Annotated in this window: 31 protein-coding genes and 1 pseudogene (1 of these 32 running past the window's edge); 21 read left to right on the top strand and 11 right to left on the bottom strand. The window is 71.2% G+C overall.

The window, feature by feature from the left end; genetic code table 11:
* Positions 1–704 precede the first annotated feature (704 nt).
* Both IE118_RS29245 and IE118_RS29250 read right to left on the bottom strand, forming a co-directional pair.
* Positions 705–2,873 carry an MMPL family transporter gene (locus tag IE118_RS29245; protein ID WP_189561101.1) on the bottom strand — a complete coding sequence of 723 codons (2,169 nt, stop codon included), beginning with the start codon at positions 2,871–2,873 and terminating at the stop codon, positions 705–707.
* A 25-nt stretch (positions 2,874–2,898) separates the two neighbouring features.
* On the bottom strand, positions 2,899–3,447 hold the full coding sequence (locus IE118_RS29250; RefSeq protein ID WP_189561102.1) for a TetR/AcrR family transcriptional regulator: 549 nt from the start codon (positions 3,445–3,447) through the stop codon (positions 2,899–2,901).
* Between the two features lie 255 nt (positions 3,448–3,702).
* Here IE118_RS29250 and IE118_RS29255 point away from each other — a divergent pair, with 255 nt between their 5' ends.
* The 4 genes from IE118_RS29255 (at position 3,703) to IE118_RS29270 (ending at position 8,379) form a co-directional block, all read left to right on the top strand.
* Positions 3,703–4,863: a pentapeptide repeat-containing protein gene (locus tag IE118_RS29255; protein ID WP_229846981.1), complete on the top strand. Its 1,161-nt coding sequence runs from the start codon at positions 3,703–3,705 to the stop codon at positions 4,861–4,863.
* A 455-nt stretch (positions 4,864–5,318) separates the two neighbouring features.
* A complete protein-coding gene (locus tag IE118_RS29260) occupies positions 5,319–6,212 on the top strand; it encodes a sigma-70 family RNA polymerase sigma factor (RefSeq protein WP_189561103.1) in 894 nt (297 codons plus the stop codon).
* 230 nt (positions 6,213–6,442) lie between these two features.
* Positions 6,443–6,949: a carboxymuconolactone decarboxylase family protein gene (locus tag IE118_RS29265; protein WP_373303245.1), complete on the top strand. Its 507-nt coding sequence runs from the start codon at positions 6,443–6,445 to the stop codon at positions 6,947–6,949.
* A gap of 173 nt (positions 6,950–7,122) precedes the next feature.
* Positions 7,123–8,379, top strand: coding sequence for an SGNH/GDSL hydrolase family protein (locus IE118_RS29270; RefSeq protein WP_229846982.1), 1,257 nt, complete (start codon positions 7,123–7,125; stop codon positions 8,377–8,379).
* A gap of 271 nt (positions 8,380–8,650) precedes the next feature.
* Here the strand turns inward: IE118_RS29270 and IE118_RS29275 are convergent, their stop codons facing one another.
* From IE118_RS29275 to IE118_RS29285, 3 genes are all read right to left on the bottom strand, one after another.
* Positions 8,651–10,528: a GMC family oxidoreductase N-terminal domain-containing protein gene (locus IE118_RS29275; RefSeq protein ID WP_189561106.1), complete on the bottom strand. Its 1,878-nt coding sequence runs from the start codon at positions 10,526–10,528 to the stop codon at positions 8,651–8,653.
* Positions 10,525–11,829: a tocopherol cyclase family protein gene (locus tag IE118_RS29280; RefSeq protein ID WP_229846983.1), complete on the bottom strand. Its 1,305-nt coding sequence runs from the start codon at positions 11,827–11,829 to the stop codon at positions 10,525–10,527. Before IE118_RS29280 ends, IE118_RS29275 begins: the two co-directional genes overlap by 4 nt.
* A gap of 350 nt (positions 11,830–12,179) precedes the next feature.
* Positions 12,180–12,890, bottom strand: a complete 711-nt coding sequence (locus IE118_RS29285; protein ID WP_189561108.1) for a FadR/GntR family transcriptional regulator — start codon at positions 12,888–12,890, stop codon at positions 12,180–12,182.
* A 346-nt stretch (positions 12,891–13,236) separates the two neighbouring features.
* Between IE118_RS29285 and IE118_RS29290 the strand changes: the two genes are divergently transcribed.
* Positions 13,237–14,451, top strand: a complete 1,215-nt coding sequence (locus IE118_RS29290) for an alpha/beta hydrolase family protein (protein WP_189561109.1) — start codon at positions 13,237–13,239, stop codon at positions 14,449–14,451.
* Between the two features lie 138 nt (positions 14,452–14,589).
* Here the strand turns inward: IE118_RS29290 and IE118_RS29295 are convergent, their stop codons facing one another.
* Positions 14,590–15,411, bottom strand: a complete 822-nt coding sequence (locus IE118_RS29295) for an SDR family NAD(P)-dependent oxidoreductase (protein WP_189561110.1) — start codon at positions 15,409–15,411, stop codon at positions 14,590–14,592.
* Between the two features lie 114 nt (positions 15,412–15,525).
* Here IE118_RS29295 and IE118_RS29300 point away from each other — a divergent pair, with 114 nt between their 5' ends.
* Both IE118_RS29300 and IE118_RS29305 read left to right on the top strand, forming a co-directional pair.
* Positions 15,526–16,161, top strand: coding sequence for a TetR/AcrR family transcriptional regulator (locus IE118_RS29300; protein ID WP_189561111.1), 636 nt, complete (start codon positions 15,526–15,528; stop codon positions 16,159–16,161).
* 920 nt (positions 16,162–17,081) lie between these two features.
* Positions 17,082–18,737: a multicopper oxidase family protein gene (locus IE118_RS29305; RefSeq protein ID WP_189561112.1), complete on the top strand. Its 1,656-nt coding sequence runs from the start codon at positions 17,082–17,084 to the stop codon at positions 18,735–18,737.
* A gap of 215 nt (positions 18,738–18,952) precedes the next feature.
* Here IE118_RS29305 and IE118_RS29310 read toward each other — a convergent pair whose 3' ends face one another.
* The 3 genes and pseudogenes from IE118_RS29310 to IE118_RS34655 all read right to left on the bottom strand — a co-directional run.
* Positions 18,953–19,414, bottom strand: coding sequence for a GNAT family N-acetyltransferase (locus IE118_RS29310; protein ID WP_189561113.1), 462 nt, complete (start codon positions 19,412–19,414; stop codon positions 18,953–18,955).
* Positions 19,415–19,593: 179 nt separating this feature from the next.
* A complete protein-coding gene (locus IE118_RS29315; RefSeq protein WP_189561114.1) occupies positions 19,594–20,046 on the bottom strand; it encodes a cytidine/deoxycytidylate deaminase family protein in 453 nt (150 codons plus the stop codon).
* Positions 20,047–20,067: 21 nt separating this feature from the next.
* Positions 20,068–20,184, bottom strand: a pseudogene (locus tag IE118_RS34655) (transposase); the annotation flags it as partial.
* Between the two features lie 294 nt (positions 20,185–20,478).
* Here IE118_RS34655 and IE118_RS29325 point away from each other — a divergent pair.
* A complete protein-coding gene (locus tag IE118_RS29325) occupies positions 20,479–21,402 on the top strand; it encodes a MerR family transcriptional regulator (protein ID WP_189561115.1) in 924 nt (307 codons plus the stop codon).
* 112 nt (positions 21,403–21,514) lie between these two features.
* Here IE118_RS29325 and IE118_RS29330 read toward each other — a convergent pair whose 3' ends face one another.
* On the bottom strand, positions 21,515–21,958 hold the full coding sequence (locus tag IE118_RS29330; RefSeq protein WP_229846985.1) for a hypothetical protein: 444 nt from the start codon (positions 21,956–21,958) through the stop codon (positions 21,515–21,517).
* Positions 21,959–22,370: 412 nt separating this feature from the next.
* On the opposite strand from IE118_RS29330, the gene IE118_RS29335 reads away from it, so the two are divergent.
* From IE118_RS29335 to IE118_RS29365, 7 genes are all read left to right on the top strand, one after another.
* Entirely contained in the window at positions 22,371–23,123 is a 753-nt protein-coding gene (locus IE118_RS29335; RefSeq protein WP_229846986.1) for a thioesterase II family protein, read from the top strand.
* A gap of 202 nt (positions 23,124–23,325) precedes the next feature.
* Positions 23,326–23,865: a nucleoside 2-deoxyribosyltransferase gene (locus IE118_RS29340; RefSeq protein WP_189561117.1), complete on the top strand. Its 540-nt coding sequence runs from the start codon at positions 23,326–23,328 to the stop codon at positions 23,863–23,865.
* Between the two features lie 82 nt (positions 23,866–23,947).
* A complete protein-coding gene (locus tag IE118_RS29345; RefSeq protein ID WP_189561118.1) occupies positions 23,948–24,841 on the top strand; it encodes a beta/alpha barrel domain-containing protein in 894 nt (297 codons plus the stop codon).
* Entirely contained in the window at positions 24,838–25,668 is an 831-nt protein-coding gene (locus tag IE118_RS29350) for a creatininase family protein (RefSeq protein ID WP_189561119.1), read from the top strand. The genes IE118_RS29345 and IE118_RS29350 overlap by 4 nt, the downstream gene beginning before the upstream one ends.
* A 75-nt stretch (positions 25,669–25,743) precedes the next feature.
* Positions 25,744–28,245, top strand: a complete 2,502-nt coding sequence (locus tag IE118_RS29355) for a penicillin acylase family protein (protein WP_189561120.1) — start codon at positions 25,744–25,746, stop codon at positions 28,243–28,245.
* Between the two features lie 220 nt (positions 28,246–28,465).
* Complete coding sequence (zbmA, locus tag IE118_RS29360) at positions 28,466–28,864, top strand: zorbamycin binding protein ZbmA (RefSeq protein ID WP_189561121.1); 399 nt, start codon at positions 28,466–28,468, stop codon at positions 28,862–28,864.
* A gap of 2 nt (positions 28,865–28,866) precedes the next feature.
* Positions 28,867–29,676, top strand: a complete 810-nt coding sequence (locus tag IE118_RS29365) for a thioesterase II family protein (RefSeq protein WP_229846987.1) — start codon at positions 28,867–28,869, stop codon at positions 29,674–29,676.
* On the opposite strand, the gene IE118_RS29370 is transcribed toward IE118_RS29365, so the two are convergent.
* Positions 29,627–30,877, bottom strand: coding sequence for a cytochrome P450 (locus IE118_RS29370; RefSeq protein WP_189561122.1), 1,251 nt, complete (start codon positions 30,875–30,877; stop codon positions 29,627–29,629). The genes IE118_RS29365 and IE118_RS29370 overlap by 50 nt on opposite strands.
* Before the next feature lie 227 nt (positions 30,878–31,104).
* On the opposite strand from IE118_RS29370, the gene IE118_RS29375 reads away from it, so the two are divergent.
* The 6 genes in view from IE118_RS29375 to IE118_RS29400 are tightly spaced (at most 32 nt apart) and all read left to right on the top strand, a layout consistent with a single transcriptional unit that may run on beyond the window.
* Positions 31,105–37,497 (top strand): non-ribosomal peptide synthetase, encoded by a 6,393-nt coding sequence (locus tag IE118_RS29375; protein ID WP_229846988.1) that lies wholly within the window; start codon positions 31,105–31,107, stop codon positions 37,495–37,497.
* Positions 37,494–40,811, top strand: a complete 3,318-nt coding sequence (locus tag IE118_RS29380; protein WP_189561124.1) for a non-ribosomal peptide synthetase — start codon at positions 37,494–37,496, stop codon at positions 40,809–40,811. The genes IE118_RS29375 and IE118_RS29380 overlap by 4 nt, the downstream gene beginning before the upstream one ends.
* Entirely contained in the window at positions 40,808–46,246 is a 5,439-nt protein-coding gene (locus IE118_RS29385; RefSeq protein ID WP_189561125.1) for a type I polyketide synthase, read from the top strand. The genes IE118_RS29380 and IE118_RS29385 overlap by 4 nt, the downstream gene beginning before the upstream one ends.
* Positions 46,243–48,174: a condensation domain-containing protein gene (locus IE118_RS29390; RefSeq protein WP_189561126.1), complete on the top strand. Its 1,932-nt coding sequence runs from the start codon at positions 46,243–46,245 to the stop codon at positions 48,172–48,174. The genes IE118_RS29385 and IE118_RS29390 overlap by 4 nt, the downstream gene beginning before the upstream one ends.
* Before the next feature lie 32 nt (positions 48,175–48,206).
* Entirely contained in the window at positions 48,207–56,315 is an 8,109-nt protein-coding gene (locus IE118_RS29395; RefSeq protein WP_229846995.1) for a non-ribosomal peptide synthetase, read from the top strand.
* Positions 56,312–57,671 carry the 5' portion of a condensation domain-containing protein gene (locus IE118_RS29400; RefSeq protein WP_189561128.1) on the top strand. 434 nt of this gene lie beyond the right edge of the window, so the window shows 1,360 of its 1,794 coding nt (coding positions 1–1,360); the start codon lies at positions 56,312–56,314; its stop codon lies off the right edge, out of view. The genes IE118_RS29395 and IE118_RS29400 overlap by 4 nt, the downstream gene beginning before the upstream one ends.

Genomic DNA, 57,671 nt, shown 5'->3' on the forward strand with positions numbered 1-57,671 from the left:
CTGGCAGGCCTCGCACCTCGACCAGGCCTACATGTGGTGCAGCGACGTGAACTTCAACTGAACCTGAAGGGGTCGAGCACGGCATCGACCTGTGCCGAGCGCCGGTAACCCGCCGCCCGGCCGACCGAGCTCCTTCGGGGCAGGGGACCCGTTGGGTCACTCTGCCCCGAAGGAGCCGCCTGCGTTGTGGTCAGGACGCACCCGATGGCGCGGCAGTCGGACGGTAGCCGGCCCCCACCGTCGTACGACCCGAAGTGCGCATCACCCAAGGGGGAGCACGACGTCCGGGACTCGCGGTGCGTCCTTCGTACCTGGCAGACGGTCTTACCTACGACGCGCCCTACTGACCAGAAACGCCACCCCGACGATCACGATCAGCGCGATGACGACGATCCAGAAAGGCGGAGTGCCCTCCCCGGCGCCTGAGGACAGGAACTGGCGGTAAGACATGTCGTCCTCCTGCCCCTGCCCGCTGATCACCGCTCATGAACTGCTCCCGCTGCGGCAATCCTTGGGGGGAACGGCCCCATTTCCGCGCCCACTTGAGGGCCTCCTACCACGGGCCGGTCGATCACCGAGTTCTGATCGCTTCGGACCTGTGGGCCTGATGCTCCTGCTCGCCCTGACCGGCCAGACCGATGGACGGGGGAAAGGAGGAGGACGGGACCGTCGTGCGGGTCCCGTCCTCCGGGTGCGGTGCGGGGTCAGGCCGAGACGAGGGTCTCGTCGCGTGTCTCCTCGGCCAGTTGGCGGTTCAGCTTCTCGCCCTCGATGTCGAGGTCGGGCAGGACCTTGTCGAGCGGCTTGGGCAGCCACCACGCGGCGCGGCCGAGCAGGGACATCACTGCCGGGACCAGCGCCATGCGGACGACGAAGGCGTCGATGACCACGCCGACGGCGAGGGCGAACCCGATGGATTTGATGATCGGGTCGTCCATCAGGACGAAGCCCGCGAACACGGACGTCATGATGAGCGCGGCTGCCGTGACGACGCGGGCGTTGTGGCCCATGCCGCTGACCATGGCCGCCTGCGGGTCGGCTCCGTGGACGAAGTCCTCGCGCATCCGGGAGACGAGGAAGACCTCGTAGTCCATGGCGAGGCCGAACAGGATGCCGATGAGCAGGATCGGCAGGAAGCTCACCAGCGGGCCGGGAGTGTCGACGCCCACCAGGCCGGCGAGGTGCCCCTCCTGGAAGATGGCGACGGTGATGCCGAAGGTGGCGCCCACGGTGAGCAGGAAGCCCAGGGCCGCCTTCAGCGGTACCAGGATCGACCGGAAGACCAGCATGAGCAGCAGGATGGACAGGCCCACCACCAGGAGCAGATAGACCGGCAGGGCGTCGGCGAGCTTCTCCGAGACGTCGATGCCCAGGGCGGTCGCGCCGGTGAGGGCGATGTCGGCGCCCTCGATGTCCGCGACCCGGTCACGGATGTCGTGGACGGCGTCCTCGGTGGCGACGGCGGTCGGGCCGGCTTCGGGGATGACGGCCAGCAGGGCGGTGGTGCCCTGTTCGTTCAGCTGCGGCGGGGCCACGGTGAGGATGCCGTCGGTGTCCTTGATGAGGGCGGTGGCCTTCTCGGCGGCCGCCGCGGTGGACTGCGCGTCCTCACCGTTGACGACGGCGATGAGACGGCCGTTGAAGCCCTCACCGAAGCCTTCGGAGGTCAGGTCGTACGCCTGACGTGCGGGGGATCCCTCGGCGGCGGTGCCCGCGTCCGGCAGGGCTATGCGCATGTCCTGGGCCGGCATGGCGAGCGCGCCCAGCCCGAGGATGCCGACGACCAGGAGCGGGATGCGCAGCTTGGTGACCAGCCGGCCCCAGGTGAAGCCGAAGCCTTCGCTGGTGGCTCCGTCCTCGCTGGCGTGCTCGTCCGTGTGGCGCTGCTTGCGCGGCAGGATCTTCTTGCCGGCGAAGGAGAGGAAGGCCGGCAGCAGGGTGAGGGCGACCAGTACGGCGACGGCGACGGTGCCCGCCGCGGCCAGGCCCATCACGCTCAGGAAGGGGATGCCGACGACGGAGAGGCCGGCCAGGGCGATGACGACGGTGGCGCCGGCGAAGACGACGGCGGAGCCAGCGGTGCCGGTCGCGCGGCCGGCGGCCTCCTCGGGCTTGAGGCCCTCGGCGAGGTACTGGCGGTAGCGGGAGGTGATGAAGAGCGAGTAGTCGATGCCGACGGCCAGGCCCAGCATCAGCGCCAGGATGGGGGCGGTGGAGGTCAGTTCGATGACACTGGTCAGGGAGAAGAGACCGGCCATGCCGACCGCGACACCGATCAGCGCGTTCAGCAGGGTCATGCCGGCGGCGACCAGCGAACCGAAGGTGATGACCAGGACGACCGCGGCGACCAGGACGCCCAGGGCCTCGGTGGAGCCGACCTCCACGTCACCGCCCATGACCTCGCCGCCGTGTTCGACCCGCAGGTCCTCGACGTCGGCTCCGACGGCCTCGTAGGCCGACTTCTGCTTGTAGGTGACCTCGTCGGCGGCCTTGTCGAACTGCACCTGGATCAGGGCGTAGCGGCCGTCCTGGGAGACGGAGCCGGTCTGGAACGGGTCCATTGCGGCGGTGACGCCGTCGATCCGGGAGGCCTCCTTCACCACGGGTGCCACCGCGGCGGGGTCCAGTTTCGCGCCCTCGGGTGCGGCGACGACGATGGTGCCGGTGGCTCCGCCTGCCTGGGGGAACTGCCGGTCGAGGTCGTCCAGGGCCCGCTGGGACTCGGTGCCCGGCATGGAGAACTTGTCGCTGGTCGGGCCCATCAGGGTGGCGGCTCCGACGCCCAGCAGGGTGAGCAGGAGCAGCCAGACCGCGGCTATTCGGCCTCTGTTGCGGAAGGAGAACCGCCCGAGCCGGTACAGCAAGGTCGCCATGGAGGAGCGTCTTTCCGTTAGGGGGTCAACTGGGGGTGTGGTCGAGTGTGCGCAGCGCACTGCGGATCATTTCGGCGCGCAGCACCTCGTCCGGTGCCACCTCGTCGTCGGTGGCACCGGTGATGAAGACGGCACCCAGCACCATCCACGCCGCCACTCGGGCCGGTGGGTGCTGCGAGCGGCCGGCCAGTGCGTCCAGCAGCCCGTCCGCCAACTCCATGACGTTGAGGTCCTGGTGACAGGACATCTCGGTGATGTCCTCGAAGAGGAGCCGGATCTCGCGGCGGAACCGCAGTGTCAGGTCGACGTACCCGACGACGGTCTCCTCCACCAGCCGGTCGCCCTTCAGCTCGGCCACGCGGTCGAGCAGCGCGGCGAGGGCGTCCTGGGCCGGGATCAGCAACTCGGTGAGGAGCTTCTCCTTACCGGCGAAGTGATAGAGGAGCGACGCTTTCGAGCAGCCCGCGTCGGAGGCGATGTCCTGCAACGAGGTGCCGCGGAAGCCGTGCACGGCGAACAGTCGCAGTGCCGACTCCAGGATCTGGCCGCGCATGGCGGAGGCGGAACGTGCCATGCCTCCACCATAACTGTCCGATCGGTCAGTTCTGACCGATCGGACAGTGCGTGGTCGTGGCGTGCGTCACTGGTTGGTCGGTGATCAGTCGGCGGTCAGCCGGGGTAGCCAGTGCTGGACAGGGCAGGATGAACACAGGCCATGAAGACAGGTGTAGCCCCCAACTCTCGTGATATGTTGGGCGGTTCTCGTGTTGGGGGCCTGTGGTACAGCAATCTTGATCGTCTCCTGAGCGGCGTCTAGGCTGTCGGAGCCATGGAGACGGGGGAACCGGACCGGCGGCGACGGGCACGGCAGGGCGGCCTGGTCAGGCGCCGTGCCGCCGCGGTTCTGCTGACCGGGGCCGGGTTGGTCATTCTGGGCGCGGTGTTCGTCGCGCTGCCGGGGGTGGTGGTCGACCACGATCTTGCCGGGGCGAGTGTCGCTGCGCAGGATCGGCTGAAGGCGGTGAACGATGTCCGTACGACGCTTCTGCAGGTGGTCGGCGGTCTGGTCCTGCTCTTCGGCGCGTACGCCACCTGGCGGCAACTGCGGGTGAGTCAGGACGGTTTGCGCGCTACCCAGGAGGGTTACGTCACCGATCGGTTCAGCCGGGCCGTCGACCAGCTCGGCAGTGACAAGCTGGAAGTGCGCATCGGCGGGTTGCACGCGCTGTGGCGGATCGCGGAGCAGTCCGCCCGCGACCGGGAGGCCATCATCTCCATCCAGGCCGCGTATCTGCGTGCACACCTACCATGGCCACCCGCCGGGCCGGGGGGACCGGCGGCAGACGTGCCCATCAACGACATCGCCCCCTTGGAGACTCGCGCTGCCGACGCCCAGGTGGCGCTGACAGCGCTCGGTGTGCTGTGCCGGCACAGGGAGCAGTCCTGGGTCAATCTCAGCATCACCGACTTGCGCCGGGCCGACTGTGACGGACTGTGGTTCCCCGAGGTGAACTTCGACCGCGCTTGCATGGAGGCGGCGGGCCTGTACCACGCCAATCTGACCCAGGCGTCCATGGTTTCAGTCAACCTGCGGCACGCCGACCTCACCACTGCGGTTCTCCGCCGGGCTCGCTGCATTCTGGGTGACCTGCGGGCTGCGAAGCTGGTCGAAACCGACTTGCGTGACGCCGACTTCACCGAGACCGACCTACGCGAGGCGAACCTGCGTAAGGCTGACGCCCACGGAGCGGTCTTCCACCGCGCCGACCTCCGCATGGCCGACTTGCGCGGCACCGACTTGAGCACCGCCCACCTTCTCGAAGCCCGCCTGACCGGGGTTCTGGCCAGTGAGCGAACCCGCTGGCCCGCCGGCTTCGACCACGCGGCCGCTGGAGTCGTCGACACCGATGACCCCGGACCCGAGCCATCGCCTCTTCTCCAGCCGCCCGGGATGACGTGGCAAGCACCGCCGCTGAGGTCCACTCCCTGACCAGGACGCGCCGGTCAAGACTGCGGCGACCGCGATTCGCGTGATCGGTGTCCTTCCTCGGCGGCGTTTTGTGGCATAGAGCCCCAGCCGCCAGGAAGGTCCGGTAGCTGAGATCGCTCCCAGGGCTGTTGCGCAGAGCCGAGGCGAAGGTCGGCCACCACCGGCGGCATCGTCATCACCTGCGACCGGCTCGGCTACCTCACCGATCGGCTCGAACGTCAGTCCGCCGGGCGAGATGGCACGGAGCTGCGGGCACCGGACAGCGGCCGGCACCAGGAGCTGAGTCGAGGGAGGGCGGCCTCCTGCCGACGGTCTGCTTCCCAACCGTCGTGCTTCTGCGCTGTCGGACGCCAGCGAGAAGCGAATGTGCGCTTCTCAGGGTCCGCGGACGACGAGGACCGTCACCTTTTCCGTGCGTGGGACGTCAGAGTGGTGATGCTGTCGGAGAAGGGTCTGTGATCGTGAATCCTCCTGAGTTTCTTGCCGAGCGGTTCGAGGAGCACCGGCCGCACCTTCGGGCGGTGGCGTATCGCATGCTCGGTTCCCTGGCCGAGGCGGACGACGCGATTCAGGAGACCTGGCTGCGCCTGGCGGGCTCCGACGATCGGCGGATCGACAACCTCGGAGGTTGGCTGACGACAGTGATCGGCCGTGTCTGCCTGGACATGCTCCGTGCCCGCAAGCGGCGTGGTGAGGAGCCGCTGGAGGACCGGCTGCCTGATCCGGTGATTGGTCGGGAGGATGGAGCCAACCCCGAGCAGCAGGCTCTGCTGGCGGACTCGGTGGGGCTGGCCTTACTGGTGGTGCTGGAGTCCCTCAACCCTGCGGAGCGCCTGGCGTTCGTGCTGCACGACATGTTCGGGCTGTCATTCGAAGAGATTGCGCCCATTGTCGACCGCACGCCGGCAACAGCCAAGAAGCTCGCCAGTCGAGCGCGGCAGCGGGTCCGCGGCACGACGCCGCCCCCGGATTCGGACCGGGCCGACCAGCGCCGAGTGGTGGACGCCTTTCTGACCGCCGCTCGTGAAGGCGACTTCGAAGCGCTGCTCGCGCTCCTCGATCCGGGAGTGGTGCTGCGCGCGGACGGCGGTGCTCTCACCGGTGGTCTGCGGACGATCCGCGGTGCCGCCGCGGTGGCCGGCCGGCTCGACACCTTCCAACGGATGGCCACGGCCGCCACCACACGCCGGGCACTCGTCAACGGCTCCGCCGGCCTGGTCAACACCCTCAACGGGCAGCCGCTGTCCGTCATGAGCTTCGCCGTCACCGGAGGCAGGATCGCTTCCATCGACATTCTGTCCGACCCCGCACGCCTGGCCCACCTCGACCTCGCGTCCGTCGAGGACTGACCTTTTCCGCTGCTGCCCCCGCCCCGATGACTGCGCGTCCTCGAGGCGGGGGCCTGTGTCATTCACGCACGTGCGACACCGCCCTCACAGCCGACCGAAGCCGTGCTGACGAGGAAGTCCATGCCGATCGGTCACCTTCGCCCCGTCGGCGTCGTCAGTGAAGTGAACGAGCCGATCAAGCGGGCCGGGAAGCAGCCCGCACTGACCAAGGGAGACCTCCTGTGAACACGTTGACGAACAGCCTCGACACCCTCACCTCCCGGTTCTCCGACCCGCAGCAGCTGGTGCCTGAACTCGGCGACGTCAGCACCGCTCTCTTCAAGATCACCGGGAACGGAGCGGTTCCCCGGAGCACTGTCACCCTGGTGCACCTGCGGGCCGGGCAGCTCGTCGAGAACACCTACCTGACGGTGATGCACACCGCCAACGCGCGTCGCGCGGGAGTCCCGGAAGAGAAGATCGCCGCCGTTGCCTCCTGGAAGGACGCCCCCTACTTCACGCCGGCCGAGCGGGCGGCACTGGAGTTGGTGGAAGCCGTCCTCACGCCCGGCGGACACGGCGAGCGAGTCCCCAACGGCCTGTATGCGCGGGTGGCCGAGCACTACGACGACAGGGCGCTGGCCACCCTTGCCATGGCGATCGGGCAGGTCAACTTCTTCATCCCCCTCGCACTGATCGGCAAGCCCCTGCCCGGCGTGTCCATGGCCGAGCAGTGGCGCACCGCCACGACCGACTAGGCACCGGCACACGCTTCAGCGGGCCCGGTAGGCCACCACACCGAGCGCCGGGCCCGCCTTACCCACTGTCCGGCTCCCACAGCACATGAAAGGAACAGTGCCCGACGATGATCCCGCCTGAGTCCCACCCTCCGCTGCTCATGCCCGCGAGGCCCGTCCCCACTGCCGAGGCCATGGTTCCAGCGGTCGGTCCCGTCGTCTGGCACGGCGCGTGGACAACCCCGATGATGCGGCCCTCCACCGCGCCGTGGTTCGAGACCTGGGCTGAACAGGGCTTCACCGACCAGTCGCTCCGCCAGGTCGTCCGCATTCACACCGGCGGCGCCCAGGTCAGAATTCGCCTCTCCAACGCCTATGGCAGTGCACCCCTACGTCTCACCGGCGCCGGCATCGGCCGCACCGCCGGCGCCGCGGCCGTACACCCGGACACCATGCGCACCCTGCTCTTCGCCGGTTGCCCGTCCACGACCATCCCCGCCGGCGGGCGCGCCATCAGTGACCCGGTCACCCTGCCCACCGACCCACTCGACGAGCTCACGATCACCCTGTACTTCAAGGAGGCCACCGGCCCGGCCACCTACCACCAACTGTCCATGACCACCACCTACCGAGCAGCAGGCGACCACCACCGCGACCCGTCCGCCACCGCCTACACCGACACGGTCCAGCCCGCCTACGGATCCTGGTATTACCTCGAGGGAGTCGAGACCTCCGGACAGCACCCGCTGCCCGAAGCAGTAGTGACTTTCGGCGACTCGATCACCGACGGATTCGGCGCAACCATCGACGGCCACGACCGCTACCCCGACCACCTTGCCCAACGCCTGGTCACCGCCGGCTGCCCCCACCCCGTCCTCAACGCCGGCATCGGTTCCAACAAGCTCCTCACCGACTCGGTCCTCGGCGGCGACGCCGGCCTCGCGCGGTTCACCCGGGACGTCCTCGACCAGCCCCGAGTCGGCACGGTCATCGTGCTCATCGGCATCAACGACATCCAGAAGACCAACGACCCCACAGACGGCGCAGAGCAGAACTCCCCGCCGGTCACCGCTCGGCAGCTGATCGACGGGCACCGAGCACTGATCCGCGCCGCCCACACCCGCGGGGTCAGAGCCGTAGGCGCCACGCTCACCCCCTACCGGGGCGCGGCGGGTTGGACGCCCGAGGGCGAAGCGATCCGCGGTCAGGTCAACCAGTGGGTCAGTACCAGCGGCGCCTACGACGCCGTCGTCGACTTCGCCCGCGCCCTGGACCCCAACGGCACCGGCCGCATCCGTGAAGAGTTGCACATCGGCGACCACCTGCACCCCAACCCCACCGGATACCGCACCATGGCCGACGCCATTGACCTCGCCCTGCTCGGAGGGCGGGCGAACGAGCGGGGCATGGGGCGTAGGGCGGGCAGTGGAGCGTCCGGGCTCATGCGGTGACGTACACGGTGGCTCTTCCACTGCTGGTGTGCCGGTCATTCGGTTCGCCGACCGGTTGCTGCGCCGAGTCGCACGAGTTAAGTGAGCCAGGCCTCGGCAACGACATAGGCCCGGTGCAGGGAGCGAGACCCCCGGGCCTGCGTGCGGCCCCGGGGCCAAGCTTTCCCCGCTCGGCGAGCCACGAGCAGGGGGCCCGGCGAGCAATGCCGAAGCGGCTGCTCCGGCCGGGCACGGCGTCCCACCGCTGCCCCAGCCCCGACGACCCGTTCACTCAGGCCGGCGCCCGGGGCCAGGAGCGGGTGGCGTGCTCTGTCACGGCGTGTGCCAGGGCCATGATGGTGATCTGCGGGTTCACACCGGGGGACGAGGGGAGCAGGCAGGCGTCGGCGACGAGCACTCCTTCCGTTCCGCGCAGTCGTCCGTCGGGGCGGGTGGGGGAGTGCTGGTCGTCCGCTCCGAGGGCGGCGGTGCCTGTGGGGTGGAATGCCGAGAGGTGGAGGCGGCGGTGGCTGGTGCGTCGGACGACGTCGTCGAGGGCGTCCGGCGAGGTGACGGACGGGTGTGCCGGTATGCCGGTGAGGACTTCGCGGGCGCCCGCGGCGAAGAGGATGCGGCCCATGTGGACGATGGACTGCAGGAGTCGGTGACCGTCTTCGGCGTGGAGGGTGTAGGAGGCGACGGGGCGGTGCGTTCCGCGTACGCGTCCGGAGGGGCGGTCGGAGACCATCGCGCCGAGGAGGCCGAGGTTTCCGGCGTCGTTCAGTTCGCGCTTGAGCCGGCTGCCGAGGTACGGGAGGACGAAGGAGGTCATGCCGGGTGGCGCTGCGGTCGCCTCGATGAGTATCCCGTCGTGATGCCATTCGTCGACGCCGACGCTCTGCAGGACGTTGGGGCCGGCGCCCGGACCGGTGACGGGTTCGGCGAAGCGTCCGGCGACGCTGACGGCCGGGTGGATGGCGAGGTTGCGGCCCAGTCGGGGGTGACCTGCCAGTCCTGAGCGTCTGAGCAGAGCGGGGGTGTGCAGGGCGCCTGCCGCTGCGACGACGAGGCCGGTGCGGACGGTGAAGGTCGTGCCGTCCGGGCGCACCGCCTTGACCGCGATGACGCGGCGGGCGCCGGCACGGTGTGCGGTGACGATCTCGGTGGCGCGAGCGCGGGTGATGATACGGGCTCCGGCTACGCACGCCGCGGGGAGCACGGACAGGTGGACCGCCTGCTTCGCGCCGCTCGGGCAGCCGGCGATGCATTCGCAGCATCCGCCGCAGTCCGTGGCGTTGCGGCGCAGCGCAGCGGCGGACCAGCCCAGGCGTTCGGAGCCGAGGAGGGCCAGTGCGCCGTTGCGGCCGAGGACGGACGGGTCGGGTACGCCTACGCCGAGGAGGTCTTCCACGTGGTCGATATGCCGGGCGAAGGTGGCGGGGTCCGCCAGTTCGACGCCATGCGTGCGATGCCACTGCTTCAGCACGTGGCGGGGTGTGCGGAAGCAGGTGCCCGAGTTGACCAGGGTGGTGCCGCCGACGGCTCGGCCGAGGGGCAGCAGCACGGGCGGCAGCCCCAGGGCGAGGGTGGCGCCGCCGTCGCGGTAGGCGTCGGCGAATCGGTCCAGGGGCGCACGCGAGGCGAGTTCCTGAGTCGGGAAGTGTCGTCCTTCCTCCAGCACGACGACCGAACGTCCGGAAGAGGCGAGGGTCAGCGCTGCCACGGCTCCTCCCGCGCCGGAACCGATCACCACGGCGTCCGCGCGGTGTGCGCCGGGCCAGTCGGATGACGGGCAGATGTCCAGCGGAGGGTCGTTGCGCACCAAGGGCTGGATGCGTCGGGCACTGTGGCGGCTTGCCCCTGCGGCCAGCAGCAACGGGATCTTCACGTTGTCCATCAGCACCTCGAAGCCGGGCAGCCGGGTCAGCCGTCGCAGGAGCCGTGTTCTGGTGTCGGGTGGCAGACGATGGGCACGCCGCCCGGTGCTGAGGAGGGAGGCGCCGTCGAGTGCCGCGTCCGCCGCGAGCAGGCCGGCGCGGATGTACGGGGGCAGGGACGCGAGGATGTCGAGCAGGCGGGTGGGCACCTCACGCTCCCAGTCCGCGTGGTCGGCCTCCGTACCGATGTCCAGCAGCAGCGCCGACAGTGCCCGGCCACGGTCCGCCGTCATCGCAGCCCCACCTCCGCGTGCGCGGTGCCGCGCACGTCCCAGGTCCGCTCGGGCTGCCAGCGCATGCCGCGCCGCTGCTCGAGGCGGACGTGGGCGTCGGCTCGCTCGCTGTTGTGACAGACGGCCCGGCTGCCGTCCGGGTCCGTATAGGCGACCGCGGTTCGGCTTCCCTCGGGCAGATGCACGCGGACGGTGATACGGCGCCCTCCCGCGTGTCCCTGCACGGTCCAGGTCGGCAACTGGGGCCGTCCCCGGAACCGTCCGACACCCATCACGCCCAGTGAGCTGCGCCAGTCGCCTCGCGGCCAGTCCCGTCCCGCTCTGCGCAGCCGCAGGAACACCAGCGGCGGAAGATGCCGGAGCAGGGGCAGGCCGGAGACGGCCGTCACCACTTCCAGAACGGTGTCGTCGTCCAGGTCGGCGTGCAGCCATGCCCAGTGGTGGGCGTTGCCGCGGCCCGCGATGCGGGCGTTCGCACCCCGGGCGTCGGCCAGGGGGAGCAGCTTCCCGTCGAGACGCACAGACCCGGTGTAACGTGCCTGCGCCTGGGGGACGGCGTGCACGGCGGGCAGCAACCGGCGTTTCCACGCCAGCCGGGGGAACGTGTGGAGGGGCGCGCAGTCCGCACTCACCTTGAGGTCCCAGGTCAGTTGCTCCGTCTCTCCGCGCAGTTCGTGCGCGGTGGCGATGGCGGACGGAGAGTGGAAGCCCGGGCGTTGCGGGGGGATGCTGCCGCCAAGCGACGAGGACGCGCTCCCCGGCAGGGAGTGGGGGCCGAAGCGGTCGATGACGGGGGACCTGTCAGGCTGGTACACGGCAGCCCAGCCGTGCGTGTAGGGCGCGCCGCTCACCGGGCGCACCAGCTCGTGGTGGAACCAGAATCCGATGCCGGTGTTCGAGTCGGTGAAGGTGCTGTACCAGACGTTGAGGCGGCCCCGGCGAGCCGCAGTGAGGGTCTCGGCGGACTCGGCGGACTCGGCGGACCGAGGGAAGCGCCAACTCGCCGCGAACGACGGCAAGGTGCGCAGGCGGAACCGCAAGAGACCCTGACCGCCGGCGGAGCGGCTCTCCCGGTCGTCCTCCTCCTGCGCCGGTCGCAAGCGGAGCGGCAGGACCGTCATGGACCGCCGCGGACTGCGCCAGGTGGGCGACTTGTGGCCTTCCAGGACGTACTCGTGACCGTCCAGAGCCGTGAAGCGCACGTGGTAGTCGATCCGGCCCTGTGACAGCGGGGCGATCAGCATCCTGCCGGAGGCGTGGAGATCGTCGGCCCAGCCACCGATGCGAACGCGGCCCGTCAAGGCAGCAGTTGTGGAGCCGCAGGGGCGGAACGCGCCGGGAGTGACGACCCGGAGGTCGAGTCTGACGGGTCGGCTTCCGCCCTCAGCCGTGTCGAGCCGCAGTGTTCCCGTCATGGTCTCGGCGAAGCGTGCTCCCCGACGTGCCTTCATGTACGGCGCCCTCCCTCTCCGGAAAGTCCGGGTCACCTGCCGCGTGACACAGCCGCAGGAAAAGACCGCGGAGGTCACGATGAGCCGCGAGTCAGTGGCTCAGTGGCTCATCCACTGACGGCAGGGAATCAGCCCACTCCCGATAGGTCAAGCTCTCCGACCCCTACACCGCCCTCATGACCGGTCGATCGCGCCAAGCCTCACTTCAGCCGCCCGCGCTTTGTGAGGTCCGCGGTCATCTCCTCTGCCGTCAGCTGAAGGTAACTCTCCGCTGCCCGCCCGGCCTCCTGCACCTTGCCTTCGACCACCGGTTCCACGACGAGCCGGATTCGGTCCGCAGCGATCGCGGGATCTGCGAAAGGAGAACTCATGACGTGACGGACGGGCAGGTAGGCATTCAGCAGAGTGTTGGTGAGCAGCACGTAGACGCGGTTGCCTGTGGCGCGGGCCAGTTCACGATGGACCTCGGCCTCGGCAAGCTGTGCGCCTGCCGAGTCCGGCGCCTTGGCCACGGCGTCGACCGCGGCGCGAAGCACCACGGCCTGTGAGGCCTTGCACCGGGAGGCGGCCTTGCGCGCGATGATCCCGCCGATGGTCAGCCGCGCCTCGAACACGTCCGACAGCCAACGCCCGTCCTGCCTCACCAGCATGGGGAGGAGGTCGGCGCCCCCGGACCTGAGAAAGTCCAGCACGCGCGTGCCCACGCCGTGCCGGGTGCGGAGCAGGCCTGCCTGCTCCAGCCGGGACAGAGCGTGCTTCAAGGTGGTACGGGTGACGCCGTAGGACGCGGCGAGTTCACGCTCCGGCGGGAGCAGCGAGCCTGCCTCGTGCGTGCCGTCCAAGATGTTGGTGCGCAGGCGCTCTTCCAGGACGTCGACAATGGACTGGCGGACGATTGCTTTCGCTGACATGGCCGCACTCCTTCGGTTCGGCCCCGCTCCCGCCGGTGAAATTCGGGGACCGTATGTCGTCATCTTCGCAGGCAGTGGACCAGCGCGGACTTCCCACCGTCAAGCGGCGACCGGCTGAGCCGGGCTCGCCCGGTTTTCAGATGACGCAGGCGGAGGACTGTTGCGCCGTCCTCGCGTCGGCGCTGCGGATCCTGGCTGGTTTCTGTGCAGGCAGCGCGGGTCTGCACGTCCTGCAGTCAATGCGGGAATGAGACTTGAGGCTGAGACGCCCCTCCCGCAGGGGTAGCCCCAACTACCGCTGTCGGTGGATGAGTTCGCAGTACACGGCAACCTATCGTCCGGTGTCATGAACATCATTCGCGGTGCCACCGCTGTCACGCTGTTCGGCCTCTCGCTGACGCTCGCGCTCCAGAGCCCGGGCGTCGCCGTGGCCGCCCCCGCGCCCACGCCCACGCCTGCATTCTCAGCCTGGAACACGGCGGAAGCGGACATTTCGTTGCCGCGGCCCGCGGGCCGGTACGCAGTGGGGGGACAGACGCTGCATATGTCCGATCATCGGCGTCGCGACCCGTGGGTGCCTTCGGCCCACAGGGAGCTGATGGTGTCGATGCACTATCCAGCCCGAGCCGGAGGGAGCGCTCCAGCGGCCTACATGACGGAGGAGGAGGCTCGGCTGCTGCTGGAGGCGCGCGGCCTGACCGGCATTGTGCCCGCCACGACCGTCAGCGGTGTGCGTACCCACGCGCGCGTTGACGCCCGCCCGGCGTACGGCCGCTTCCCCCTGGTGCTGCTGTCACCGGGCTTCTCGATGCCACGCAGCACGCTCACCGCCCTGGCGAACGACCTGGCGAGCCGCGGATACGTCGTTGCCGCGGTGGACCACGCCCATGAGTCCGTCGGCACGTCCTTCCCCGGCGGACGAGTGCTCACTTGCCTTGCGTGCCAGCGGGTCGCTACAGACGAGGAGCGGGCGCAGGTGGCCATGGACCGAGCACGTGACCTCTCTTTCGTGATCGACCGCTTGACAACGCTTCGAGCACCGTCGGTCACGCTCCAGGGAGGGAGGAGCCTCCCGTACGCACGCATGGTCGACGCCCGGCGGATCGGGGTGGCAGGGCATTCCATCGGTGGTGCGGCCGCCGCTGCGGTCATGATGCGGGATGAGCGTGTGAAGGCCGGCATGAATCTGGATGGCAACTTCTTCGTTCCGTCGGCCGGGGCGGGTCTGCATGGGCGTCCGTTCATGATGATGGGCGCCTTGGCCACCCACAGCCCCGGTGATCCGGGGAGCGACTGGCGGCATGTCTGGACCCGCCTGGACGGCTGGAAGCGTTGGCTGACGGTTGCCGGGGCTGAACACTTCACTTTCACGGACCTGCCGGTCCTGGCCGACCGACTGGGCCTGTCCGATCCCGCAGCGCCGCTCTCGGGTGACCGCTCATGGCGGCTCACGCGCGACTACACGGCCGCCTTCTTCGACACGCACCTGCGCGGCCTGGCACGCCCTTTGCTCGACGGTTCCGCGGCCGACTGGCCAGAGGTCGTATTTCCCCGGGTGTGACAGCAGTGGTTCGGGCGTTGCCCTGGAAGATGTCCGGGGCACCGATTCCGGCCTTGTCGTGAGTCGCCGCCTGGCCCGTACCCCCGGCTTCGGTCTGGGCAACCGGACGAAGCCGGCGAGGTCGAGGCCTGGGCCCGGTCAGCCTGGAGCGATACGGCTGAGGTGCTCCCACGACCGGTACAGATCCGCTTGGGCTCGGTCCATCTCCAACACATGATCGAAGGACTGGCTGCCGACTATCAATCGTCGCGGCGGGTTCGGCAGTGCGACCAACTCCATGACGACCGGGGCGGCAGCATCCGGCTCCGGGGCGATGGCGTCGCCCCACATCGCCTCCATCTCGGTGCGCAGAGGCTGGTACTGCGCCAAGGGCTCGGTGTTCGTGGTGCCGGAAGTGAACAAACCGGTGTTGTACCCACCCATCTGAACGATGGTGACCTTGATGCCGAACCCTTCGACCTCCATCGCAAGTGCCTCGCTCACCGAGTCCAGTGCGGCCTTGCCCGCACCGTAGTAGCCGACGGTGGCCATGCCGCCGCCGCTGCCCATCGAGGTGACCTGGAGGAGCCGTCCGCCACCCTGGGCACGCAGGTGGGGAAGGACCGCCTGAGCCACCCACACAGCACCGAAGAAGTTCACATCCATATGGGCCCGAATCTGCTCCTCCGTAGCCTCCTCCACCATGCCGTAGAGCATCCCGCCGGCGTTGTTGACGACGATGTCCAGCCTCCCGAACGTGGCCGCCGCCTGTTCTACCGCGTCGAACACGGCCCGACGGTCGGCGACATCCAACGGAAGCGGGACCAGATGATCGGGGAACTTTTCGGTCAGTTCCTTCAAAGGCTCGACATTGCGGGCAACAGCCACCACGCGATCGCCGGCTGACAAGGCCGCCTCGGCGAAAGCTCTGCCGAGGCCGCGGGAAGCGCCCGTGATGAACCAGATCCTTGGATCGGCCACAAGTCCTCACTCTCGGTAAACGAAACGAGTCGTCTCGGTTCGATGAGCGTAGGGCACCACTTCGCGCGTAGCAATACGGTTCGTTTCGTTTCGCTTGATGGGTAGGCTGGACGCATGTCCAACGAGAGGGGGCCTGACCACTCCCGGCGCAAGGAACGGTCCCGGCAGGCCATCCTTGCGGCTGCCCGCGCCCTGGTCACCGAAGAGGCATACGAGAAAGTCACTGTCGAAGCCATCGCCGCCCGGGCCGGCGTCGGCAAGCAGACGATCTACCGGCGGTGGCCGTCGAAGAGTGCGGTCGTCTTCGCCGCCCTTCTGGCTCTGAGCGAGGACGCGGACGGGCAGTCGGTCACGCTGCCGGACACGGGCGATCTGGAAGCCGATCTCAAGCTCGTCATGCGCGCCACGGTCGAGGAGTTCACCGACCCCTCCTTCGACAGGCTGATCCGCGCTCTCAACACCGAAATCGCCAACGACGCTGCGCTGGCAGCCGAGTACCGCGAGAAGCTGGCCCGGCCACTGGACGAGGCGAAGAAATCGCGCCTGCGCAGTGCGCAAAAGGCGGGCCAACTCGCCCCTGACGCCGACCTCGACCTGGCCCTCGAGATGCTGTACGCCCCGCTCTTCCAGAGGTGGCTGCACCGAAGTAGTCCGCTGACGACCGCCTACGCAGACGCGCTTGTCGACGCGACACTCAGAGCTTTCGGCCCCTCGACAGAAGCGGAACCGAGGAAGAGCACCGGAGCGTGATTGTCGCCCATGGCCTGCTCCCTGATGAGCCGTGGTTGACAACAGCGCCGCTGACGGGGCGACGCCCGAGCGTCAGGAGAGAGTGGAAGCGGCGATGACGGCGTCGCCCGGTGGTCGGCTCAATTCTCTTGCTGTGCTGACGTCGGCCGGCGATTCTGGGTCGATGCCAGGACAGGGCAAGAGAAGACGGCGGCAAGAGGCAGGGAGGCAGCGGCTGGCTGCTCGCACCGCGCCGGACGTCGGACAGTGGGAAGTAGTTCTTGAGACCAAGGACCAGGCACAGTTGCGGGGGCACGTGCGGCGGCTTCGGGCGGAGGGAATCGACGAATCGCTCATCCGGATTGACACGCTGTGCCGACGTCCAGTGGAGCAGAGCACCTATCGGCTGAGCCGGTTCGCGGACAACATCGCTCGTACGTCGGACCGCGAGGTCTCTGATCATTGATCCCGTGGCAGACGGTCTACGAGCGGTTGGCCCGCTGGGGAGCGGACAGGACCTGGGCGACGCTGCTGGATCCGCACTCCGGCCGGGCTGCCGCCCTGTTCCTCGGGGCGGACTGATCGCATGACCGTGTCGAAGGTGCCCATATAGGCGGAATGTATACCTGGCGGGGGTAGGGTGCTCACATGGTGACTGACCCGAGGGCCGGATGCGGGCGCGGCCTGCCCGGACAGCAGGTGCCGTCCGGTGCCCTGCCGCTCGGGATATCCGCACGGCCGTACTGAGCTGCGTACCGGGGATCAGCGAGGGACGCTCGCCGATCCCCTCAACAGTCGGTCCCGCCGCCCACCGGATGTGCTCACCACCCCGTCGGCGCCTCGTGAGGAAAAGCCCCTCCGGCCGTCCGGTCCTGTCCGGGCGGTGGTGGCAGACCCACGCCTTCACCTGCCATCTCCCGACCAGCGAGGTACACCCAGTCATGCGCACGGACCGCACCAGTCAGACCTCTCCCACACGTCGCGCCGTACTCGGAGCCGGTATCGCGGCCGCGGGTTCCGGGCTGCTGGCCGCCTGCTCCCCTGCCGGCTCGCGCGACGGTGGCCATCCGGGCGCGCCCGGGCCGGCCGGATCCGCTGCGAACGGCAGAGAGGCCGGCGGGGCACATCCGGCCCCTGCCGAACCGCTCCGTAAGCACACCTTGAGGGCCACCGCGTCGCCGGTCGAGTTGGGCGCCGGACGTACCTTCAGGTCCTGGACGTACGAGGGGTTGCTGCCGGGCCGGGAGGTGCGGGTCACCGCGGGTGACACTGTGGCCATGACGCTGGCCAACCACCTGCCGGAGGCGACGACCGTGCACTGGCACGGTATTGCGCTGCGCAACGACATGGACGGTGTCCCCGGTGTGACGCAGCGGCCGGTCGAACCCGGTGAGACGTTCGACTACCGCTTCACCGCGACGCATCCCGGCACCTACTGGTTCCACCCCCACATGGGGGTGCAGGTCGACCGTGGCCTGTACGCGCCACTCATCGTCGACGACCCGAAGGAGCCACTCGGGTACGACCACGAGTGGATCGTCGTACTGGACGACTGGATCGACGGAGTGGACGGCTCCACCCCCGACGACGTCCTCTACCAGCTCCGTAAGGGCAAGCCCCCGGTAGGACACGGCAACAGGCCGGAGGGACCCGTCGGAGCCGGTGGCGGGGCGTTGGCGGACGACGCGCCCGGGGGAGCGGACGACGGGAAGGGCTCCGGGCGGGCACCCTCGCCGTCGCCGTACCGACGGAAAGGACCGAAGCGACTGACGTCGGGAGCCACCAGCAAACTGCTGGGCGGTCACGCCGGACACATCGCCTACCCCTACTACCTGATCAACGGGCGCACGGCGGACGACCCCACGCAGTTCACGGCCAAGCCCGGCGACCGGATCAGGCTGCGCATCATCAACGCGGGCGGGGAATCACCCTTCCGGGTGGCGCTCGGCGGACACCGGATGACCGTCACCCACAGCGACGGCTTTCCCGTGCAGCCGTTCAAGACGGACGCGCTGGTCATCGGTATGGCCGAGCGGTACGACGTGCTGATCACCGCGCAGTCCGGGGTCTTCCCGCTCGTCGCGCTCGCCGAGGGGAAGGAGGGCCGGGCCATGGCCGTCCTGCGTACGGGCGCCGGAGCGGTCCCCAAGCCGTCCGCGCACCCCGCGGAACTGGACCGTGAGGTACTGGTGTCCGCCCGCCGGCTCAGGCCGGATGAGTCGGTGGCGATGTCCCGCCGCGGGTACGACCGGCTGCTCAGGGTCAAGCTGACCGGTGGCATGAAGGAGTACGACTGGGGAATCGACCACGCACCCTACAACCCGGACACGCTCCACAAGGTCGAACAGGGCGAGCGGGTGCGGCTGGTGGTCATCAACGCCACCCACATGTGGCACCCCGTGCATCTGCACGGCCACACGTTCTCCCTCGCCGGCGTGGACTCGAACGGTGCCCGCAAGGACACGTCGATCGTGCTGCCGCACAACAAGCTGGTGGCGGACTTCGACGCGGACAACCCCGGACTGTGGATGCTCCACTGCCACAACATCTACCACTCCGAGTCCGGGATGATGACGACCCTTGCCTACCACGGGTAGGAAGCCCCTGCTTCGAGCGGCGAACTGAGCGCCCTGCTGGTGCCACATCAGCGGATCCCGTTCCGTGGTGATGTGACGCACCGTCCCGATGCTGGACCGGACGGCGCGGTGCTCGCCAGGCTGACTGGGGGAGGGGCAGAGCGAGTATGCGCGGAACGAACACGGCGCCGACGAACCCCCTGGCAAGGTCGGCGCCAGGGCGAATGCCGCCCGGATCAGATGACCGACCGGCGATAGACCTGCCGTGAACCACCCTCCGGGCCTGGATCAGTGGCCTCGGCCGGGGTGAAACCGAGACGTTCGTAGAAGGCGCGTGCACCGCTGGCAACGGCACCCGGGTGGTCGGCCCCGAAGGTGACCACCTCAATGCTCCCGGGGCCAAGCACGAACCTGCGTACGGCGTCAGCCATCAGCGCCCCACCGACGCCCTGCCCGCGTGCCTTCTCCGAGACGACGAGCCAATGGACGTGATACACCGGGGGCTTCGCACCGAAGAGCAGGCCGCCGAGGAGATCCGATCCCGAAACGGCGACGAGCGCCGTGGACCGGCGAATGTGCTGATCGACGGCGCCATGGAAACCGGGATCCTCGACCATCGGGCCGAACCAGTGCTCGACCTGCGCTGCCAAGCCGAGGAAAGCTGGGAAATCTTGCTCTCGCGCGAGTCTGACGATCACCCGAGCAGTCTGACAGACGAGGCGAACCTTGTTTGCACTCTCCCTCGGCGAGCAGCACGCCGGGTGCGGAGCTCCGCACCCGCCCCGGTGAAGACCTCTGTCCGACCCGCCCGGGCCGGCCACTGAGTCGCGCCTGCCCCCACTGGGGCTAGTGCCGCACCAGGCGACGTTCACCTTGTCTATGTCTCACGGGGCCAGCCCGCGCCAAGTGGCTCGGCCTCCCCGGCGTCGAGCTGGTGGTCGGCCCAGACATAGCTTTCGGGAAGCAGATCCGTGATGGAGACGGTCCGGAGCCGCTCGCCTGTCCCGACGATGACGTGCAGGCTCGGGAAGTAGTCGAGAAGGACCTGGCGGCACCGTCCGCACGGGGGTATGACCCCTCGGTCGCGATCGCCCACGGCCACGATCGTGTCCAGTTCGTAGGCGCCCTGGGCGGCTGCGGTGCCGAGGAGAACCAGTTCTGCGCAGGGGCCGCCGGTGAAGTGGTAGGCGTTCAGGGCGGTGACAATCCGGTCGTCCTGGACACGGGCCGCGGCCGCCATGGTGTGGTTGTCGCCCCGGCAGCGCGTGCGTGCGACGCGGGCTGCGGCCTCGACGAGTTCGTAGTCGACGTCATGGGTCTGCGTGGTCATCTTCTCCGCCTTTGTGGGGTGTCAGGCGACGTTGACCCGCGTGACGACGGTGCGCAAGCGAATATCGGCGGCGTGCTTGTTCCGCCAGATGATGTAGCGGCGGATCGTGCTGCCCGGCTCTTTGTGCTCGGCATGGTCGATGCAGAACTTGTCGCGGGCAGGCGGGCAGGCGGGTAGGGGCGGGTACCAGCGCATCCGGCCGGGCTCCATAGCGGTGCGGCGGTGCCGGCCGGCGGGTTGGGTCCCGTACGGATACAGCCGCGCCTGCTCGATCTGCTTCACCGCCGACCGCTCACTGCTCGCGGTGGTGCGGTCGGCTTCCATGACCGCGTGCGGCTTGCGCTGCTTCTTCGCCGGTGCGGTTGCACCTTCCGTAACGGCATGTGGTCCGGTGGACCTAGGCCCCGATGCCTTGAGGAAAGGTCCCTGCTCATGCATTCGTCCTTCATGCCACCCCGGCAGGTCAAGATCGGTGACGCGGCGGCCTTCGTCGGCACCACGCCACGGGCGATTCGCCATTACCACGAGATCGGCCTGCTCCCCGAGCCTGAGCGGGGCGGCGATGACCGCCGCCGCTACGGGTACGAGGACATGATCCGCTTGCTGTGGATTCGCAAGATGGCCGACGCAGGGATCGCCCTGGACGACATCCGTGACGCCTTCACCACCGGCACGGCTTCCGCCGGTGCGGACAGCGAACAAGGTATCGCGGGCATCCTGGAGCGGTTGGAGGAAACCCTCGCTGAGCAGGAGACCGAAGTGCGGCGGCAACGGACCGCTGTGCAGCGGATGCGCACCGAAGGCAGCCGGATGGGCCTGCTCTCCGACTTCGTCACCCAACGCCTCAAGAGCCTGCCCGAGGGCTCCCTGCGTCAGCCGGACCTGGACAGTCTGCTGGTCACCGAGCGGATTTTCGGTCCGCTCGGCGCGGCCGTCCAGGCCACCCGCTTCGTCGTCCTGGCCACGCATCCCACTCTGCGGGAGGAATCCGACCGCATCAATGAGACTGAGGAGGCACTCGACGACAGTGTCGCCGTCGATGATCCACGGGTGGCTCAAGTGGCTTTCGAGCGACACGCCTTCGAAGGCGCCCTGCAGGCCGTCATCGAGGAGTCCGGCCTGGATGAGGATGACGATGCCCTCTTCGACGCCTGGGACACTCTGCACCCTGCCACCGCCGATGACGGCGAGGGCGAGGCCGACCTCGGCTCCGGCAGGCGGGAGACTGACTCCTTGAGCGTGGTCCAAGCCACCGGCAAGATGCCCTACGACTTCTCCCCGGCCCGCCTGCGCTGTATGGAACTGGCCGAAGAATTGTCCGCCCAGGACTCACCCGCTGCCCAGAAAACGGCCTAGGGCGGGGCGGTGATGCTCGAGGTGGATGGACGCTGCGAGTGGTGCCTCGCGGGAGTGGCGGCAAGGAACTGCTGGGCGGCCGTGGCCGGAAGTGGCTGATTCTGTCCTCGGCTCACTGCAAGGATCCTGCGCGGCGCCCCTCGGCGAGCAGCGCTTCCACCAGCCGCGACTTCACGCCGGGTGCCAAGAATGTAAGGGGTTTGGCGGACCGGTTCCGGTGAATCTCCACGCGGTGCGCTCCCATGTAGAGCTCCACGACCGTTGTCTGCTGGACACCGGTCACGTCGCTCCACCGAACGGAATCGATCACCCGGCCGAAGCGGTTGGTCACGGCCACCCCCTCCGCCAGGAGGTAACAGCGGTTCATGCCGAGCCGAGCGGTCAGCAGACGCCACCCGAACGTCACGGCGTACACCGCGAGCACCACCGCCGTCGTCCAGGCGAGGTTCCCGTCCACCTGGTCGGGGGTGAAGACGGTGAGACCCGCCATGACGACCCAGGCGATCAGCAGAAACCCTCTGAGTATCTGCAGCAAGGTGCCCGCGAACGGGGTCATGCTGGCGTAGTCCCCTCGGATCGGACCGAGGCCCAGTCCGGACACGTGAGTGCGCACGATTCCCCCATCAGCCGGATTCGGTCCGAGCCCTGACGTGCGGTCGGCAAGGCAGGGCATACCCATGAGCAGCAGGGCTCGAACAGGTAGCAGTCCCCGGTGTGGACCTGAGTGAGGGACCCACAGGGGTGGGCGCCGGTGCCCGGACCCGATACGGCTCTCTCCGCGTTGGACCGGCCGCATCCACGGGGTCGAGCCCTCCTGACAGCCGCCTCCGACCCGGGCTACTGGCAGCCGCTCCCCGCCGAGGGCCCCCTCGACGAGCGGCGCGCGGGCACCGTACGGTCAACGGTGATCACTCCGGGCCGGCCGGGCAGGCAGCCCCGGCCGCTGGGAAGAAGGGCGGAGAGCACCGATGGAGGGCAAGGACCCCTGGATCAGGCGATTGCGCGGTGCTGCGCCGCCTCGCGCACGTGTGCTCTTCTTTCCGCACGCCGGTGGCGCCGCCTCGTTTTACGCGCCGTTCGCGCGGCGGTTCCCGGAGGGGTATCACGTCGCGGCCGTTCAGTACCCAGGACGGCAGGAGCGCTTCGGCGAACCGTTCGTGGCGACCGTCGAAGAGCTCGCCGACCGGCTGATGCCGTCCCTGCGGCGATGGGCGGCAGAGCCCGTGCCGCTGGTCCTCGTCGGACACAGCATGGGGGCGTCCGTCGCCTTCGAGTCGATGCTCCGGCTCGTGCGCGACCGTTTGACGGCGCACTGCCGCCTGGTCGTTTCTGGCCGGCCCGCCCCGTCGGCATCGAGTGAGACCCCCGCCTTCGACAGCGACCAGGAGATCCTCGACGACCTCGCCGATCTCGGCGGTACCGCCCCGGAGATCGTCCGCAACCCGGAGCTCATGGACCTGTTCCTGCCCGTCGTGCGCAACGACTACCGGGCCGTCGCCCGGTACCGGCCGGTCCCCGATGCCGTGGTGGACGCGCCCGTCCTCTGTCTGACCGGGGACCGGGACCCGCGGGTCACGCCGGAGGAGGCCGCAGCCTGGAAGAGTCACACCACGGCCGGTTTCCGGCTGAGGATCCTTGCCGGGGGGCACTTCTTCCTGACAGGCCATCCGGACACTGTCGTGCGGCTCGTCGTCGAGTGCGCCGACGCCGACGGACGATGACGAAAGACGCAAAGAACGGCGTTGGTTCTACGACCGCACATGCGCTGAGGGAAGCGTCACGTCAAGGCTGTGGCAGTCGATATCGTGAGACTGACGCACCATCACGACCAGGGTGCCGGAAGATGCCGCGGGTGGTATTCAGCGGACCGGCGGCGCGGATGTCCTCGGCTCGTCCGCACCTTTCACAAGGGAGGATCCAGTCATGGACCCCAGCCTGTCCGTGGACGAAGCGTCCACGCACCAGACCGGTCTCCTTGCGGGACTCGATGTCCTCGTGGGTGGGCCGATCCAGCACGCCATCCTGGAGAGTGGCTTCGTCGGCCACCTGCGGGACGCGATCACCGCAGCGGTTCACACGGCCACGGAGAACGGCGCGAACGTCTTCTCAGCCCACGTCGCCGAGAAGTTCGGAGCTGAGACGGCGTCCTTCACACCGGAGCAGGTGGCCGTCCGTGACTTCCACTGGATGAAGAGGTGCGACGTCTTCGTGGCCATTCTGCCGGTTCTGGAGGACCAGACCCTGGGGCGCACGGACGGCACCCACGTCGAGCTCGGTTGGGCCACGGCCCTTGAGCGCCCCGTCGTACTCGTCACCGAGCAGCCCTTCGTCGAGTCAGCGAGCCACCTTCTCAAGGGCCTGCACCGCGTCGGACGCGTCCGGGCGGTCGACTTCGACGAGTTCAAGGAGAAGCCGAGCCTGCTCGTCGACGCCGTGCTCGCCGTCACCGAGCACCCGGCGTGAGGGGGCCGACGCCAGACCTGCACGCCCTCGGCACTCCTCCCACACGCAGAACATCCGCGCAACCGCTGGACGGAGTCAACCCATGCTCGAAGTGCCCATCCTGGGCCTGTCGCCGGCCAACCCCGTGATCGTCGGATCCGGGCTGCTGACGGACCAGGAACGCAACATCCGCCGGCTGCTGGGAAAGGGAGCCGGCGCCGTCGTCACCAAAACCATCCACCCGAGCCCCCCTCAGGGCCTCGACGAGCGGATCCTGCGCCTGCCGGTGGGGATGCTGAACAGCACCACGTACTCCAAGCGGTCGGTCAACGGCTGGCTGAAGACGCTGCGTTCGTTCGCCGACGACCGGTTGCCCGTCATCGCCTCCCTGCACGCCGACACGCCGGGCGAACTGGCCATGCTCGCCAAGGACGTCGAGACGACCGGCTGCCAGGCCCTGGAACTCGGCATCTCGTGCCTCAACGAGGAGGACGGTCTGGAGGACGACAACCCCGACCGGGTCTACGCCTACACTTCCGAGGTCCGCAGCAAGACGGCGCTGCCCATGTCCGTCAAACTCGCTGTCGGTGAGGGACTGCGGGACCGGGTGCGCGCCGCCATTGCCGGGGGCGCCGACGCCATCACCCTCAGCGACACCATCGCCGGCGCGGCCGTGTCCCCGACGACCGGCCGGCTGGAGTTGAACGGTGTGTTCGGCTACTCGGGACCGGGTCTCAAGCCGCTGGTCCTGGCTGCCATCTGGCAGTTACGGAAGAGCGGCATTGCCCTGCCGGTCATGGGCTGTGGCGGGGTGAGCAGTGGCCGCGACGTGGCCGACTACCTCAGCGTGGGCGCGAGTGTCGCACAGGTCTACACGGCCCTGCACACCGATATGTACCGGACGCTCGAACGCATTCTGGCGGAGACCCGGGACCTGGTGGGTCCGCAAGCCGCCGTCCCGGGTTCCACCGAAGAGGCGCAGGAGGCGGCGATATGACCCACCGTGACGCGACACCGTCGCGTCTCACCGACCTGACCAGTGAACAGGTGGCCGACGCGGTGCGGGGACGGACCGTCGTATGGCCGATCGGGGCGATCGAGCAGCACGGCCCGCATCTGCCGCTTTCCGTCGACCTGATCCTGGCGGAGGCCTTCGCCACCGAGATCGCGCGGGAACTCGACGCGTTCACCCTGCCGGCGCAGGCGATCGGTGCCCGGTCCCTGCCACAGAGCGGCGGCGGGCTGTTCTTCCCCGGTACCGTGTACGTGGGCGGCGACACGCTCGTGCGCTTCCTGCGTGACACGCTCTCCGCGCTGACGGTTCTCCCCATGGCGCGCCTCGTCGTGGTCAACGGCCACTACGAGAACGAGCCGTTCCTGTTCGAGGCACTGGACCAGGTGCGCGAGCGGGGACTGCTCGACGGCATGGAGGTCTTCGCGTTCAGTTGGTGGAGCCTGGTCCGGGACACCTGGACCGATGCGGAGACTCCCCGGTTCCCCGGCTGGCACGCCGAACACGCGGGAATCACCGAGACCAGCCTCATGCTCCACCTGCGTCCCGATCTCGTCACCGACGAGCGTCCCGACCACGACAGCCCGCCCCGGGCGGGTGTCTACCTGCACCCCATCGACGTTGGACGGACCACCCACCGCGGCGTCCTGTCCTCGACGTCGGGATCGAGCTCCGGCCTCGGGGAGAAACTGCTGCGCCATGTCGTCGACGAGGCGACGGCCATGGTGCGCGACGGCACGGGGCTGCTTCTGGACCGGACCCGTCCGGCCCGCGGCGTCTCCGGCCGCCCGCGTGATCGCGAAGACCTGTAGCGTGCCTGTCGCTGACGGACCATCAACAACAGCTCCACGCGGGGCTGATACGACGAGGGGGAAGCGTTGGGCACCATGTCCACACGACTGCGGCGGACCGTGCCGACCATGGTGATCGTCGTCTCGACTCTGCTCTCCACCGGAGCTGCGTCCGCCGGCTCCACAGCGGCGAACGCGCGGAGCGCAGGGACGGACGACGTGGCCACGGTCCAGCACGACGGATACCGCGCGGTCATACGCCGGACGCAGCACGGTGTGCCGCACGTGCTCGCGGCCGACGTCAAGAGCGCAGGATTCGGCCAGGGCTGGGCCTATGCGGCGGACCGGGGCTGCGACCTGGCGGATCAGGTCGTCAAGCTCCGCAGTGAGCGTGCCCGCTGGTTCGGGCCCGGCCCGGACAACGCGCATCTGGCGTCCGATTTCGGTTACCACGCCCTGGGAATCAGAACCAAGGCCGAGCGTGAGCTGACGAAGCTCTCTCCCGACGTGCGCGCCATGGTCAGCGGTTATGCGGCGGGATTCAACGCCTATCTGGAACGCAGCGGCACGCTGCCCGGATGGTGCGCCGACGCTCCCTGGGTGGGGAAGATCGACGAGGTCGACCTGCTGTCCCGGGAAAGGGACGTGGCGATCACCATGGGAAGCGCGACCCTGCTGGGCGCGATCACCCTGGCCCAGCCGCCCACCCGGCAGGCGAGGGCGAAGGGCACGGCCCCAGGCGTCGACGCGGAGCCCGGCCGCAAGCTGGTCGCCCAGCAGGCCCGGACGGTGCTGCGTGGTGACCGCCGTACCGCGGCGCTCGGCAGCAACGGCTGGGCGGTGGGGGAGGAGCGGACCGCCGACCGCGGTGGATTGCTGGTCGCCAACCCGCACTTCCCCTGGGAGGGGGAGAACCGCTTCTGGGAGTCGCAACTGACCGTTCCCGGACGGCTTCAGGTCTACGGAGCGAACCTCGGCGGCCTGCCCGGTGTGCAGATCGGCTTCAACCGTGACGTGGCGTGGACCCACACCGTGTCGAGCGGCTGGCACACAACGGTGTACACGGTGAAGCTGACGGAGTCGGACCCCACGCGCTACCTCGTCGACGGCACGCCGGAAGGCATGACCTCGCGTACGTACTCCGTACGGGTCAAGGGAACGGACGGCAGCCTGCAGACCGTACGGCGGACACTGTGGCAGACCCGCTACGGACCGGTGATCGACCTGTCCCCGGTGGATCCGTCCTACGGCTGGTCCCGCACGCAGGCCGTCACGTTCCAGGACGCCAACATCGGCAACGGGGGCATTCTGGAGCAGTACGCGGACATGGCGAAGGCCCGTTCGGTCGGCGAGCTCAAGGCGGCGCACCGCCGGCACCAGGCCGTTCCCTGGATGAACACCATCGCGGCGGACAAGAGTGGCGCGACGTGGTACGCGGACACCTCCGCCACGCCGAACCTGTCGGCCGACGGCATCGCAGCATGGCTGTCCCATCCCTTCGGTGTGCTGGACGGAAGCGACTCACGCCATGCCTGGCAGAAGGAACCCGGGGCGCGGCAGCCGGGGCTCGTACCGTTCGTCCGGCAACCGCAACTGAGCCGCCGGGACTACGTGTTCAACTCCAACGACAGTTACTGGCTGGCCAATCCGGAGCGGCCCCTGACCGGTTTCTCGCCCCTCTTCGGCTTCGAGAACGTGCCGCAGAGTGCACGCACCCGGCAGAACGCGCTCATGCTGCGCAAGAGCGGTCCGGCCTCCGTCTCCGGCACGGACGGCCGGATCAGCCTGGCAGAAGCAGAGAAAGGGCTGATGTCGACCCGGGCGCTCACCTCGGACCACCTGCTCGCACCGGTCGTGCGGGCCTGCCGTGCCCAGGCCGGCACGCCCGTCGTCGTGGACGGAAGGTCCGTCGACGTCACGAAGTCCTGTGATGTGCTGGCCGATTGGGACGGCCGGTTCACCGTCGACAGCCGCGGGGCCGTGTTGTGGCGGGAGACCCTCGCCGCCGTCGAACGAGCCCACCCCGGGTCCGTGACGAACGCGGGCGCCCTGTTCAGCGAAGCGTTCGATCCGGCCAGGCCCGTGGACACGCCTGCCGGTCCCGCCGCGGACACCGCTCCGGTCCTGGAGGGTCTGGCCAAGGCTGCCCTGACCCTGGAAGCGGCCGGACTGCCCGCGGACGTACCGCTCGGCCGGGTCCAGTACGCGGTCAAGGACGGGAACAGGCTCCCCGTACCCGGCACGGCGGGATTCATCGGCGCCACCAATGTCGTCGAGCACCTGACCCAGCCGGGAAGCTCCCTGGAGCCGGCCACCCCGGGCGGCACGCCGTTGGCGTACGGCGACCTGACCGACCAGGGATATCCCGTGAACACCGGGTCCAGCTTCATGCTGGTGGTGAACTTCACCAGGAACGGCCCGGTGGCCAAGGGGCTTCTGACCATGGGGCAGTCCCTGGACCCCGGCTCCCCGCACTTCACCGATCAGACCAGGGCCTTCGCCCGGTTGGAACTGGGCAGGCGGCCCTTCACGGAGAAGGAGATCCTTGCGGACCGGCATCTGGCCACGGAGATGGTGACCGGGCGCGTCGCACGCTGACCCGGTGATCCCTTCCCCGACGGGATCACAGCCGGGGTGGCCGCTCTCCGGGTGGCCACCCACGTGCCCTGACCCCAGCGTAATTCCTTTCGCCACGTACGTCGGTGATTTCAAGCGTTTCCTTTTCCCCGCATTTCCGAGAGATTCTTTCTCCGGGGATGCCGGGTTATTCGTGTGCTAAAATTAGGCGGACTCTTCCGACCGCTGGGAAAGGTTGGTCATGGCCGTATTGGTCTCGGGGGTTCCCGTTCTTACCGCCCTCGACGTTTCCACCACGCAGAAGTTCTGGATCGAGGTCCTCGGCTTCACCGAGGAATTCCTCACCGAGGATTTCGGCAGCGTCAGCCGCGACGGGGTCGAGTTGTTCATCTGCTCCGTCGAGGATCAGGTCGTTCCCGACAACACGCAGGCGTGGCTGCGGGTCCGCGACATCGACGCCCTGCACGCCGAGTGGTCCGCGCGTGTCTCCTCGGACTACGCCGACGCCAGTCACCCTGCCATGACCGCGATCAGGGAGGTGCCCTGGGGCCGGGAGTTCGGGCTGCGCGACCCCGCCGGCAACCTGGTGCACTTCAGCGAGTTGAGCGAGACGGCCGAAACGACGCGGACGGTTCGTTGAGCGTGGCAGGACGGTGGCTGCTGCCCGCCCCGGCGTACGACGAAGGCATCGACGCACGACTGCTGTGCATCCCGTACTCCGGGACCGGTGCCTCGTCCTTCGCCGCGTGGCCGGCGCGCATGGGGTCCGTGGAGGTGCTGCGTGTCCAGGCGCCGGGGCGCGAGAATCGGCTCGCCGAGCCGCACTACGGCACCTACGAGCGGTTCGCCGACGGACTGATCGAAGATCTCCGTCTCTGGATGGACCGGCCGTTCGCCCTTCTCGGGCACTGCAGCGGGGCGCTCGCCGCCTACGAGACGGCGGTCGAGTTGCGCAGGCGCGGCCTGCCCGCGCCGGTCCTGCTCGTCGTCTCCTCCCAGGTCGCGCCGCAGGACGGTCCGTACGGCCGCCACCTCGCCATGGACGACGAGGAACTGCGGGCCGACGTGGTGGAGTCGACGATGCGCCGAGGTGTGCGTCCCAACCCCGGAATGGTCGACCTCAGCGTGGAGATCCTGCGTGCGGACGTGGAGGCGAACCGGCACTATCGCCGCCCCAGCCCCGAGCGGCTGACCGGTACGCGCGTCATCTCTCTGGGCTGGGAGGGAGACAGCGAGATCGAGCCATTTCGCACGGCGGGCTGGGAGGCGTGCGCCGATGACGTTCGGCAGGTCGTTCTGAGCGGCGACCACCGTACCGTCTTCGAGGCTCCCGACGCGTTGATGACGCTGTTGCGTGCGGAACTCGGCGGCGTGAGGGGACACGCGGACCCGGACGGGCGGCTCAGTGGGCCGCTCGTCGACGAGGTGTCAGACGGACCGGCAACCGGTTGATCCCCGCGATGAAGTGCGAGTTCAGATGTTCGACCGGACCGCACACCTCCACGGCCTCCACCGCGTCGACCAGCTCGACGAGAACGGCCGTCAAGGACGCGCGGGCCAGGGCGGCGCCGAGGCAGTAGTGGGGGCCGTAACCGAACGCCAGATGGCGGTTGGGCGTTCGTCCGGGATCGAAGCGGTACGGGTCGGGGAAGACCGCCTCGTCCCGGTTGGCCGAGCCCAGCCAGGCCACCACGGCCTCACCACGGGACAACGGGACTCCGGCCAGCTCCACCGGCCGTGTCGTGTGCCGCAGGACGTGTGCCGCGGGTGAGGACCAGCGCAGCGCCTCCTCGACACCGGTGGCGAGCGCCTGGGGTCCCTGCCGCATGGCCTCGATGACACGGCTGTTCTCTGCCATGGCCAAGGCCGTCGCCGACATCGTGTGCGGCAGGGTGGTGACGGCCCCCAGCAGCAGGCTGTAACAGTGGTACACGGCCAACTCGGCCGCTGCCCGGGTGTCCTCACCGGCGGGCGGGAGCAGCCGGGTCAGCAGGTCGTCCGCCGGGGAGCGATGCCGCGACCGCAGGGCGGCGCGGAAGTACGAGAAGAGCTCGTGGTGTGCCGTCGCCAGCGTCGTACGGGTGCCTTCGGCGGCGTACACCGGATCGTCCGGTGCCACTGCGGCGAACGCCAACCGGCCCAGTGCGGGCCAGTCCGCCGCCGGCAGCCCCATCACCGGCCCCAGGGCCATCAGGGGGAGACGGGCGGCCGCCCGCGCCAGGTCCCACGGGGCCCCGTCGAGCGCAGGACGCAGAAGCGCCCGTACCGCCTCGCGCATCCGTGTGCCGCCGGTGCCGCGCACGCCTGCCGTGAGGGCGGCCACCTGGGGCGCCCGCAAACGGGCGTGGTGCGGTGGATCAGTGACCGTCACCATGCGCCCGCCGGCCACGTCGTCCGTTCCCAGCGTGGTGAGGAGGTTTCCTCGCGCGGAGGTGAAGACCTCGTGATCGCGCAACACGCGCATGACGTCCTGGTGGCGGGTCACCGACCAGAAGGACCTGCCGTCCGGGGTGACATTGCGGTGCACGGGCGAGTGCCTGCGCAGATGGCGCCATACGGAATGCGGTTCACCCTGGCCGTACAGCATCGGGTCGTGCAGGTCGACCATGTCGAACCCACACGACGCGGACGCGCCGGAGACGGTCATGCGCATGGAAGTCGTCCCTCAGGCGCGCCCCGTAGCCGTCCGGAGATCATGTGATCGGAGTCTGCCCCGCGTCCCCGGCCGGGTCAAGACGCGGTCCTACGGACCGAACTGCCGTGTCCAGAAGGTCCCTTGACGGGCCCCTGCGATCATGAACTAATGAGTTCGAGTCACATGCCCGTGCCAGTGGGATTCTGACCAAATCCCCGCGAGCAGCATGGGTTTGCCCATCAGGCGTGGATCTCATTGGGGAGTGTCACACATTGCCGGAAGCGTTTCCCGCGTACTCAGCCTCCCCTGTTCAGTCCGCTCTGTGGACGCGTGTCACCCGCTCCCACCCCGACGGCACCACCGCGCGGCGTGAGTCGTCGTGGATCCTGCGTGGCGCCTGGGACGTGGAACGCCTGCGCCGGGCTCTGACCTCCGTCGTCGAACGACACGAGGCGCTCCGCACCACCGTGCGCGCCGCGGCCGCGCGCACCGAACCCGTCCAGAGTGTCGACGGCTTACCGGCGGATCTTCTCGACGTCGTGGATCTGTCCGATCGAGGTGACGACGCCGCCACAGCGGCGGCGCGAACCACCCGCGGCACCTGGTCCGCCTCTCTCGCCCGGCCGCAGGCCCCCGCCCTGCGCGCACTGCTGGTCGTGCGCCAGGGCCACGCCGAATTGGTCCTTAACGCGAGTGTCCTCGCGGCCGATCGGCGCACGCTGCGGATCGCCGCCCGGGAGGCCGCCGTCTGCCTCGCGGGGGAGAAGCCCGAGGGGGAGGTCACGCAGTATCCGGAAGTGGCGGCCTGGAACCTGGAGTTGCTCGCCGACGAGGAGTCGGCCGAGGACCGCGACCACTGGAACACGCTCCTGGCGACCGCCACCACCTGGGCCACGGCGCACCGGCCCGTCCGCACGCGGACCGTCCCGGCGGCAACGCCCGAGCACACCACGCTCCTCGACAGCGACCGCGTACACCGCATCACCGCACTCGCGACAGCCGGTGGGACCTCCGCCCGAGCCGTGCTCGCCGCGGCCTGGACCGTGACCGTCGCACGACTCGCCGGGGCGGCGATACCCCTGGCCGTCACCGACGACGGGCGTGCCTTCGAGACGGTGCGGGAGGCTGCGGGTCCGTACGAGCGCGCCTTCCCCACCGTTGTCGACGCCCTGGAGGCATCCAGCTTCCACTCCGTGATCGACGAGGTGGCCGCGCAACTGGAGCGTGGCGGGGAGCTCGTTGACCACCTCGACCCGCGTCGATTCGACGCGCTGACGGACGAAGGGCTGTGGGCCGGCTTCGCCACCGTTCCCGCCGCGCCGGCCCTCGACCACGGGGGAGTGCGCTGGCACGCCCTCGAAGAGCGCGCCCCACGCCCGGTCCGCACGCTGACCTGCACCGAGACCGCCGACACCACGGCGTGGGAGCTGTCCTACTCCGGAGGGGACATGGCGGCAGTGCCCGCCGAAGCCGTCCTCCCCGTCTTCGTCGCAGCCCTGGACGCCCTGCTCGCCGCGCCCGGCGAGCCGCCCGCGGACTGCCCGCTCACCAGCGCCGGCGACCCCGGCAGCGATCTTGTCGGCGCCGTTTCCGAGACCCCTGCACCTGACCTCGCCGAGGCCGTGGCCCTGGTCGCTCTCCGAACACCCGACGCCGAGGCCGTGCGCTGCGGCGACGATCATTTCACCTACCGCGACCTGGACGCCCTCGCCAACCGCTGGGCACGGCGCCTGACCGATGCCGGGGTCCGCCCGGGCGACCGCGTCGTCCTCGATCTCGACCGGGGTGTCGCCGTCCCCGCTGTCATGCTCGGTGTGCTGCGCGCCGGCGCTGTCTTCGTACCGCATGACACCTCGCACCCGGACGCGCGCCTCCGGTTCGTGCTGACCGACACGGCCGCCGCGGCGGTGATCACCTGCCGGAGCCTTCACCCCGATGCCCACCCCGTCGTGCTGGCACCGGACGACGCGACCGTCGCCGGCCTCCCGGACACGGCTCCCGACACACGGCCGGCATCCACCGATCCGGCGTACGTGCTGTACACCTCCGGCACCACCGGTCGGCCCAAGGGAGTGGTCGTCCCACGACGCGCCCTGAACAACTACCTGACGTGGGCCGCCGAGACCTACCGTCTCGCCGAGGGCACGGGCAGCCTCGTCCATTCCCCGCTCGCCTTCGACTTCACCCTCACGGCGCTGCTGGCGCCCCTCACGGTCGGCGGACGGGTGCTGCTCCTGCCTCCCGGCATCGGACCGTCCGGGCTGGCCGCCGCGCTGCGTACCCACACCGACCTCTCCCTGCTCAAACTGACGCCGACCCACCTGGACGCCCTCCAGCGGTTCGCCGGCGGCGCGCAATGGGCGGGCCGGGTGCGCACCCTGGTCCTCGGCGGCGAGCAGCTGCACGCCGAGGACCTGGGCCCCCTGCGCGACCTGCCCGGCCTCAGGATCTTCAACGAGTACGGCCCCACCGAGACCGTGGTCGGTTCCACCGCGCACGAGGTGACCAGCTCCACGCCCACCCGTGGCCGGGTGCCCGTCGGCCGCCCCGTCGCGGGCACCGTCATCACCGTCCGCGACCGCCGGGGCCGCCCGGTTCCCGCCGGTGTGCCCGGCGAGATACGCATCGGCGGCCCGGGCCTGGCCGACGGATACCTCGGCGACGCGACCACCACGCGTGAGCGGTTCGTCACCGACGCGCACGGCCCCCGCCCCTGGGAGATCCATTACCGTACGGGTGACCTGGGTCGCCTGCTGCCCGACGGCGAGCTGGAGTTCCTGGGCCGCCTGGATGACCAGCTCAAGATCCGCGGCGTGCGGGTCGAACCGGACGAGGTGCGCACGGTCCTCCTGGAGCATCCCGGAACCCAGCGGGTCGCTGTCGTGGCCGCCGCCTTACGCGACTCCGCCTCGGGATCGCGCCTGGTCGCTTACGTCGTGCCCGCCGATGCCGACCACACGGCTCCGGTGCGCCCCCGCGACCTGGTCGAGCACGCACGGCAGATCCTGCCCGCCGCGATGGTGCCTGTCGTCATGCTCGTGGACGAGTTGCCCACGACGCCCAACGGCAAGCTCGACCTGGACGCCCTGCCCCATCCCGATCGCGATCTGCTCACCGAGCGTCCCTACACGGCACCGCGCGACCTCACCGAAGAGGTCCTCACCTCCGTCATCGCCGATGTGCTCGGCCTGGAGCGCGTCGGCATCGACGACGACTACCTGGCCCTGGGCGGCGACTCCATCCGCAGTGTCATGGTCGCGGCACGCGCCGCGCACCGGGGTGTGGCCGTCGGCGTCGCCCAGCTCCACGAGCACCCCACGGTCCGTGAGATCGCCGCCGCGCTCTCCCAGGAAGCCGGCACGACACCAGGCCGCACCCGGCCGACCGGATCGTTCTCCCTGGTCAGCGCGGAGGACCGGGCCTTGATGCCGGAGGATGTCGAGGACGCCTTCCCGCTGAGCCTGCTCCAGGAGGGCATGATCTTCCACCGGGACTTCGCGGCGAAGTCGGCCGTCTACCACGCCATTGCCTCCGTACGCCTTGAAGCCCCCTTCGACCTGGCACTGTTCGACGCGGTCATCCGCGGTCTCGTCGAACGCCATCCCATGCTGCGGACCTCGTTCGACATGTCCACGTTCAGCCGCCCGCTGCAGCTGGTCCACCGGACGTTCGCCACCCCGCTGTTCCACGAGGATCTCCGCGGCCTGGACCCCGAGGAGCAGCGAGCCCGTGTCCTGCGCTGGGTCGAGGGGGAGCAGGAGCGCGGCTTCGAACTCCACGACTTCCCCCTGATCCGCTTCATGGTCCAGCGGCTCAGCGACGACGAGTTCCAGTTCACCTACGGCTTCCACCACGAGATTGTCGACGGGTGGAGCGAAGCCTTGATGATCACTGAGATCTTCGACCACTACTTCTCCCTGGTGTACGACGAACCCATCGAGCTGCGGGCCCCCGCCGCATCGATGCGCGACGCCGTGGCGCTCGAACTCGAGGCGCTGGACGACCGCGGCAAGTACGACTTCTGGGACGCTTATCTGGCCGACGCCTCCCTGATGCGGCTGCCCCGCATCGAGGGGGGACAGACCGCAGACAAGGGCGCGCGGGACATCGTCCGGCGCGCCGTGCCGGTCACCGCCGAGCTCTCCGATGCGCTCAAGCAGTTCGCGCGGGAAGAGGGCGTCCCGCTGAAGACCGTGCTGATGGCCGCTCACATGCGGGTCATGTCGCTGTTCGGCGGACACACCGACACCCTCAGCTACACCGTCACCAACGGCCGCCCTGAGGACACCGACGGCACGACCGCCATCGGCCTGTTCGTCAATAGCCTCGCCCACCGCGTCGCCATGCCCGGCGGGACATGGCGCGACCTGGTCGCCGCGAGCCTCGCTTCGGAGCGCGCCACCATGCCGCACCGCCGGCTTCCCATGGCGGAACTCAAGCGCCATCAGGGCAATGAGCCGTTGGCCGAGACACTGTTTTTCTTCACCGACTACCACGTGTTCCGCGTGCTGGACCGCTGGCGCGCCCGGGGCGTCCGGCACGTCGCCGACGAGCTGTACGGCGAGTCGACGTTCCCCTTCTGCGGAATCTTCCGCCTCAACCGCGACAACGGGGACCTGGAGGTGAGGATCGAGTACGACAGCCTCCAGTTCTCCGACGAACTGATGCGCGGCATCTCCGACGCCTATGTCGAGGTCCTCAGCGCCATGGCCGGGGACCCGGACGGCCGCTACGACGCCCGGGACTTCCTGTCCGCCGGCGACCGGCGCACCCTGGAGTCCCTGCGAGGACCCGAGCTGCCCGCGGCCGAGGACCGCTGCCTGCATCATCTCTTCGAGGAGAGAGCCCGCACGCAGCCCGACGCCACGGCCGTGCAGTGGTCAGGCGGCTCGATCTCCTACGCGGCCCTGGACCGGCGCGCCGGCGGACTGGCCCGAACCCTGCGGGCTCAGGGTGTCGGCGCCGAGGTGCCCGTCGGCATCCTCGCCGACCGCTCCGCCGAACAGATCATCGCCATCCTCGGCGTCCTCAAGGCCGGCGGCGCCTACGTACCGCTCGACCCCGCCCTGCCCGAGGCCCGGTTGGGGTCGATCGTGGCCGCGTCCGGCGTCCGCCTCGTCATCGCGCAGCACGCCCGGAAGGACCGCGTGCCCGCCGGCACCACCGCACTGACCCTGGATCCGCTCGGTCGCACAGCCTCGGTACCCGATCAGGGCGGAGCACGCCCCGCTCCGCAGGCGGGCCCGGGCAACGCCGCCTACATCCTGTTCACCTCCGGATCGACCGGCGAGCCGAAGGGCGTTGTCGTCGAGCACCGCAACGTCGTCGCCTCGCTGCGCGCGCGCAGCGTGACCTATCCCGACCCCGTGGACCGCTTCCTCCTCCTGTCGTCGTTCGCCTTCGACAGCTCCGTGGTCGGCATCTTCTGGACCCTCACCGAGGGCGGCGCGCTCGTCCTGCTGCCCGAGGGAGCCCAGCTGGAACCGCTCGACGTGCTCGACCGGCTCGTGCGCGAACGCGTCACGCACACCCTCGCCATCCCCTCCCTGCTGGTGCCCGTGCTGGAAGAGGCCGGCGACGACGAGCTGGACGCCCTGCGCGTGGTCACGGCCGCCGGCGAACCCTGCCCCTCGGTACTCGGCGAACTGGCCCTCGACCGGGTCCCCCGCGCCTCGCTGCACAACGAGTACGGGCCGACCGAGGCGACCGTGTGGAGTACCGTGTGGACGGGCGGTCCGGGAACCGGCCGACCCCATCTGCCCATCGGCCGGCCCATCGCGGGCAGCCGCGCCCGCGTCGTCAACCCCCACGGCCACGACGTGCCGGTGGGCGTCTCCGGCGACCTCCTCGTCGCCGGTCCCGGCGTGGCCCGCGGCTACCTCGGACACCCCCGGGCCACCGCCGCCGCCTTCCGGCCCGACGCGCGCGCCGCCGCCCCCGGCGAGCGGCACTACGTCACCGGTGACGTAGTCCGCTGTCTGAGCGGCGGCGACCTGGAGTTCGTCGGACGCGACGACCAACAGGTCAAGATCCGCGGTTTTCGCGTGGAACTCAGCGAGATCGAGGCCGTTCTCGACGCCCATCCCGATGTCCACAAGGCCGTGGTGGTCGTCCATCCGGGTGGTCCGTCCGGCAGCAAGGAATTGACCGCCCACGTCGTCCTGCGGCCGGGGGCGACGCTCGACGCCGTGCGCGTGCAGCAGTTCGTACGCGACCGGTTGCCCCGCTACATGGTCCCCGCCCACGTCACGGTCCTCGACGCCGTGCCCCTGACCGCGACCGGCAAGGTCGACCGCTCCGCTCTGCCCGCGCCTGCCGTCACCCGGCGGTCCGACGTCCCGCACGTCGAACCCGCCACCGAGAGCGAACGGATGATCGCCGCCGTATGGTGCCGGGTGCTCGGCCTGGAACGGGTCAGCGCACGTTCCGGTTTCTTCGACCTCGGCGGTGAATCGCTCCGCGCGATGCAGGTCACCACGGCCGTCAACAAGGCCTTCGGCACCCGCATCACCGTGCGCGCCCTGTTCGACGCCGCCACCCTGGCGGAGTTCGCCGGCGTCATCGACGCGGCACGGCGCGGCGAGGGGCCGGTGGAACGGGGCATCGCCGCGGCGTCGGCCGAAGCGGCAGACCGATGATCTCCACGTACGGCGACGCCCGGCTCCACCCCCTGACCCCGGGGCAGCAGCGGCTGTGGTTCCTCCACCGGCTGTCCCCGGACAACCCCGCCTACAACGTCGTGATAGCGCTCCGGCTGCGCGGCCCGCTCCGTGCCGCCGCCCTGCGTGCCGCCGTGGCCGACGTGACCCGCCGTCACGCGGCTCTGCGCACCGTCTTCCCCGTGGAACCCGGGGGGCACGAGCCGATGGCCCGCGTCCTCCCCGACGGGCCGCCGCTGCGGCTGGTGGATCTCTCCGGCCTGCCCCCCGAGCAGTCCCACGCCGAGTCACGCCGCTTCCTGGACGCCGCCTCCGCCCGCTCCGTCGACCTCACACAGGGGCCCGTCACCCACTGGATCCTGCTGCGTGACGCTCCCGCCGACCATCTGCTGGTCCTGCTCACCCACCACATCGTCTTCGACGGCGGTTCGCTGCCCGTCGTGTGCGCGGAACTGGAACACGCCTACCGCGAACCGGCCCACGGCCGGCCCGGACCGGCCACACCGCAAGACGGGCTCCCGGTACCCGAGGCAGGGCAGGTCCCGGCGGACAGCCTGGCGTACTGGCGCGCCACCCTGGCCGGCGTACCGGCACAACCCCTGGTGCTCCCTGTCCTCGCCGGGCGCCGGAGGGCCGCCGGTCCCGCCACGGATGCGGCAGCCCTCGTCAGCGGCAGGTGCACACTGTCGGGCACGGGACTGAGCCGCCTGCGGACCCTGGCCGCCGAGGAGGGGTGCACCACTCAGCTCGTGCTGCTGACGGCCCTGGTCTGCCTGCTGCACCGGTACAGCGGACAGGAGGACGTCGTCGTCGGCGTCCCGGTGGCCCTGCGCGACGCGGCCGAGGACGCCGGACGCGTCGGCCTGTACGTCAACCTGCTCCCCGTCCGGGTCCGTCTCGGCACGGGTGGCCTGCCCTTCCGGGCGGCGCTGCGCCGCACCCGCCGGGCCTGGCTGGACGCTCACGAACACCGAGGTGTGCCCTTCGAACGCCTCGTCGAGGAGTTTCACACCGACGCCACCCCCACCGTCCACCCCTTCTTCTCCGCGCTCTTCGCCTACCAGCAGGCACCGCCGCTGCCCCGGCTGGACGGCGTGGAGACCACGCTTGCGCCGGTCGCGCCCGCCGCGGCCAAGTACGAACTCACCGTCACCTCGACCGAGGACGAGCGGCAGATCTCCTTCGACCTGGACGTCGACAGCCGCTCGGCGGACCGCGCCGAGGCGGACGCCGCCGCCCGCCACTTGCGCGCGCTGCTGACCGCCGCGGTGAGCGCCCCCGAACGGACTGTCGCCGACCTGCCCCTGCTGGACGGCACGGAGCGGCGCGCCCTCGGTCCGTACTGGCCCGCCACCCAGCACGCCGCGCACTCCGTCGCCAACGCCCCCGACCTGTGGGCGCCTGCCCACCGGCGTTTCGAGGAACAGGTCCGCCGCCGTCCCGACGCCGTGGCCGTCGTCCACGGCGCCCACAGCCTCACCTACGCCGCGCTCAACAACCGGGCCAATCGGCTCGCCCGGGAACTCGTGGCCCGTGGCGCCGGCCCGGAGACCGTCGTCGGCGTGTGCTTGCGCCGGACCACCCGCCTGCCCGTCACTCTGCTCGCCGTGCTCAAGGCGGGCGCCGCCTACCTGCCCCTCGATCCCGCGTACCCCACCCAGCGGCTGAGCGGCATGATCGAAGACGCGTCCATGGGCCTGCTCGTCACCGAGCGGGACCTTCTGCACTCCACCGGTCTCGACGACCTGACCGATCCGGCCGACGTGATCGTCATGGACGACGACGCGGCCCCGGCCGTACGGCATCCCGGCCACGACCTTCTCGGCCCGGACACGGACGTCCACCCGAACGGCCTCGCCTACGTGCTGTTCACCTCGGGCTCCACCGGACGGCCCAAGGGCATCGCCCTCCAGCACGGAAACCTCGACACTTTCCTGCGCTGGGCGGGCCGCACCTTCTCCGCCGAGGAGCTGACGGCCGTCCTCGCCACCACCTCGGTCTCCTTCGACGTCTCCGTCTTCGAACTCTTCGCACCTCTCACCCACGGCGGCACCGTTCTGCTGGGTGACAACGCCCTGCACGTGCCCCACATGCCCGCGGCCGCCACGGCGACCCTGCTCAGTACGGTGCCCACGGCCGTGGACACCCTCGCCGAGGCCGACGCGGTCCCCCGCTCGGTACGCACCGTCAACATCGGCGGCGAGACCCTGCAGCGCGGCGTCGTCGACCGACTGGCCGGCCGGGTGCCGGGCGTGCGCGTGCACAACCTGTACGGGCCCTCCGAGACCACCACACACTCCGCGAACGTCCGCGTGCCGCTCGACTCCGACGAGCCACCCACCATCGGGCGCCCCCTGCTCACCGTGCTGATGTGGGTGGCCGACCGCGGCAGCCGCCCGGTTCCCGTCGGGGTCACCGGCGAGATCGTCATCGGGGGCATGGGTCTTGCCCGGGGCTACGTCGGCCGCCCCCGGCTGACGGCCGAACGCTTCGCGCCCGACCCCGCGAGCGGCACCGACGGTGGTCGTCTCTACCTCACCGGCGACCAGGCGCGGGTGGACGGCCGAGGCGAACTGGTCTTCCTCGGCCGCCGCGACTCGCAGATCAAACTACGCGGCGTCCGCATCGAACCCGAGGAGATCGAGACCGTTACCCGCGCCCACCCGGCGGTACTCGACGCGGCGGTCGTGGTGGAGCGTCACGACGGCACGCCCACCCGCCTCGTCGCCTTCGTCAAGGTGCGCCCCGAGGACGTGCCCGGCGAACAGGCCCTCACCTCCGACCTCCTCGCCCATCTGCGCACCCGGCTGCCCCGGGCGATGATCCCCGCCGAACTGCGGCTCCGGGCCGAGCTGCCGCTCAACTCCAACGGCAAGCTCGACCGCGGGGAACTGACCCGCCGGCTCGCGCTGGAACCCGTCCGGACGGAGGCGACCGCCCCGCTCGCGGCACCACCGCGCACCGAGCTGGAGAAGGCCGTGGCAACGATCTGGTGCGAGGTCCTCGACCTTCCGCACGTCGGACTGCACGACAACTTCCTCGAACTGGGCGGCAACTCCCTTCTCCTGCTCAAGTTGCACCGCAGACTGTGCGAAGCCGTCCATCCGGACCTCACGCTCGTCGACCTGTTCACCTGGCCGACCGTGGCGGCCATCGCCGAGCGCTTCGCCGGCGTCATGGCGCGCGGTGGCGAGCCCGCGGCCGCTGAGAACACGGCCGGTGCGGCCGACCGCGGACGCCGGCGGCGCCGCTCCGCGGCCGTCGGCCGCCGTACGCCGGAGGCCGGACGGTGAGCGTTCCCACGTTCCCACCCCCGGCCGGCGACGAGGACGAGGACATCGACACCATCGCTGTGGTCGGCATGGCGTGCCGGCTGCCCGGTGCGGACACCCCGGAGCAACTGTGGGCGAACCTCCGCGACGGGCGTTCGGCGGTGCGCCGCTTCCGCGCGGAGGAAGCGGCCGACATCCCGGGCCGTCCCCCCGTCATCGGCCACCCCGCCTTCGTCGGTGCCGAGGGCCTGCTCGACGGAGTGGACCTCTTCGACGCAGACCTCTTCGGGTACGCGCCCCGCGAGGCGCAGATCATGGACCCCCAGCACCGCATCGGCCTGGAGGTCGCCTGGGACGCCTTCGAGTCGGCCGGTTACGACCCCGCCGAGGCCGAAGGCCCCGTGGGCGTGTTCCTTTCCGCCGGCTTCAGCTCGTACCTGGTGCGCAACCTGCTGACCGATCCCGAGGCCGCACGGGTCCTGGGGGGACTGTCCCTGCTCGTCCACAACGACAAGGACTTCCTCGCCACCGGCGTCTCCCACCGGCTCGGACTGCGCGGGCCGAGCATCGCCGTCGGCTCGGCTTGCTCGTCCTCACTCGCCGCCGTCCATCTTGCCGCGCGCAGCCTCCAGTCCTACGAGTGCGACCTGGCGCTCGCCGGCGGGGTCTCCGTCCAGGTGCCCCAGCGACAGGGCTATCTCCACGCCCCCGACGGCATCTATTCACCGAGCGGTGCCTGCCGCCCCTTCGACCGCGCCGCCGACGGCACCGTGGGGGGCAGCGGCGCCGGCATGGTCCTTCTCAAGCGCCTGTCCGACGCCGTCCGCGACGGCGACCACATCCACGCGGTGGTCCTGGGCTCGGCCCTCAACAACGACGGCCGCGACAAGATCGGCTTCACCGCGCCCAGCGTGCGCGGCCAGAGCGAGGTGATCGCCGAGGCCCACGCGGTCTCCGGTGTGTCAGCCGATACCGTCGGATATGTGGAAGCCCACGGCACGGGCACCGCACTAGGCGATCCGGTCGAGATCGAGGCCCTCACCAAAGCGTTCCGCCACACCACCGACCGGCGCGGGTACTGCGCCGTCGGGTCCCTCAAAGCGGCCATCGGTCACTTGGACGCCGCGGCTGGTATCGCCGGGTTCATCGCGGGCGTCCTCGTCGCCCGGGAGGGCACCGTACCCCCCAGTCCCTACTTCCGTGCACCGAACCCGGCCATCGACTTCGCCGGCAGTCCGTTCTTCGTCACGACCGAGGCGCGGCCGCTGCCAGGCCCGCACGGCAGTCGCCGTGTCGGTGTCAGCTCCTTCGGCGTGGGCGGCACCAACGCCCATGTCGTCCTGCAGGAGTCCCCGGCCCCCGGCCCCCGGCCGGAGCCCGGCGGTGAGGCCCCGCTGCTGCTGTCCGGCCGTGACCAGGACACCCTGCGTCGCACGGCCGACCGCCTCAGGCGCCACCTGATCGAGGCCCCCGGCACTTCCCTCGCCGACATCGCGCGCACCCTCTCGGGCAAGCGCGCCTTCCCCCACCGCAGGGTGGTGCTCGCCCCGGACACCGCCACCGCCGTACGGGCCTTGGAGGCGGCACCGGAGGAACCCGCCGTCGCCCGCCGTGTGGTGTTCACCCTGCCCGATCCGACGGCCCTGAGCCGGGCGGACCTCCACGCGCTCGCCGCGGAGCCCGCCGTGGCCCGGGCCCTGAACGCCCTGATCGACCGGGCCGCCCGCTCGGACGTGATCGTGCCACGCCCCGACGACGCCCGCGCATCCCGTCCCGTGACCGGGGCGCCCGCCACCGCCTTCGCCGTCCAGTACGCCCTGGTGGAGGCGCTGGCCGGGTGGGGTGTGCGCCCCGCCGCCGTGAGTGGCGCGGGCACCGGTGAACTCACCGCGGCCGTGGTCGCCGGGATGCTCACCCCGGTCCAGGCGCTGCGTCTGCTGGCAGCCGCCACACCCGGCGAGCGCGCCGCCGCCCTCGCCGACCCGGCGCCGTCGGCGCCGTCCCTCCCATGCCTCGGCGCCCGTAGCGAGGGTCCCGTCACCGGACGGCACCTCCTGCGCCCCGACTTCGGAGCCCCGGCGCCCGGGGACACGGCCGAGCCGGTTCCCCACCCGGACCCCGGTCCGGGCGCGCCCCTGCTCGACGTCCGTCTCGGTTTTCCTGGCGGTCCCGCCTCGACACCGGCGCTCCGCCGCACCGCCTGGTCGCCTCCCGGCCCCACCGGCGAGGGCCCGGTGCCGGTGCTCGCCGCCCTGTGGGAAGCCGGCGTCGACCTGAAACTCGACACCTTCCACCGCGACCGGGGAGCACGGCGTGCCACGGTGCCCGGGCACGTCTTCCGGCGCACCCGCCACTGGGTCGGACCTCCCGCAGTCCCGGCCGGCGCGCTCGCCCCGGTCCTGGAGGAACTCCACCACGCGGTCGGCCGGGAACGCCCTTCCACCCTCGCGGACCGACCCGCGGCACTCGCGGCCCTGGACGGACTGTGCGCCGAGCTCGCCCTGGCCCACCTCACCGACGACCCGCACGGTGACTTCCTCCGCGCCGGCCGGACCGTCGACGAACTCGCCACCCGCCTGGGCACGCTGCCCGCCTACCGGCCGTTCCTGGAGTACCAGCTGTCCCTGCTGGTCGAGGACGGGCTCGCGGTACGCGACGGGGCGCGCCACACCCTGACCACCACGAGGCAGGCCGACCCGGAAGGGCACGCCGCCCGGATCCGCGCACGCCATCCCGACGTCGCGGGGATCGCGGAACTGCTGCTGCACTGCGGGCGCGGCTACCGTGACGGCCTGCGCCGGCCGGGAGCGGGACTCGCCGTGCTCCATCCGCGAGGCGAAGGCGACCCGGCGGCCCGGCTCCTCACCGAGCGGACCACACCGTACTCCTGGGCCGACCCGCTCGCCTCGACGGTGGCGCGGTTCGCCCGGCGGCTGGCCGACGGACGGGACCAGCCGTTACGCGTGCTGGAGGTGGGCGCGGGAGGCGGACGGCTGACACAGCACCTCGTCGCCGCACTGGAGGGAACCTCCGCCCGCTGCACGGTCACCGACGTCAGCGCCCACTTCGTGGCGGCGCTGCGTGCCCGGAGCGTGCCGCGCGGTCACGGCACGGTCGACACCGCGGTCCTCGACATCACGGCCGACCCCGCCGCCCAGGGATTCTCCCCGGCCTCCTACGACCTGGTCGTCGGCCTCGACGTGGTCCACGCGACACCGGACGTCCACGACACCCTGCGCCGGCTGCGCACCCTGCTCGCACCCGCCGGCACGCTGGCGCTGATCGAGACGACCGCCCGGGACCGCTGGATACCGATGGTGTGGGGCCTCACCGAAGGATGGTGGAACGCCCGCGACGGCCGATGCGGAGGACCGCTGCTGTCCGCCGAGGAATGGTGCGCTGCGCTGCGGGCCGCCGGCCTCGCCGTCGACGGGGCCGTGCCGGGCCCGGCCGAACCGACCGCGGACGCCGCCCTCCTGCTCGCCCGCCGGGCCGGGGACCCGGCCTCGCCGGATGCCGGTACGGCCGGCGGCACCCCGGCCGGCCGGGAGACGCCCGCCCGCGTCCCGGACCCCGCACGGTGGACGTACCGCACCGGCTGGCACAGCGCGGTCAGTCCGGTTCCCGGCCCCGACCCGGCCGGCCGTACCTGCCTGGTCTTCGGGGAAGGCGACCTCGGGGACCGCGTCTGCCGACTGCTGGGGGAGCGGGACGTGCGGGTGGTGCGCGTACGGCCCGCCGGGCACCCGGCCGACGGCGCTGCGGACGTCCACGGCGTGGACCCGGCCGACCCGGACGCCCATCAGAGGCTCGTGGACACCCTGACCGAGCGGGGCGTGACCGTCGACCTCATCGCACACCTGTGGAACGCGGAGTGCCCGGTGACCGGTCTCGAAGCGGTCGAGGAGGCCAGGACGCGCGGTCTGCACAGCGTGCTGGACACCGTCCGGGCGCTGTCCCGCACCGAACGGGGAACCCCCCGACGACTGCTGATCGCGACGGCCGGTGGCCAGGACGTGCTCGGCGGCGACCTGCGCCATCCCGAACAGTCCCTGCTCACCGCCGCCGCCAAGGTGCTGCCGCGGGAGTATCCCGATCTCGCCTGCACCGTCGTCGACCTGGCGCCCGACGCGCCCGACGACCCGAAGCGACAGGCCGAGCAGGTGGTCGCCGAACTCCTCGCGGCCGAGACCCCGCCCCTCGTCGCCCACCGGGGCCGGCGCCGCTGGCTGCAGCACGTGCGGCAGCACCCGCTTCCCGCCCCCGACCCCGCCCGTCCCCTGGTCCGGCGCGGGGGCGGTTACCTGGTGTGCGGCGGACTCGGCGGCGTCGGACTCGTCCTCTCCGAGCACATGCTGCGGGAGGGCGGACAGGTGCTGCTCACGCGCCGCACTCCGTTCCCGCCCCGGAGCCGATGGGCCGAACTGCCGGCCGACAGCCCCGACGGGCGCATCGCTCGACGCCTCCTGGCCGCCGAAGGCTCCGGCGGACGCGCCCTCGTGCTCCACGCCGACCTCACCGACCTCACCGCCATGCAGCACGTCGTGGCCACGGCACACCGCGAGTTCGGCGGCCTGCACGGCGTGGTGCACGCCGCCGGCGTCACGGACCCCGCCGGTGTCGTCCAACGCCGCGACCGCAGCGGCACCGACCGGGCCGTCGCCTCCAAGACGACCGGCACGCTGGTCCTCGAACGCGCTCTGGCCGGCACCACGCCCGATTTCGTCCTGCTGTGCTCCTCCATCGGCACCGAGCTGTACAAGCTCAAGTACGGCGAGGTGGGCTACGTGGCGGCCAACGAGTTCCTCAACGCCTTCGCCCACAGCCGCCGGGCCCTCGGCATGCCGGTGGTCGCCGTCGGCTGGACCGACTGGCTGGAGGGCGGCATGTGGACCACGGCCCGCCGCGAACTGGACAGGCGGTACCAGGTGGACGCCCCCGACGGGATCCACCCCGCCGACGACCTGCTCCTCGGTCTCACCGACGCCGAGGGCGTCGAGGTGTTCCGCCGCGTGGCGCATGCCGACGAGCCGCACCTCCTGGTCTCCACCCAGGACCTGCAGGCGCTGCTGACCCGGCACGAGGACTACACCGTCGACGACCACCGCAGGGCCGTCCGTGGGCTGCAACGCGCTCGCGACGTACCGGCACACCCGGTGGCGGACGTACCCGCGGCGACCGGCCGGCCCGCCGAGATCACGGAGCGGACCGTCGCCGGCTGGTGGTCCCACCTGCTCGGTGTCGACGACCCGCAGCCCGACGACGACTTCTTCGCACTCGGCGGCGATTCCCTGATCGCCCTGCGGATGCTCGCGGTCGCCGAGGAGGAGGCGGGCGCCGAAGTGTCCCTGCCGTGGTTCTTCAACCACCCCACCGTCGCCGAGCTGGTGGCGGAGATCAACCGGTTGCGGCGGCACACCGATGCCGTCGGAGGCGAGGAACGGGTGCTGCTGTGACCATCGAGGACCACTACACGGATTTGGTGGCGCGCGGCGTGCGGCTGGCCGCCGAGGACGGCCGGCTTCGCTGCACGGCCCCGGCCGGCGTGCTCACCGACGCGCTGCTGCGCGAAGTGTCCGCGCGCAAGGACGAGTTGCTCACCCACCTCGCCGGACGCCGGGTGCCGCTGTCCTTCGCGCAGGAACAGCTCTGGGTGGCGCACCGTCTCGACCCGGCCGGCTCGGCCTACCACGAGCCCGTGCTCGTCGAGCTCGACGGCCCGCTGCGCCCGACGGCACTGCGCCGCGCGCTCGATGCTGTGTACCACCGGCACGAGACGCTGCGCACGGTGTACCCCACCCACCGGGGGCGGCCCCATCAGGTGGTCCTCGGACCCGGTCCCTGCCCGTTCACCGTCGTCGACCTCTCGGGTCTCCCGGCGCACACCCGTGAAGAGGCCGCCCGGCAGCAGGCGGAGCGAGAGGTGCGTCGCCCGTTCGACCTGACGCACGGACCCCTGCTGCGCGCCGTCCTGTTCGTGCTCGACACCGAGCGGCACCGGCTGCTGCTGACACGCCACCACATCGCCGGGGACGGCTGGTCCCTGGGACTGCTGCTGGGCGACCTCGGCGACGCCTACAGCGCCGCGGCTCGTACGGACGAGCACCCGGTGCTGCCCGAGAACGACGTCCGTTACACGGACTTCGCCGAGTGGCAGCGCGCCACCCGACGCGACGACCCCCTCGGCGCCCGGGGCGCGGAGCGGGTCCGCGCGCTGCGCGGCGCCCCCACCAGCCTGCGGCTGCCACCCCCGAAGGCCGCCCGGCCGGCCCCCGGAGCCGCACCGGGCGACGCGCGCATCGCCCGGACGGTCGCCCTGCGCCTCGATCCGGAACTCGCCGCCGGCATCCGCACCCTGGCCGAGCGCGGCCGGATCACCCCGTTCACCGTCCTGCTCACCGCCTACGCCACCGCCCTCGGCCACTGCTGCGGCCAGCACGACCTGCTGATCGGCACCCCGGTGGCCGGGCGCCCCCGGACCGAATACGAACAGGTCGTCGGTACCTTCGCCAACCTCGTGCCGATCCGGATCCGCTTGGAGGGGAACCCCGCCGTCGACACCCTGCTGCGCCGCGTCCACGCGGAGGCGCTGGCCGCGCTGGAGGCGCGCGACGTGCCCTTCGCGGCGCTCGTCGCCGAGACAGCGCCCGGCCGGGGCTTCGACGCCGACCCGCTGTGCCAGGCCACTTTCTCCTTGCAGAACCTCCCCCCGGCCCGGGCGGCGCTGCCAGGACTGCGCACCGGACTGCTCCCCCCGCCGGAGGTGGCGCCCAAGGGCGCCTTGACCACCATCGCGACCCCGGTCGACGGCGGCTACGAGGTGACGCTCGCCCACGACCCCGCACGCATCGACGACGAGACCGTGCGCGCTCTCGCCGACGGCTTCGAGAGGGTGCTGCGGCAGGCCGTGGCCGATCCGGCGGCGACCCTGGCCCAAGCCGTAGGTCCCGATGTCCTGAGCCAGGTCACGGACCCCACCCCGACTGTCGGCGAACCCCGGCCGGAGCCCAAGGCCGAGCCGTCCGCCGTCGCGGCACCAGATGCCGCCCGAGCGCCCGCGACGCCCACGCAGCACCGGCTGGCTGAGCTCTGGCGGGAACTGCTGTCGCTGCCGCCGGACGCCGCCCCGGACATCCACGCCAACTTCTTCGATCTCGGCGGGGACTCCATCAAACTCACCCAACTGCTGGCCTGGGTGATGGACGTCTTCGGGATCGACCTGCCGGTGCGCCGGATCCACGAACTGCTCGACATCGCGTCGCTCGCGTCCGCCGTCGACGACGCCGTGCGCCGGCGGGACGAGGAGGCCGACGCCGCCCTCGCCGCCCTCGTGCGCGAGGTGGAAGAACTGCCCGAGGAGGAGCTACGCAAGCGACTGCGCTGACCCGACCCCCCTCCGGGCGGGCCACCCACATCATCGACGCGCTCCTCCGGCACGCCGACGCCACACCCGACCGCACCGCCTACGTCTTCCTCGGCGACGGGGAGAACGAGACCGAACGGCTCACCTTCGCGGCTCTGCGCGATCGGGTCGCGGCCGTCGCCGGCATGGTGTCGGAGCACTGCCCTCCCGGCTCACGCGCGCTGATCGCCTACCCCTCCGGGCCGGAGTACGTCCTGGGCTTCCTGGGGTGCCTGTACGCGGGCGTCGTCGCCGTCCCCTGCGACGTGCCGAGCCGGGGTCCGGGGCGGGAGCGATTCGCGTCGCTCGTCGCCGACGCCGAACCGGCCGTCGTGCTGACCGACACTCCCGCGGACGGCCCGCCTCACCTCGACATCCGCGCGGCGGGCGGCGGTGCCACCGTGCCCGCGCACCGGCCCGGCGCCGACGCCCCGGCATTCCTCCAGTACACCTCCGGCTCCACGCGTGAGCCGCGCGGCGTCGTCATCACACACGCCAACCTCATGGCGAACGAACGGATGATCGCCGAGGCGTGCGGGCACGACGCCGAGTCGACTTTCGTGGGATGGCTGCCGCTCTTCCACGACATGGGCATGGTCGCCAACGTCCTTCAGCCGCTGTACCTGGGCGCCTGCGGGGTACTCATGCCTCCCGAGGCGTTCCTGCGCAAGCCCGCCCGCTGGCTGCGTGCCATCTCCCGGTACCGCGCCCACACCAGCGGCGGCCCCAACTTCGCGTACGAACTGTGCGCCGAGCGCATCCGCCCCGAGGAAGCCGAAGGGCTGGAGCTGAGCAGCTGGCGGGTCGCCTACAACGGCGCCGAGCCGGTGCGGGCGGACACCCTGGCCCGTTTCGAGCGGCGCTTCGCGCGGAACGGACTGCGCGCCGAGGCGGCCTTCCCCTGCTTCGGCCTCGCCGAGGCGACCCTGATCGTGAGCGGCACGCCCAAGGACTCCCCGGCCCGCGTCCTGCGCGCCGACGCCGTCGCGCTGGACGCCGGCACGGTCCGCCCGGCCGCGCCGGGTGCGGACTCCGTGCCGCTGGTCAGCAGCGGCCGGGCGGTGCCCGGCACCGACATCCGTATCGTCGCCACCTCCACCGGCCGCGCGTGCGCCGACGGGCAGGTCGGCGAGATCTGGGTGGACAGTCCCAGCGTGGCACGCGCGTACTGGCGCCGGCCCGACGAGTCGCAGACGCTCAACGCGCGGCTGGAGGCCGACGGACCTCGTCATCTGCGCACCGGCGACCTGGGCGCGCTGGTCGACCGGGAGCTGTACGTCACCGGCCGGCACAAGGACCTGATCGTCGTGCGTGGGCGCAACCACCATCCTCAGGACGTGGAGTGGACGGCCGAACGCGCGCACCCGCTGCTGCGGCCCTCCTGCAGCGCTGCCTTCTCATTGGACCGGGGCGGCCGCGAACTCGCGGTGCTTCTCTGCGAGTTCCGCGAGGGCGCGGACTCCGACGCCGCCGCCGAGGCGGCTGCCGCGGTGCGTGCCGCCGTCCTCGCCGAGCACGGCGTGGAGATCGACGAGATCGCCTTCGTGCCCAGGGGAACAGTCCGCAAGACGACCAGTGGAAAGGTCCGCCGCCAGTGGTGTCGGCAGCGCCACGGCGATGGCGCGCTGCCCGTGGTGGCCACGTTCATCCGCTCCTTGCGTCCGGACGCGTCGGCCGCCCCCGACTGGCCGACGCCGGCGACCCTGCGCTCGGTGACGCGCGAGCGGGCGCGGCACCTGCTGTCCCGTGCGCTCCTGGGAGCGGCCGGGGTCGCTCCGGGGGCAGGCGACCCTGCGGCCACCCTGGTCGCGGCGGGCATGGACTCGCTGACGGCCCTGCAACTGCACCAGGACCTGGAGAACCGCTACGACGTGGTGCTGCCGCCGGCCGCGCTCCTCGGCGACGCGTCGGTCACGGACGTCGCCGAGGGTGTTCTGCGGACCCTGCCCCCCGACGCCGGGGCACGCACTCCGCCCTCCGCCGACGGCGTTCTCGCCTCCGGAACGCGGGAGTTCCCGCTCTCCCCGGGACAGCGCGCCCTGTGGTTCGAACATCATGCGGTACCCGGCAACACCGCGTACCACCTGGCCCGGGCGCTGCGCGTCGAAGGACCGTTCGACGAGACCCGGCTGGCCGCTGCTGTGGACCGGGTCGTCGCCCGTCACGCCCTGCTCCGCACCTGCTTCCCCGACCGGGGTGGCGAACCCGTCAACCGGGTGCTGCCCACGGGGCCGCGCCTGGTGTGCACGGACGCGACCGAGATGTCCGAAGCCGCTTTCGCCCAGACCCTCCGGAGAGCGGCCGTCGCGCCGTTCGCCCTCGACGACACCCCGCCGGTGCGGTTCACCTGGTTCCGGCGGGGCCCCGGAGACGGCGTCCTGCTGCTCAACGCCCACCATCTCGTCGCCGACTACTGGTCATTGGTCACGATCCTGCGGGAGCTGTTCGCCCCTCGACACGGCACCGACACCACCACGGTGCCTCGCAGTCACCGCTCCGAGACGGACTTCGCCGCGTACACCGAGGCCCGGCGGCACATCCTGGAGACGGACCGCGACCGGCTGTGGGCGCACTGGCGTGGCGTCCTCGGCACCACCGACCGTGCCGCCGTGCTGCCCCCCGACCGGCCGCGTGGCGCGTACCGCTCCTTCAGGGGTGCCCGGACCGTCTTCCGGCTGCCCGGCGACACGCTCACCGCCCTGCGCGCACTGGCCCGTGCCCAGGGCGCCACCCTCTTCCAGGCGCTGTTCGCCGCCCACCTCGCCCTGCTGCACGACTGCACCGGGCAGGACGACGTCGTCGCCGGCATGCTCGCCGCCGACCGCCGGCACGGCGCCACGGCCGACCTTGTCGGACACCTGGTCGACACCTTGCCCATCCGCTCCCGGCGCGCCCCCGGCGACGACTTCACCACCTTCCTCGCACGCACCCGCGCAGGGGTCCTGGAGGCCTTGGACCACGCCGTGCCGTTCCCCGACCTGGTCGCGGCGCTGCGGCCCGCCCGTTCCACGGCGCATGCGCCGCTGGTGCGCACGCTGTTCGTGATGCACCGCGAACAGGGCGACGCCGACGACGGCTTCCGCACGCTGGCCCTGAACGTGCCGGGTACACTCCGCCTGAACGGGCACACGCTGCACACCGTGCCGGTGGAGACCGGTGGCGCACAGTTCGACCTCGTCCTGTCCATGGCGGAGGTCGGGAACGAGCTCGTCGGTGTCTGGGAGTACGACACCGACCTGTTCGACGCCGCCACCGTGGACCTTCTCGGTGCACGCTTCACCACACTCCTGCGCGAGTGCGCCGCCCGTCCCGAACACCTCCTGACGCGCCATCCGGTCCTCGGTCCGGCGCAGGCCGCCCACCGGCTGCACAGCGCGCAGTACGGGCCGCTGCGCGACCGGTCCCCGGCCGACGCGCTGCACCTGCGGGTGGCCCGGCAGTCCGCGCGGGTGCCCGACGCCGCCGCCGTCACCACCGAGGACGCGGCCGGCGTCGCGCACACCCTCAGCTATGCCGCCCTGGAGCGTGCCACGGCCGCGCTCGCCGCCCGGCTGCGGGACCGGGGCATCGGTGCCGAGGACCGGGTCCTGATCGCGCTGCCCCGTGACGTGTGGCTGCCCGTCGCCTACCTGGCGACTTGGCGCGCCGGCGCGGTCCCCGTCCCGGTCGGCCCGGACGACCCGCCCGCCCGGTGGGCTCTGATCGCCGAAGACAGCGATGCCCGCGCCGTGCTCGCCCACCACGGGTCCGCCGCCCGCTCGCTGGCTCCCGTCGCGCTCGACCCGGCGGACGGCGGGCCCGCTCCGGCCGGACCGCGCCGCGAGCCGCTCGGCGCGGCCCACCCTCAGGCCGCCGCCTGCGTGCTCTACACCTCCGGCTCCACCGGGCGGCCCAAGGGCGTGGTCCTCACCCACGGTGGGCTCGCCAACCGCGTCGCCTGGATGGACGAGGCCTTCACCCCGCGCGCGGACGAGCGCGTCCTGCACAAGACGCCGGTCACCTTCGACGTCTCCCTGTGGGAGCTGATGTGGCCGCTCACCACCGGCGCCACCTTGGTCGTCGCGCCGCCAGGGGCCCACCGGGACGCCGTGCGGCTGCGTGACCTGATGGACCGCCACCAGGTCACCACGACGCATTTCGTCCCCTCGGTCCTAGCCGGCTTCCTCGATGCCCACGCGCCCGAGCGCCGCCCCTGCAACGCCCGGTCGCTCCGCCAGGTGCTCTGCAGCGGCGAGGTCCTGTCCGAGAGCCTCGCCCGCCGCCTGCACGACCGCCTCACCGCGCGGCTCCACAACCTGTACGGACCCACTGAGGCGTCGATCGACGTCACCGCCTGGCGCCGGGAGCCGGGGGAGCGGGGCCCCGTTCCCATCGGCAGGCCCCTCGCGAACACCGTGATCAGGGTGCTGGACGCCTCGGGCCGGCCCGCCGTGCCGCCGGCCGTTGGACTGTTGTGGATCGGCGGAACCGCTCCTGCCCGGGGCTACCTCGGCGCCCCGGCCGCCACCGCCCGCGCCTTCCGCCCGGACCCGTACGCCGACGAACCGGGCGCCAGACTGTACGCCTCCGGAGACCTCGCCCGGTGGCGACCCGACGGTGCCCTGGAGTTCCACGGCCGTGCCGACGACCAGGTGAAGATCTCCGGCAACCGGGTGACCCTCGGCGAGGTCACCGAGGCCCTGCGCGCCCTGCCGTTCGTCCGGGACGCCGCCGTCATCGCGCACGGCGGTGAGCTCCTCGGCTATGTCGTCCCCACCGCCGGCGCGGAGGACGACGATCCGGCACGCACCGCCGAGGCCGCGCGCCGCGCACTTCGCGAGACCCTGCCGTCCTACCTGGTCCCCAGCGCGGTGCAGGCCCTTGCAGCGCTGCCGCTGAACGGCACCGGCAAACTCGACCGAGCCAGGCTGCCCCTGACTCCGAGCCGCCCGGCGCCCACCGGTGACGCAGGTCGCCCGCCGCGCACGGAACCGGAGCGCCGTATCGCGTCGCTGTGGGAGCGTGTGCTGTCCGTGGAGGCGGTTGGCGCTGACGACGACTTCTTCGTCCTCGGCGGTGACTCCCTCACCGCGCTGCGGGTCGTGGGCACCGCGCAACGCGAGGGCATCGCCTTCTCGGTCGGCGATCTCTACGACCACCCGACCGTTGCCGCCCTCGCCCGGCACGCCGCCACGACGGACGGGCGCCCTCCGGCCGCGACCGAGCCCTTCGCCCTGTGCCCGGGGCCGCGCCCCGCCCACGTCGAGGACGCCTACCCACTGTCGATGGCGCAGCGCGCCCTGCTGTTCCAGCAGGCACACCATCCGGGGTACGAGGTCTACACGACCACGGTGACCGTGAACCGTCCCTTGGACGCCGACGCCCTGCGCACCGCGGTCCGACGGCTGATGCGCCGGCACGGCTATCTCCGCTCCTCCTTCGATCCGGCCGCCCGCCCCGAACCCCTCCAGCTCGTCCATCCGCACATGGATTGCCCCCTCACCGTGCGCGACCTGACCGGCCTCTCGCCGGCGGCGGCCGAAGCGGACCTGGCTTCCTGGCTGGAGGAGGAGCGTGGACGGCCCTTCGACACCTCGCGCGGGCCGCTGATCCGGTTCACCGCACACGACCTCGGCGACCACCACCACTTCACGGTCAGCAGCTTCGGCCTCGACGGCTGGTGCACGGCCACCGTGGTGACCGAGGTCCTCGGCGAGGCGGCCCGACCCGGTTCCCCCGGGGCAGCCGCGCCACGGCTCGGCTACGCGGACTTCGTCGCCCTTGAGCGTCGTGCCCTGGATGAGCCGGAGCACCGTGACTTCTGGGCCCGTACCCTCGCCGGTGCCGCCCCCTGCCGCCTGCCCCGCTGGGAACCGGGGCCCCGCTCCGGCCCCGCTCGGGTGCGGCGCTCGGTGCTGCCCGTGGACGACCGGGTTGCCGAACGACTGCACGCGGTGGCCCGGGAGCTCGGAGTCCCGCTCAAGTCGGTGCTGCTCGCCGCGCACCTGAGGGTGGTCCGGGTGACCGCCGGCACCGAGGACGTGATTACTGGCCTGGAGACCAACGGTCGTCCCGAAGGCCCTGACGGCGACCGCGTGGTGGGGCTCTTCAACAACATCGTGCCCCTGCGCCTGCCCGTCAGGTCCGGCACCTGGGCGGAACTGGTGCGCGCCGCCCACTCGGCTGAACGCGAGATACTCCCCCACCGCCGCTATCCGCTGGCCCGGCTCGAACGCGAGCACGGCGCCGCCCGCCTCTTCGACACGATGTTCGTCTACACCCACTTCCACCTCTACGAACAGGTGCCCGCCGAGGCGGCCCTCGATCCGGCCAGCGTCCGGGCTCCGGACCAGACATACGTCCCGCTCACCGCCCATGCCAACGTCGAGGCGGGCACGGGCCGGCTCAGGATCCTGCTCGAACACGATCCCCGCGAACTCTCCGAGGAGCAGACCGCCGCCCTCGCCGAGTCCTACGCCGACGCCCTCACCGCGCTGGCCGCGGACCCCCGGGCCCGCTGGGACGCCGGTCTTCTCCCCACCCCGCAAGGACCCCCCGACGAGCCCGCGTTCGTGCCCGTGCACCGGCTAGTCGAAGCCGCCGCCCGGCGTCATCCGGACCGCACCGCCGTGAGCGCCGACCGGGACCAGCTCAGCTACGCGGGACTGTGGGCCGCCTCCAGCCGGCTCGCCTCCGCGCTGCGCGTCCGGGGCGTGGGCCCGGAGGACGTGGTCGCCCTGCACGGCGTCCGGCGCCCGGAGACCGTCGTCGCCTTGCTCGCCGTTCTGCGGGCGGGTGCGGCCTGTCTGCCCGTCGATCCCCGATGGCCCGCCGCGCGGGTCGCGGACCTCCTGGCCGACGCCGGCGCGCGGCTCTACCTCGCCGCACCCGGCGAACGTGTCGGAGGGCTGCCCGCCGACGTAGCCGTACTGCGTACCGACGCCCACGCGCCGGCCGGGTGCGCCGACGAGCCCTCCGTACACCCGGAAGCCCTGGCCACCGTGATGTTCACCTCCGGCTCCACGGGCCGCCCCAAGGGCATCGGCGTACCGCACCGGGGCCTGGCGGGTTACTTACGCTGGGCCGTCCGGGAGTACGGCATCGACGCCGGCACCCGGTCACTGGTGCACTCCCCGCTCTCCTTCGACCTCACCGTCACCACCCTGCTGGCCCCACTCACCACCGGTGGCGCCGTCGACCTGCTGCGCTCCGACGACCCGGCCGCCACCGGCCGTGCCCTGCGCGCCGGTCCGCACACCCTGCTGAAGGTCACCCCCGCGCACGCCGACGCCCTGGCCGAGCAGATCGGCCCGCGTGGCGCGCCGGCGCTGCGCGCCGTCGTGATGGGCGGCGAGCAACTGTCCCTCGGCACCGTGCACGCCTGGCGCCGCGTGGCTCCGTCGGCCACCGTCTTCAATGAGTACGGACCCACTGAGACGGTCGTCGGCTGTGCCGTGCACCGTTGTGCCGACGCGTCGGCGGACTCGCGCGTGCCCATCGGCGTCGCCGCGGCGGGCGCGTCGCTGACCGTGATGCGCGCCGGGCTGCCTGCCTCCGCACACGCCGAGGGTGAACTCCACGTCGGCGGTCGCGGGGTGACGCGCGGCTATCTGGGCCGGCCCGCCGCCACCGCCGAGGCGTTCGTGCCCGACCCCGTCTCGTTGCGTTCCGGGGCCCGCGCCTACCGCACCGGCGACGTGGTCTCCCGCCGCCATGACGGGCTGCACGTCTTCCACGGACGCCTCGACGATCAGATCAAGGTCGCCGGCCACCGGGTGGAGCCCGGTGAGATCGAGGCTGCCCTGCGTGCCCACCCCGGCATCCGTGCCGCGGCCGTCACCCTCGTGGGACGCCAACTTGTGGCCTACACCGTGTCGGTGACGGATCATCAGGTTACGAACGGGTATTCGATCATGGAATGGTTGTCGGCTAGGCTGCCCGCGTACCTGGTTCCGCACCGGTATGTCCCGCTGCCGGAACTGCCGTACACGCCGAACGGAAAGGTGGACCGCGCCATGCTGCCGTCGCCCGAGCAGCGCCGCGACGAACTGGCGGAGCGCGTACGGCAGATGAGTCCGGACGAGGTGCGCAGCCGGCTCGCTGCCGCGCGGGCCGCCCGGCGCGGCGGACGGAGCCGGACATGAGCCACGACGACGCGGCGCTGACCCCGGAGCAGGAGGAACTGCTCGGCCTGTGGCTCGCCGACGAGGTGCCCGGCACGCAGCCCGACGCCGGCCACCACATTCCGCCGCGCCATGCCGCCGAGTCCGTGCTGGCCGACATCTGGGCCGAGGCGCTGGGCGTACCGCACGTCGGGATGACGGACGACTACTTCGCCCTGGGCGGCGACTCGGTGCTGGCCATCGTCATCGTCGCACGCGCGGCCGAAGCCGGTCTCGACATCTCGGCGCGGGACCTGTTCGAGGCCCGTACCATCGCAGGACTCGCCCTGGACGAGGGCCGGCTCCGCGACGTCCCGTCCCCGGCCCGGCCGGCACCCGTCGCCGCCGAACCCGTGGGCGACCTGCCTCTCACCCCTCTCCAGGAGGGCATCCTCTACCACTCGCTGGCATCGGGCCGGCAACGGGACGGCTACCTGGTCCAAGCCCACTGCCTGGTCACCGGGGCGGTCGACCTGCCGCTGCTGCGCGGCGCCTGGGAGACGGTGCTCGCCCGGCAGCCCGCCCTGCGCACCGCGTTCAGGCTGAGCGGACCGGACGGGCCACGCCGATGGATCGCCCCCACGGCGATCCTGCCCTGGACCGAGGAGGACTGGCGCGGCCGCGACGCACAGGCCGCCCTCGCCGAACACCTGCGCCGCGACCGCGCGGCCGGCTTTGATCTGGAACGCCCGCCCCTGTCCCGCGTCGCCGTGTTCCGGGAGGCCGGGGACCGGCACCGCATGGTGTGGACGCACCACCACCTGATCCTGGACGGCTGGTCCCAGCAGATCGTCCTGCGCGACGTCCTGGAGCACTATGCGGGCCTCGTCGCGGGCACCCTCCGGGACCCGGCCACACCGCTCGTCCAGTCCGCCCCCGCTCCCGGGACGACCCTCACCCCGGCACCGGCGGCCGAGGAGGAGGACCACTGGCGCGGTCTGCTCGCCGGGGCGCGGCCGACCCTGCTGGTACCGGAGCGGGACGACACCCAGGAGCGGCAGGGCCACGGCCGTGCGGTGGTCACCGATGTCTGGCCGGCCGACCTGGTCACCGCCCTGGAGACGTTCGCGGCCGGCACCGGTGTGACCGTCGCCACCGTCGTCACCGCCTGCTGGGGCATGGTGGCCGCCGCCCGGACCGGCGCCGACGAAGCTCTGTTCGGACTGACGGTGTCCGGTCGGGACCCGGCCCTGCCCGGCGCCGGGGAACGCGTCGGAATGTTCGTCAACACCCTGCTCACCCGGGTGACCGATGAGGGAGCGACGGCGGAGGAGTGGCTGCGGGCACTGCAGAGCGGGCTGACCGAGTCCCGGCGCTTCTCGGGCACCGCGCTGAGCC

The organism is Streptomyces pilosus (assembly GCF_014649835.1).
Taxonomy (GTDB): Bacteria; Actinomycetota; Actinomycetes; order Streptomycetales; family Streptomycetaceae; genus Streptomyces; species Streptomyces pilosus.

Coding starts and splice junctions, on each gene's coding strand:
- IE118_RS29245 (WP_189561101.1), bottom strand. CDS start 2,873: ATGGCGACCTTGCTGTACCGGCTCGGGCGGTTCTCCTTCCGCAACAGA.
- IE118_RS29250 (WP_189561102.1), bottom strand. CDS start 3,447: ATGGCACGTTCCGCCTCCGCCATGCGCGGCCAGATCCTGGAGTCGGCA.
- IE118_RS29255 (WP_229846981.1), top strand. CDS start 3,703: ATGGAGACGGGGGAACCGGACCGGCGGCGACGGGCACGGCAGGGCGGC.
- IE118_RS29270 (WP_229846982.1), top strand. CDS start 7,123: ATGGTTCCAGCGGTCGGTCCCGTCGTCTGGCACGGCGCGTGGACAACC.
- IE118_RS29275 (WP_189561106.1), bottom strand. CDS start 10,528: ATGACGGCGGACCGTGGCCGGGCACTGTCGGCGCTGCTGCTGGACATC.
- IE118_RS29285 (WP_189561108.1), bottom strand. CDS start 12,890: ATGTCAGCGAAAGCAATCGTCCGCCAGTCCATTGTCGACGTCCTGGAA.
- IE118_RS29290 (WP_189561109.1), top strand. CDS start 13,237: ATGAACATCATTCGCGGTGCCACCGCTGTCACGCTGTTCGGCCTCTCG.
- IE118_RS29300 (WP_189561111.1), top strand. CDS start 15,526: ATGTCCAACGAGAGGGGGCCTGACCACTCCCGGCGCAAGGAACGGTCC.
- IE118_RS29305 (WP_189561112.1), top strand. CDS start 17,082: ATGCGCACGGACCGCACCAGTCAGACCTCTCCCACACGTCGCGCCGTA.
- IE118_RS29315 (WP_189561114.1), bottom strand. CDS start 20,046: ATGACCACGCAGACCCATGACGTCGACTACGAACTCGTCGAGGCCGCA.
- IE118_RS29325 (WP_189561115.1), top strand. CDS start 20,479: ATGCATTCGTCCTTCATGCCACCCCGGCAGGTCAAGATCGGTGACGCG.
- IE118_RS29330 (WP_229846985.1), bottom strand. CDS start 21,958: ATGACCCCGTTCGCGGGCACCTTGCTGCAGATACTCAGAGGGTTTCTG.
- IE118_RS29335 (WP_229846986.1), top strand. CDS start 22,371: ATGGAGGGCAAGGACCCCTGGATCAGGCGATTGCGCGGTGCTGCGCCG.
- IE118_RS29340 (WP_189561117.1), top strand. CDS start 23,326: ATGGACCCCAGCCTGTCCGTGGACGAAGCGTCCACGCACCAGACCGGT.
- IE118_RS29345 (WP_189561118.1), top strand. CDS start 23,948: ATGCTCGAAGTGCCCATCCTGGGCCTGTCGCCGGCCAACCCCGTGATC.
- IE118_RS29350 (WP_189561119.1), top strand. CDS start 24,838: ATGACCCACCGTGACGCGACACCGTCGCGTCTCACCGACCTGACCAGT.
- IE118_RS29355 (WP_189561120.1), top strand. CDS start 25,744: ATGTCCACACGACTGCGGCGGACCGTGCCGACCATGGTGATCGTCGTC.
- zbmA (WP_189561121.1), top strand. CDS start 28,466: ATGGCCGTATTGGTCTCGGGGGTTCCCGTTCTTACCGCCCTCGACGTT.
- IE118_RS29370 (WP_189561122.1), bottom strand. CDS start 30,877: ATGCGCATGACCGTCTCCGGCGCGTCCGCGTCGTGTGGGTTCGACATG.
- IE118_RS29380 (WP_189561124.1), top strand. CDS start 37,494: ATGATCTCCACGTACGGCGACGCCCGGCTCCACCCCCTGACCCCGGGG.